The organism is Nocardia aegles (genome assembly GCF_052545135.1).
In genome coordinates this window covers 285,294-339,733 of record NZ_JBQWRI010000005.1, presented here as the reverse complement: position 1 = coordinate 339,733, position 54,440 = coordinate 285,294, and the positions used below count along the sequence as shown (strand labels likewise).

General features: G+C 69.3%; 61 protein-coding genes (2 of these 61 cut by a window edge). 20 read left to right on the top strand and 41 right to left on the bottom strand.

The annotated features are described in order from the left end of the window. A protein-coding gene (hemL, locus tag ACT89H_RS17355) for a glutamate-1-semialdehyde 2,1-aminomutase (RefSeq protein ID WP_445109655.1) crosses the window boundary here: on the bottom strand, positions 1 to 797 show its 5' portion. Its footprint begins 523 nt before the window's first position; only the first 797 of its 1,320 coding nucleotides appear in the window; the start codon lies at positions 795 to 797; its stop codon lies off the left edge, out of view. A 192-nt stretch (positions 798 to 989) separates the two neighbouring features. Here hemL and ACT89H_RS17350 point away from each other — a divergent pair, with 192 nt between their 5' ends. Next, positions 990 to 1,376, top strand: a complete 387-nt coding sequence (locus ACT89H_RS17350) for a hypothetical protein (RefSeq protein ID WP_445109654.1) — start codon at positions 990 to 992, stop codon at positions 1,374 to 1,376. Between the two features lie 8 nt (positions 1,377 to 1,384). Here the strand turns inward: ACT89H_RS17350 and ACT89H_RS17345 are convergent, their stop codons facing one another. From ACT89H_RS17345 to hemB, 5 genes are all read right to left on the bottom strand, one after another. Beyond that, entirely contained in the window at positions 1,385 to 1,606 is a 222-nt protein-coding gene (locus tag ACT89H_RS17345) for a hypothetical protein (RefSeq protein WP_445109653.1), read from the bottom strand. Positions 1,607 to 1,890: 284 nt separating this feature from the next. After that, entirely contained in the window at positions 1,891 to 2,160 is a 270-nt protein-coding gene (locus ACT89H_RS17340) for a hypothetical protein (RefSeq protein ID WP_445109652.1), read from the bottom strand. Continuing rightward, complete coding sequence (mce1N, locus tag ACT89H_RS17335; RefSeq protein ID WP_445109651.1) at positions 2,157 to 2,639, bottom strand: transport-regulating membrane protein Mce1N; 483 nt, start codon at positions 2,637 to 2,639, stop codon at positions 2,157 to 2,159. The genes ACT89H_RS17340 and mce1N overlap by 4 nt, the downstream gene beginning before the upstream one ends. Before the next feature lie 324 nt (positions 2,640 to 2,963). After that, positions 2,964 to 3,479 carry a hypothetical protein gene (locus tag ACT89H_RS17330; RefSeq protein WP_445109650.1) on the bottom strand — a complete coding sequence of 172 codons (516 nt, stop codon included), beginning with the start codon at positions 3,477 to 3,479 and terminating at the stop codon, positions 2,964 to 2,966. Between the two features lie 5 nt (positions 3,480 to 3,484). Continuing rightward, positions 3,485 to 4,462, bottom strand: a complete 978-nt coding sequence (hemB, locus tag ACT89H_RS17325) for a porphobilinogen synthase (protein WP_445109649.1) — start codon at positions 4,460 to 4,462, stop codon at positions 3,485 to 3,487. Between the two features lie 206 nt (positions 4,463 to 4,668). Between hemB and ACT89H_RS17320 the strand changes: the two genes are divergently transcribed. From ACT89H_RS17320 to ACT89H_RS17310, 3 genes are all read left to right on the top strand, one after another. Continuing rightward, positions 4,669 to 5,454 (top strand): hypothetical protein, encoded by a 786-nt coding sequence (locus ACT89H_RS17320; protein WP_445109648.1) that lies wholly within the window; start codon positions 4,669 to 4,671, stop codon positions 5,452 to 5,454. Between the two features lie 36 nt (positions 5,455 to 5,490). After that, entirely contained in the window at positions 5,491 to 6,300 is an 810-nt protein-coding gene (locus ACT89H_RS17315; RefSeq protein ID WP_445109647.1) for a tetratricopeptide repeat protein, read from the top strand. 121 nt (positions 6,301 to 6,421) lie between these two features. Then, the gene (locus tag ACT89H_RS17310; protein WP_445109646.1) at positions 6,422 to 6,694 is read left to right on the top strand and encodes a hypothetical protein; all 273 of its coding nucleotides are present in this window, start codon (positions 6,422 to 6,424) and stop codon (positions 6,692 to 6,694) included. A 275-nt stretch (positions 6,695 to 6,969) separates the two neighbouring features. Here the strand turns inward: ACT89H_RS17310 and ACT89H_RS17305 are convergent, their stop codons facing one another. The 5 genes from ACT89H_RS17305 to ACT89H_RS17285 form a co-directional block, all read right to left on the bottom strand. Further along, positions 6,970 to 8,532, bottom strand: coding sequence for a bifunctional uroporphyrinogen-III C-methyltransferase/uroporphyrinogen-III synthase (locus tag ACT89H_RS17305; RefSeq protein ID WP_445109645.1), 1,563 nt, complete (start codon positions 8,530 to 8,532; stop codon positions 6,970 to 6,972). 61 nt (positions 8,533 to 8,593) lie between these two features. Further along, entirely contained in the window at positions 8,594 to 9,649 is a 1,056-nt protein-coding gene (gene hemC, locus ACT89H_RS17300; protein WP_445109644.1) for a hydroxymethylbilane synthase, read from the bottom strand. Next, positions 9,646 to 11,088, bottom strand: a complete 1,443-nt coding sequence (locus tag ACT89H_RS17295; RefSeq protein WP_445109643.1) for a glutamyl-tRNA reductase — start codon at positions 11,086 to 11,088, stop codon at positions 9,646 to 9,648. The genes hemC and ACT89H_RS17295 overlap by 4 nt, the downstream gene beginning before the upstream one ends. Before the next feature lie 70 nt (positions 11,089 to 11,158). Then, positions 11,159 to 11,989, bottom strand: a complete 831-nt coding sequence (locus tag ACT89H_RS17290; RefSeq protein ID WP_445109642.1) for a redox-sensing transcriptional repressor Rex — start codon at positions 11,987 to 11,989, stop codon at positions 11,159 to 11,161. A gap of 240 nt (positions 11,990 to 12,229) precedes the next feature. Continuing rightward, the gene (locus ACT89H_RS17285; RefSeq protein ID WP_445109641.1) at positions 12,230 to 12,490 is read right to left on the bottom strand and encodes a glutaredoxin family protein; all 261 of its coding nucleotides are present in this window, start codon (positions 12,488 to 12,490) and stop codon (positions 12,230 to 12,232) included. Between the two features lie 223 nt (positions 12,491 to 12,713). On the opposite strand from ACT89H_RS17285, the gene ACT89H_RS17280 reads away from it, so the two are divergent. After that, positions 12,714 to 13,661 carry an HAD family hydrolase gene (locus ACT89H_RS17280; protein ID WP_445109778.1) on the top strand — a complete coding sequence of 316 codons (948 nt, stop codon included), beginning with the start codon at positions 12,714 to 12,716 and terminating at the stop codon, positions 13,659 to 13,661. A 49-nt stretch (positions 13,662 to 13,710) separates the two neighbouring features. Here the strand turns inward: ACT89H_RS17280 and ACT89H_RS17275 are convergent, their stop codons facing one another. The 9 genes from ACT89H_RS17275 to ACT89H_RS17235 form a co-directional block, all read right to left on the bottom strand. Beyond that, complete coding sequence (locus tag ACT89H_RS17275) at positions 13,711 to 14,718, bottom strand: lysophospholipid acyltransferase family protein (protein ID WP_445109640.1); 1,008 nt, start codon at positions 14,716 to 14,718, stop codon at positions 13,711 to 13,713. Next, complete coding sequence (locus tag ACT89H_RS17270) at positions 14,715 to 15,761, bottom strand: NAD-dependent epimerase/dehydratase family protein (protein ID WP_445109777.1); 1,047 nt, start codon at positions 15,759 to 15,761, stop codon at positions 14,715 to 14,717. Before ACT89H_RS17270 ends, ACT89H_RS17275 begins: the two co-directional genes overlap by 4 nt. A 236-nt stretch (positions 15,762 to 15,997) precedes the next feature. Further along, on the bottom strand, positions 15,998 to 16,099 hold the full coding sequence (locus ACT89H_RS17265; RefSeq protein WP_003402602.1) for a 30S ribosomal protein bS22: 102 nt from the start codon (positions 16,097 to 16,099) through the stop codon (positions 15,998 to 16,000). Positions 16,100 to 16,326: 227 nt separating this feature from the next. Then, entirely contained in the window at positions 16,327 to 16,608 is a 282-nt protein-coding gene (locus tag ACT89H_RS17260) for a helix-turn-helix domain-containing protein (RefSeq protein ID WP_445109776.1), read from the bottom strand. Positions 16,609 to 16,786: 178 nt separating this feature from the next. Further along, entirely contained in the window at positions 16,787 to 17,605 is an 819-nt protein-coding gene (gene proC / locus ACT89H_RS17255; protein WP_445109639.1) for a pyrroline-5-carboxylate reductase, read from the bottom strand. A 32-nt stretch (positions 17,606 to 17,637) separates the two neighbouring features. Next, positions 17,638 to 18,525: a thioesterase family protein gene (locus ACT89H_RS17250; protein WP_445109638.1), complete on the bottom strand. Its 888-nt coding sequence runs from the start codon at positions 18,523 to 18,525 to the stop codon at positions 17,638 to 17,640. 128 nt (positions 18,526 to 18,653) lie between these two features. After that, positions 18,654 to 19,532: a sugar phosphate isomerase/epimerase family protein gene (locus tag ACT89H_RS17245; protein WP_445109775.1), complete on the bottom strand. Its 879-nt coding sequence runs from the start codon at positions 19,530 to 19,532 to the stop codon at positions 18,654 to 18,656. A gap of 111 nt (positions 19,533 to 19,643) precedes the next feature. Further along, complete coding sequence (locus tag ACT89H_RS17240) at positions 19,644 to 21,233, bottom strand: Rv0497 family membrane protein (RefSeq protein ID WP_445109637.1); 1,590 nt, start codon at positions 21,231 to 21,233, stop codon at positions 19,644 to 19,646. After that, positions 21,230 to 22,261 carry a Ppx/GppA family phosphatase gene (locus ACT89H_RS17235; RefSeq protein ID WP_445109636.1) on the bottom strand — a complete coding sequence of 344 codons (1,032 nt, stop codon included), beginning with the start codon at positions 22,259 to 22,261 and terminating at the stop codon, positions 21,230 to 21,232. The genes ACT89H_RS17240 and ACT89H_RS17235 overlap by 4 nt, the downstream gene beginning before the upstream one ends. A gap of 65 nt (positions 22,262 to 22,326) precedes the next feature. Between ACT89H_RS17235 and ACT89H_RS17230 the strand changes: the two genes are divergently transcribed. Together ACT89H_RS17230 and ACT89H_RS17225 are read left to right on the top strand one after the other, a co-directional pair. Next, positions 22,327 to 23,199 carry a DUF3109 family protein gene (locus ACT89H_RS17230; protein WP_445109635.1) on the top strand — a complete coding sequence of 291 codons (873 nt, stop codon included), beginning with the start codon at positions 22,327 to 22,329 and terminating at the stop codon, positions 23,197 to 23,199. Positions 23,200 to 23,307: 108 nt separating this feature from the next. After that, a complete protein-coding gene (locus ACT89H_RS17225) occupies positions 23,308 to 23,637 on the top strand; it encodes a hypothetical protein (RefSeq protein ID WP_445109634.1) in 330 nt (109 codons plus the stop codon). Positions 23,638 to 23,710: 73 nt separating this feature from the next. Here ACT89H_RS17225 and ACT89H_RS17220 read toward each other — a convergent pair whose 3' ends face one another. From ACT89H_RS17220 to ACT89H_RS17185, 8 genes are all read right to left on the bottom strand, one after another. Continuing rightward, a complete protein-coding gene (locus ACT89H_RS17220; RefSeq protein ID WP_039802162.1) occupies positions 23,711 to 24,400 on the bottom strand; it encodes a winged helix-turn-helix domain-containing protein in 690 nt (229 codons plus the stop codon). Then, on the bottom strand, positions 24,397 to 25,632 hold the full coding sequence (locus tag ACT89H_RS17215) for a sensor histidine kinase (RefSeq protein ID WP_039802164.1): 1,236 nt from the start codon (positions 25,630 to 25,632) through the stop codon (positions 24,397 to 24,399). The genes ACT89H_RS17220 and ACT89H_RS17215 overlap by 4 nt, the downstream gene beginning before the upstream one ends. A gap of 332 nt (positions 25,633 to 25,964) precedes the next feature. Then, the gene (locus tag ACT89H_RS17210) at positions 25,965 to 28,022 is read right to left on the bottom strand and encodes a CocE/NonD family hydrolase (RefSeq protein WP_445109633.1); all 2,058 of its coding nucleotides are present in this window, start codon (positions 28,020 to 28,022) and stop codon (positions 25,965 to 25,967) included. Between the two features lie 215 nt (positions 28,023 to 28,237). After that, positions 28,238 to 28,975, bottom strand: a complete 738-nt coding sequence (locus tag ACT89H_RS17205) for a phosphoglyceromutase (protein ID WP_445109632.1) — start codon at positions 28,973 to 28,975, stop codon at positions 28,238 to 28,240. An 81-nt stretch (positions 28,976 to 29,056) separates the two neighbouring features. Next, a complete protein-coding gene (locus tag ACT89H_RS17200) occupies positions 29,057 to 29,947 on the bottom strand; it encodes an ROK family protein (protein WP_445109631.1) in 891 nt (296 codons plus the stop codon). 116 nt (positions 29,948 to 30,063) lie between these two features. Continuing rightward, positions 30,064 to 30,558, bottom strand: coding sequence for a type III secretion system chaperone family protein (locus tag ACT89H_RS17195; RefSeq protein WP_445109774.1), 495 nt, complete (start codon positions 30,556 to 30,558; stop codon positions 30,064 to 30,066). A 5-nt stretch (positions 30,559 to 30,563) separates the two neighbouring features. Further along, entirely contained in the window at positions 30,564 to 31,994 is a 1,431-nt protein-coding gene (mshA, locus tag ACT89H_RS17190; protein ID WP_445109630.1) for a D-inositol-3-phosphate glycosyltransferase, read from the bottom strand. A gap of 77 nt (positions 31,995 to 32,071) precedes the next feature. Continuing rightward, positions 32,072 to 32,893 carry an alpha/beta fold hydrolase gene (locus tag ACT89H_RS17185; RefSeq protein WP_445109629.1) on the bottom strand — a complete coding sequence of 274 codons (822 nt, stop codon included), beginning with the start codon at positions 32,891 to 32,893 and terminating at the stop codon, positions 32,072 to 32,074. Between the two features lie 71 nt (positions 32,894 to 32,964). On the opposite strand from ACT89H_RS17185, the gene ACT89H_RS17180 reads away from it, so the two are divergent. Then, positions 32,965 to 33,702 carry an SDR family NAD(P)-dependent oxidoreductase gene (locus tag ACT89H_RS17180; RefSeq protein ID WP_445109628.1) on the top strand — a complete coding sequence of 246 codons (738 nt, stop codon included), beginning with the start codon at positions 32,965 to 32,967 and terminating at the stop codon, positions 33,700 to 33,702. 128 nt (positions 33,703 to 33,830) lie between these two features. Beyond that, a complete protein-coding gene (gene mscL, locus ACT89H_RS17175; protein WP_445109773.1) occupies positions 33,831 to 34,298 on the top strand; it encodes a large conductance mechanosensitive channel protein MscL in 468 nt (155 codons plus the stop codon). Between the two features lie 5 nt (positions 34,299 to 34,303). On the opposite strand, the gene ACT89H_RS17170 is transcribed toward mscL, so the two are convergent. Together ACT89H_RS17170 and ACT89H_RS17165 are read right to left on the bottom strand one after the other, a co-directional pair. Further along, complete coding sequence (locus ACT89H_RS17170; protein ID WP_445109772.1) at positions 34,304 to 35,527, bottom strand: L,D-transpeptidase; 1,224 nt, start codon at positions 35,525 to 35,527, stop codon at positions 34,304 to 34,306. Between the two features lie 83 nt (positions 35,528 to 35,610). Next, positions 35,611 to 36,708 carry a UDP-N-acetylmuramate dehydrogenase gene (locus ACT89H_RS17165; protein ID WP_445109771.1) on the bottom strand — a complete coding sequence of 366 codons (1,098 nt, stop codon included), beginning with the start codon at positions 36,706 to 36,708 and terminating at the stop codon, positions 35,611 to 35,613. 129 nt (positions 36,709 to 36,837) lie between these two features. On the opposite strand from ACT89H_RS17165, the gene ACT89H_RS17160 reads away from it, so the two are divergent. The 3 genes from ACT89H_RS17160 to ACT89H_RS17150 all read left to right on the top strand — a co-directional run bounded on the left by ACT89H_RS17160 (position 36,838) and on the right by ACT89H_RS17150 (position 38,737). After that, positions 36,838 to 37,323, top strand: coding sequence for a DUF2505 domain-containing protein (locus tag ACT89H_RS17160; RefSeq protein ID WP_445109627.1), 486 nt, complete (start codon positions 36,838 to 36,840; stop codon positions 37,321 to 37,323). Between the two features lie 119 nt (positions 37,324 to 37,442). Continuing rightward, positions 37,443 to 37,964, top strand: a complete 522-nt coding sequence (locus ACT89H_RS17155) for a DUF2505 domain-containing protein (protein WP_445109626.1) — start codon at positions 37,443 to 37,445, stop codon at positions 37,962 to 37,964. Beyond that, the gene (locus ACT89H_RS17150; protein WP_445109625.1) at positions 37,934 to 38,737 is read left to right on the top strand and encodes a class I SAM-dependent methyltransferase; all 804 of its coding nucleotides are present in this window, start codon (positions 37,934 to 37,936) and stop codon (positions 38,735 to 38,737) included. The genes ACT89H_RS17155 and ACT89H_RS17150 overlap by 31 nt, the downstream gene beginning before the upstream one ends. A 12-nt stretch (positions 38,738 to 38,749) precedes the next feature. On the opposite strand, the gene ACT89H_RS17145 is transcribed toward ACT89H_RS17150, so the two are convergent. After that, entirely contained in the window at positions 38,750 to 39,358 is a 609-nt protein-coding gene (locus ACT89H_RS17145) for a hypothetical protein (RefSeq protein ID WP_445109624.1), read from the bottom strand. Positions 39,359 to 39,457: 99 nt separating this feature from the next. Here ACT89H_RS17145 and ACT89H_RS17140 point away from each other — a divergent pair, with 99 nt between their 5' ends. Next, a complete protein-coding gene (locus ACT89H_RS17140) occupies positions 39,458 to 40,192 on the top strand; it encodes an LmeA family phospholipid-binding protein (RefSeq protein ID WP_445109623.1) in 735 nt (244 codons plus the stop codon). Between the two features lie 75 nt (positions 40,193 to 40,267). Here ACT89H_RS17140 and deoC read toward each other — a convergent pair whose 3' ends face one another. Then, complete coding sequence (deoC, locus tag ACT89H_RS17135; RefSeq protein ID WP_445109622.1) at positions 40,268 to 40,936, bottom strand: deoxyribose-phosphate aldolase; 669 nt, start codon at positions 40,934 to 40,936, stop codon at positions 40,268 to 40,270. A 155-nt stretch (positions 40,937 to 41,091) separates the two neighbouring features. Between deoC and ACT89H_RS17130 the strand changes: the two genes are divergently transcribed. Further along, positions 41,092 to 41,631 carry a GNAT family N-acetyltransferase gene (locus ACT89H_RS17130; RefSeq protein ID WP_445109621.1) on the top strand — a complete coding sequence of 180 codons (540 nt, stop codon included), beginning with the start codon at positions 41,092 to 41,094 and terminating at the stop codon, positions 41,629 to 41,631. 18 nt (positions 41,632 to 41,649) lie between these two features. On the opposite strand, the gene ACT89H_RS17125 is transcribed toward ACT89H_RS17130, so the two are convergent. Beyond that, positions 41,650 to 42,024: a PIN domain-containing protein gene (locus tag ACT89H_RS17125; RefSeq protein ID WP_445109620.1), complete on the bottom strand. Its 375-nt coding sequence runs from the start codon at positions 42,022 to 42,024 to the stop codon at positions 41,650 to 41,652. Here ACT89H_RS17125 and purU point away from each other — a divergent pair. Further along, on the top strand, positions 42,023 to 42,913 hold the full coding sequence (gene purU / locus ACT89H_RS17120; protein WP_445109619.1) for a formyltetrahydrofolate deformylase: 891 nt from the start codon (positions 42,023 to 42,025) through the stop codon (positions 42,911 to 42,913). The two genes, ACT89H_RS17125 and purU, sit on opposite strands and share 2 nt — an antisense overlap. 22 nt (positions 42,914 to 42,935) lie before the next feature. Here purU and ACT89H_RS17115 read toward each other — a convergent pair whose 3' ends face one another. The 5 genes from ACT89H_RS17115 to ACT89H_RS17095 form a co-directional block, all read right to left on the bottom strand. Further along, positions 42,936 to 43,979, bottom strand: coding sequence for an alpha/beta fold hydrolase (locus ACT89H_RS17115; RefSeq protein ID WP_445109618.1), 1,044 nt, complete (start codon positions 43,977 to 43,979; stop codon positions 42,936 to 42,938). 92 nt (positions 43,980 to 44,071) lie between these two features. Then, complete coding sequence (locus tag ACT89H_RS17110; protein WP_040870424.1) at positions 44,072 to 44,362, bottom strand: DUF2516 family protein; 291 nt, start codon at positions 44,360 to 44,362, stop codon at positions 44,072 to 44,074. An 80-nt stretch (positions 44,363 to 44,442) separates the two neighbouring features. After that, the gene (locus tag ACT89H_RS17105) at positions 44,443 to 45,114 is read right to left on the bottom strand and encodes a heparin-binding hemagglutinin (RefSeq protein WP_445109617.1); all 672 of its coding nucleotides are present in this window, start codon (positions 45,112 to 45,114) and stop codon (positions 44,443 to 44,445) included. Beyond that, positions 45,111 to 45,617, bottom strand: a complete 507-nt coding sequence (locus tag ACT89H_RS17100) for a helix-turn-helix domain-containing protein (RefSeq protein ID WP_445109616.1) — start codon at positions 45,615 to 45,617, stop codon at positions 45,111 to 45,113. The genes ACT89H_RS17105 and ACT89H_RS17100 overlap by 4 nt, the downstream gene beginning before the upstream one ends. Before the next feature lie 104 nt (positions 45,618 to 45,721). Further along, on the bottom strand, positions 45,722 to 47,074 hold the full coding sequence (locus tag ACT89H_RS17095) for a DUF445 domain-containing protein (RefSeq protein ID WP_445109615.1): 1,353 nt from the start codon (positions 47,072 to 47,074) through the stop codon (positions 45,722 to 45,724). 231 nt (positions 47,075 to 47,305) lie between these two features. Here ACT89H_RS17095 and ACT89H_RS17090 point away from each other — a divergent pair, with 231 nt between their 5' ends. From ACT89H_RS17090 to ACT89H_RS17080, 3 genes are all read left to right on the top strand, one after another. Beyond that, the gene (locus ACT89H_RS17090) at positions 47,306 to 47,974 is read left to right on the top strand and encodes a TetR/AcrR family transcriptional regulator (RefSeq protein ID WP_445109614.1); all 669 of its coding nucleotides are present in this window, start codon (positions 47,306 to 47,308) and stop codon (positions 47,972 to 47,974) included. Positions 47,975 to 48,180: 206 nt separating this feature from the next. Further along, positions 48,181 to 49,593 (top strand): ABC1 kinase family protein, encoded by a 1,413-nt coding sequence (locus tag ACT89H_RS17085; protein WP_445109613.1) that lies wholly within the window; start codon positions 48,181 to 48,183, stop codon positions 49,591 to 49,593. Positions 49,594 to 49,626: 33 nt separating this feature from the next. Beyond that, positions 49,627 to 50,877, top strand: coding sequence for a saccharopine dehydrogenase family protein (locus ACT89H_RS17080; RefSeq protein WP_445109612.1), 1,251 nt, complete (start codon positions 49,627 to 49,629; stop codon positions 50,875 to 50,877). A 148-nt stretch (positions 50,878 to 51,025) separates the two neighbouring features. On the opposite strand, the gene ACT89H_RS17075 is transcribed toward ACT89H_RS17080, so the two are convergent. From ACT89H_RS17075 to ACT89H_RS17065, 3 genes are all read right to left on the bottom strand, one after another. Next, the gene (locus ACT89H_RS17075) at positions 51,026 to 51,808 is read right to left on the bottom strand and encodes an RsmA family anti-sigma factor (RefSeq protein ID WP_445109611.1); all 783 of its coding nucleotides are present in this window, start codon (positions 51,806 to 51,808) and stop codon (positions 51,026 to 51,028) included. Positions 51,809 to 52,212: 404 nt separating this feature from the next. Beyond that, positions 52,213 to 52,404: a hypothetical protein gene (locus ACT89H_RS17070; RefSeq protein WP_445109610.1), complete on the bottom strand. Its 192-nt coding sequence runs from the start codon at positions 52,402 to 52,404 to the stop codon at positions 52,213 to 52,215. A gap of 61 nt (positions 52,405 to 52,465) precedes the next feature. Further along, positions 52,466 to 53,212, bottom strand: coding sequence for a GntR family transcriptional regulator (locus ACT89H_RS17065; protein ID WP_445109609.1), 747 nt, complete (start codon positions 53,210 to 53,212; stop codon positions 52,466 to 52,468). Positions 53,213 to 53,389: 177 nt separating this feature from the next. Between ACT89H_RS17065 and ACT89H_RS17060 the strand changes: the two genes are divergently transcribed. After that, positions 53,390 to 53,782 (top strand): hypothetical protein, encoded by a 393-nt coding sequence (locus ACT89H_RS17060; protein WP_445109608.1) that lies wholly within the window; start codon positions 53,390 to 53,392, stop codon positions 53,780 to 53,782. A gap of 41 nt (positions 53,783 to 53,823) precedes the next feature. Beyond that, on the top strand, positions 53,824 to 54,440 hold the 5' portion of the coding sequence (locus tag ACT89H_RS17055; protein WP_445109607.1) for a hypothetical protein. It continues 46 nt past the right edge of the window; the window shows 617 of its 663 coding nt (coding positions 1-617); its start codon is at positions 53,824 to 53,826; its stop codon lies beyond the right edge, outside the window.

Here is a 54,440-nt window from a genome sequence, read left to right as displayed (position 1 = left end):
TAGAGGTCGCCCGCGACGCCTTCCCGGCCGAACCAACCCGCCGCGCTGACCCGGAATCCGGTCATCACCTCGTCCATGACGAGCAGCGCCCCGTGCTCGGCGGTGAGCGCGCGCAGGCCCGCGTTGAATCCGGGCAGCGGCGCGACCGCGCCCATGTTGCCCGCCGCCGCCTCGGTGATCACGCAGGCGATCGCGCCGGGGTTCGCGGCGAACGCGGCGGCGACGGCGTCTAGGTCGTTGTAGGGCAGCACGATGGTGTCGGCGGCCTGCGCGCCCGTTACCCCCGGCGAGGTGGGCAGCCCGAGCGTGGCGACGCCCGAGCCCGCGTCGGCGAGCAGCGCGTCGACGTGGCCGTGGTAGCAACCGGCGAACTTGATGATCTTGGTGCGCCCGGTGTAGCCACGGGCCAACCGGACCGCGCTCATGGTGGCCTCGGTGCCGGAGTTCACCAGCCGGACTCGCTCCACCGGCGCGACCCGCCGCACGATCTCCTCCGCGAGTTCGATCTCGGCCTCGGTCGGCGCGCCGAAGGACAGGCCGCCGCTCGCCGCGCCGCGCACCGCCTCGACGACCGCGGGATGGGCGTGGCCGAGGATCATCGGCCCCCAGGAGCAGACCAGGTCCACGTACTCGTTGCCGTCGGCGTCGAGGAGCCGCCAGCCGTCGGCCGAGGCGATGAATCGCGGTGTGCCGCCGACGGATCGAAACGCCCGCACCGGAGAGTTGACGCCACCCGGGATCACCGAACTCGCCCGGTCGAAGAGCTGAGCGGAAACCGGCACAGCTGCACTGGTCACGCGCGGAGAAGAACTCACGAGTTCCAGTCTCTCAGCACCGGAAAATCGGCTTGACGACAGGGTGTAGTGCAGTGATGCAGGCCGCAGCCGCCCGGCAACACGCCGAGGTGGGGTTCGCTCGAATTTCGATCGCTGAGCGGTTGCCGGTGCGTAGTCTCAGCTCACATTCGTCCATCGTCCGGGAGGGTCCGCATGCGGATTGCCATCGTCAGCGTGGGTGTGCTCACCGTCGTCATGGGGGCCGCAATGGCACTCGGCGCCGGTTCTGCCGCCGCGCAGCCGCTCGATCAACTCGACGAGGTGCGGCTGGCCATCCCCCTGGACCACACGGCGACCACGGCGCTGGCCGGTGGGCCGATTCCCGCCGTGGTCACCATGTTCGTTCCGCCCAACCGCATCGGCGCGGGACTGAAGAACGACTCCGCCATCTACCGCGACGACCGCGGCGCGGTGCACGCCACACTGCGCCAAGTGGTGCTGGAGGCGGCGGGCCACCCGGACGGGACCGTCACCGTCTACCTGAACGCCCCCGGCACCCGCGACGGCCGCGTGCTGGACATCTACCAGCACTGGAACTGAGACCGCCGTCAGGCGTACATGCAGGGAACCTGCGCCGACATCGTGTGCAGGACGCACATGAACCCGTTGTAGGGGCCCGCGGATCCGGAATCCGGCACGAGAATCGGCGCATCGACCGGGTTCGCGTCCTCCAGCGGCAGTCCCGGGCTCGCGCCTGCGGGCGCGGCCCCGAATCCGAGGGCGGCGGCCACGGCAAACGCGGCACAAATCTTCACGGCGAACCGGTTCATCGAACACTTTCCTTCATCGACGCGCATTCCGAACTACGGCCGAAATACTAACGGCCCCAGGGCCATTCCAACCAAAGCGCAGGGTCGGCGGGCGTCCGGCGCCGAACCGAGCGCGGTAGCACAGTAACCCGTGGGCTCGCGGTCCGCGCGGTCGGCAGGCAACCCGTGGCTACGTGATGCCCGGACAGCAGGCGGCGAAGCCGGTCGTCACCAGGCACGCCAACGGCATCGGCAACGCGGGCGGCGTTCCCGCGGCGCGCGGCAGCACACGGCCGCAAGCGGATTCACGCCGACCAGCGCACCGTGTCCGCACCACGCAGCCCGCGCACGAGTCGGGCCACGGCGTCGATCGCGAACACACCGCCCACCGCGACGAGCAGCGCGGCCAACAGCCACCAAGGCGCGACATAACGAACAGCGGTGAAGCCCGGGGCGTCGCCGGATGGCGGTAAATCGGTGGTGCGCACGCCTGCGCGCGCGCTCAACGCCGCCCCGATCAGCGCGAGCACGATCAGATCCAGTTCCACCAGTACCGCGACTATCCAGCGCCTCATCGGTCCGCTCCATCCGAACTGCGCTGGACGGCCTCGGTCAACGCAGTGCGTAGCGCTTCGTGATCTCGGGCCCAGGCCTGCACCAGGCCGCCCTCGGCCAGCCGCAGCCCGATGCCGGTGCGGCGACGCGGCACGCCGGTCAACTCACCGAGCGCCCTGGCCGTCTCCCACTCTTCATCGTCCCAGGACTTCTCGTCCCGCTCGGGGAGGACCTCGGCGATCGAGCTCAGCGGCAGCGACTCGGTGCCCGAACGCAGCGTCTCCGCGGTGAGTTCGACGCTACCGTGCCGTGTGGCCGCGACCACTTGCAGCGCGACGAAACCGGCGATCAGCGCGGCACACAACAGCAGGGCGAACCAATGCGCCTCGCCACCGGTGACGAGTTCGAGGACCAGAACGGCCCCGCACAGGATCGGCCCGTAGGCCACGGCACGCCAGCGGGCGCCCGGCTCGGTGAACAGGACGGCCTCGGCGGTCACGCCCGACCCCCCAGGGCAGCGCGCGCCGACACGGCGAAGAACGGAATCAGCGACTCAGGCCCGGCAGCAACAGCACGGCGACGGTCAGCACGGCGAACAGGAGCAGCAGGCTCAAGATGGCCAGATCCCGCCGAATGCTGTGCGGCTGCTGGATCACCACTCGCATCGATGCCTCCGATCCTCCGGAGCCATATGCCGAGTTCCCGCACGAAATACGCGACAACCCACGACAGACGACTACCGGTTCCCACGTCCACTGTGACAACCCTCACCATACATGCCGGAATGTCTCGGACAAATTGGAAACGTGTTCCACCGGGGGCCTCAGCGCCCGCCTGCCTGGAAGTAGGCCGTGGCCTCGGGCCGGTGGGACAGATAGATGGCGCCTGTCGCGAGCACGGCCTGCACGATGGAAGCGCCACCCGCGACCAGCGAGGCCGTCCCGGTCACCGCGTCGATGGCCAGCAGGGCTCCGACGCCGATCACCACCGACCAGGCACCGAGCACCGTCAGCACGGTCCGCGCCCACAGCCTTCCGCGCCCGAACTGGTGCACGATCACCAGAGCGAGCGCGGACAGACCGAGCCCGATCAGGACCACCACCACATAGACCAGCGACACCATCAGCTCGGCGCTGGCCTGCGTGACCTGCGGATCCTGGATTCTGGCCTGCTCGAAGACCTCTTCGGCGAACGTGCGCCGCTGATCCAGTGCGGCGATCATCGACGCGATCAATTGCGCCACGCCGAATCCGACGACACCCCACCACAGCTGCCGCGCGGTACCGACGTCCTCCGGCATCGGGGGCCGGGCCGGTCCGGCGGCGAACGGTCCCGCCATATTCGTCACGACAGCCAGTTCGCGGCCTCGGTCGCCCAATAGGTGAGCAAGAAGTCCGCGCCCGCGCGGCGGATGCTCAGCAACGACTCGAGGACGGCGCTGCGACGGTCGATCCAGCCGCGCTCGGCGGCGGCGGTGATCATCGCGTACTCACCGGAGATCTGATAGGCGGCGACCGGGACCGTCGAGTGGTCGGCGACTTCCCGCAGGATGTCCAGATATGACATAGCCGGCTTCACCATGACGATGTCCGCGCCCTCGGCCAGATCCAGATCCAGTTCCCGGATCGCCTCGCGCCGATTGGCCGGATCCTGCTGGTAGGTGCGGCGGTCGCCGTCCAGCGACGAAGCGACGGCTTCCCGGAACGGTCCGTAGAACGCCGAGGCGTATTTGGCGGAGTAGGCCAGGATGCCGGTGTCGATGCGCCCGGCCGCGTCCAGCCCGTGCCGGATCGCGCCGACCTGGCCGTCCATCATGCCGCTGGTGCCGAGCAAGTCGGCGCCGGCCTCGGCCTGGGCGAGCGCCATCTCGACGTAGCGGTCCAGGGTCGCGTCGTTGTCGACCGAGCCGTCGGCCGCCAGCACACCGCAGTGGCCGTGATCGGTGAACTCGTCCAGGCAGGTGTCGGCCATCACGACGGTCGAGCCGCCCACCTCGTCGGCGAGGGCGCGCAGGCCGCGGTTGAGGATGCCGCGTGGATCGCAGGCCGCGCTGCCGGTCGCGTCCTTGTCCTCCGGACGCGGCACACCGAACAGCATGATGCCACCGACCCCCGCCGTGACCGCCTCTACAGCCGTCTTGCGGAGCGAGTCGAGCGAGTGCTGCACCACCCCGGGCATGGAGCTGATCGGACGCGGCTCCGTCAAGCCGTCGGCCACGAACATCGGCAGCACCAATTGCCGTGGCTCGAGTGTGGTTTCGGCCACAAGACGGCGCAGAGCGGGGGTACGGCGCAACCGCCGTGGGCGGTCCATTCCGGTCATGAATCGCACGATACGCCCGGCCTGATCCGCTGTCGCGAGCGCCCGTGGCCTGCTCCGCGACACCGGACCCGACCCTCTGAGACAGCGACCGCGCGTTACTCGACGATTACCAATGCCATCCGAGTGGTAACAGTGTGCCAAATCACACCACCCTCGTCGCCCGAAGGCGCATACTCCGACTACGCGAGACCCGCCGGGGGACAAGCATGACCGATCCGCACATCGACATCTCGCTGGCCAGAGCCGCCGACTTCGAATCGTGGGCGGCGGTGTTGCTCGCCGACTGGTGGCCGGTGCTGACCGACGGTTTGCCCGCGCCCGCGTTCGTGCTGCGAGTCTGGCGTGCCACCGACGCCACCGGGCAGAACCTCGGCGTGGAGTTCGTCGCGCGCCAATCGGCCGCGCCCGAGGTGATGCCCGGCGCGCACGTCGCCTTCACGATGCTCGGCATCCGTCCCGACGAGCCCGAGTGGATACGTAGCCGAGGGACGCACCTGGTCGGCGGCACCGAGGACGCCACCGTTCAGCTGCGTTTTTCCGACGCCGCCGGCGGCGTCTTGCTCCGCCTGCAGAGCAGGCCGTGTCAGGTGACGGAGGCGGCAGGCCGACGACTGTGCGCCGGAGCGGAGACCAGCGTGCGCTTCCCGGACACCACCTCCGGGCCGCTGGACGTGCGCGTGGCCCGCAACAGCGCACGTCACCTGCTCGCCCAGCACAGCGCGCGGCATGCCACCCCGGCCGATCCCTTACAGCTCGGGCCGCCGTATCGGGTCGCCGACATCGGCTGGGCCTTCATCTTCCCGTGGTCGACCACATCCTGGTACCTCGACGGCTCCGTGCCCACGCTCCCGCCGGGCAGCCGCGGGCCGATCGTGGTCGTCAAGGACACTGGACACACCTGGCTGCTGGACAGCCTCCGCAACTACGACCTGCAGCTGACCGCGTACGCGCACGCGCACGGATACCCCGTCCCGATGGAGCAGGCGCGATGATGGACGGCGTGGGGTACCGCGAGACGGGCTGGTGAGATGACCGAGCCGCCGAGCGAGGTCGAACTGCTCGCCATGCAACGGCGCGCCGAAGCGCTGTGGGACGCGGGCGACGCGGCGGGCGCCGAACACTGGCTACGCCGGGCCGCCGCGGGTGGCAGCACGCCCGCGATGGGCATGCTCGGCGCGCTGCTCCGGGCCGACGGACGGATCGGCGAGGGGATTCGCTGGCTGGAGACCGCTGCCGCGCGCGGCGACGAGGCCGCGGGCGTGCAGTTGGGCCTGCTGCACACCGAGCGCGGGAATATCGATGAGGCGGAGCGCTGGCTGCGGCCCGCCGCCGAGCGTGGGTTGCCCGAAGCGCTGTGCAACATGGGCGTCATCGCCAACCGACGTGGCCGCGACGAAGAAGCCGAGCAATGGTATGAACGCGCCGTCCGCGCCGGAAACCCCACGGCCATGCGCAGTCTCGGCCTGCGGCTGGCGCGCCGCGGCGAATTCGACCGCGCGATCGACCTGCTCACCGAGGCCGCGCGGCGGGGAAGAACCGATGCGTTGGCGGTACTGGGCGCCCTGCACCTGGACCGCGGTGAGCCGATCGAGGGCGAACGCTGGTTGCGCAAGGGCGCCGAAGCGGGCGACCCGGACTCGATGTTCCACCTCGCACTCCTGCTGCGTGCCGCCAATACGCCTTACCTCGCAGGCGATTTCGCTGACCCCGAGGTGCTGCGGACCGCCGCCGCCATCGCGACCGGACGTACGCCGCCGCAGCGGGAAGCAAGACAGTGGCTCGAACGCGCGGCCGCACTGGGGCATCCGCAGTCGCTGCGCCTGTTGCACGATCTGTGAGCCGCCCCCGGTCGGCACCCGAAAACCCTTCTGGCCAGCCAAGTTTGTCGGCACCCCCGGGTATAATCGAAAATACGTTCGAGGGGGCTCGCCGCTCCCGATCGCCACGGGAGGGATGCCAATGCGCACACCGCAAACCGTTCTCATCGATCGCCCCTACGCCCCCATGCAGAGGCGTCCGCTGCCACCGGGACGTCCGCGATCGTGGTACGTCATGCACAACCGGCGACTCAAGGCGATGCGCCTGGCGATCGCGCTGCTCGACTCTGGCGTCTACGCACCGAGTTACGCCACGAACACGCGGATCAGGCACACCGCCGAGGTGATCGGCATTCGCCCACCCTCCGATGCCACCTGCTCCATGGTCCGCACCTTCATGCGCAGGCGGTACTGAGCGACGGGTGCCGTCCCGCGCCACTCGACCCGGCCCGACAGTCGACCGCGCCCTGCCCCGCGCGCGCCGAGTCTCGTGCTCGGACACTTAAGCGCCCAGCGCACCCCAACCGCGTCTTTCGAGCGAAGCGGGACCAAGCCTGTTCCGTTCGCGGCCCGGCTCGCGTCCGAGCGGCCGCCGCGTCCGCGACGCAGTCGCCAGCGGCGGTCGCTCGGACGCGAGCCACCAGAGGGCCGCGAACACCCAGCGCCGCAGGCGCTGGAAACAAACACGGATTACCTACTGCGGCGGCTCTTCTTACGCGGGGGCGGCAGGAGTCCTTCGGCGCGCAGCCGGGCCGCGTGCTCGGCAAGCGCTTCCACCAAGGGACCGACCTGGGCCACGTCGGGCTGCACGTCCACGCGCAGGCCGAATTCGATGGCCGTCTCGGCGGTCTTGGGGCCGATGCAGGCCACGATGGTGCGGGCGTGCGGCTTGCCCGCGATGCCGACCAGGTTGCGGACCGTGGAGGACGAGGTGAACAGGACCGCGTCGAAACCGCCGGTCTTGATCATCTCGCGGGTCTCCGCGGGCGGCGGCGACGCGCGCACCGTGCGGTAGGCCGTGACGTCGTCGATCTCCCAGCCGCGGTCGCGCAGGCCCTCGGCCAGCGTCTCGGTGGCGATGTCGGCGCGCGGCAGCAGCACCCGGTTCACCGGATCGAACACGTCGTCGTAGGGCGGGAAGTCGGCCAGCAGGCCCTCGGAGGACTGCTCGCCGCTGGGCACCAGTTCGGGGTTGATGCCGAACGACCGCACCTTGTCCGCGGTGGCCTCGCCCACGCAGGCGATCTTCACCCCGGAGAACGCCCGCGCGTCCAGGCCGAACTCGGCGAACTTCTCCCACACCGCGCGCACCGCGTTGGTGGAGGTGAACACCACCCATTGGTAGCGCCCGTCGACCAAACCCTTGACCGCCCGCTCCATCTGGGCGGGGCTGCGCGGCGGCTCCACCGCGATGGTCGGCACCTCCATCGGGATGGCGCCGTGCGTGACGAGCCGTTCACTCATCTCCGCGGCCTGGTCCTTGGTGCGCGGCACCAGCACGGTCCAGCCGTACAGCGCGCGCGACTCCCACCAGGACATCTTCGAACGGTGCGCGACCACCTTGCCGATGGTCACCACCAGCGGTCCGACCAATTCGGAGGCCGCGCTGTTCAGCGTGGCCAGCGTGGCCTCGATGGTGCGCTGCTGACGGGTGGTGCCCCGTACCGTCACCGCCACCGGGGTCTGCGGCGCCATACCGTGCTCGACCAAGGCGCTCGCGGTCTCCGCGAGATGACCGGAGGTCGCGTGCAGTACCAGCGGGCCGGGCGCGGCCGCGAGCGCGGCCCAGTCGACCTCGCCGCGCACATCCGCCTCGGTGTGCCCGGAACCGAGCGCGATACCCGCGTAGCTGGGCACTGCGGAGCCGTTGGGCAGGCCGGGCAGCACCTCGAAGACCATGTGCGAGCGGGTGACGGCGTTGACCTCGGCGATCACCGAGTCGGTGGTCAGCGGGTCGCCCGCGACCACACGCACCACGTCGTGCCCGGCACGCGCTTCGGCGATGAGCGTCTTGGCCACCTCCGCGGGCTCGCCGAGCGCGGGCCGCACGTCGACGGGGCGTTCCCCGTCCGGCCCCGGCTCGACCGAGGTCCCGATCAGGGCGAGTACGCCCTTGTCGACGTCCGGGTCGGTGAACGCCAGCATCGCCCGTCCGATCACCTCACGGGCTCGTACCGTGAGCAGCGCCGGGTCACCCGGACCCGATCCGACGAAAAGGATGCGACCGGGGTGCTTCTTCGTGGCTCGGCTCATGCCTGCACCTCGCTTGCGCTCGGCTCCGGCATACCCGAGTGCTCGGTGCCTATGCTTCCGCTCATCGGCTGTTCTCCATTGGGCTGGGGTTGGGCAAGTCTGTGGCGGGCGAACTCACCGCCCGGGTGGGGGAACCGTCGTCCGGTTCGGTGGCGAGCAACTCGCGCGCACCCATGTCGAGCAACTCGCGGGCAAGTGCCCGGCCGAGCTCGGCGGCGTCCTCCGGGGCGCCGACCACCGAGGCCCGCAGCACGTCGGATCCGTCGACGGCCGCCGCGCACGCGCGCAGCGACAGCTCGTCCACGATCCGCCCTTCGTCGTCGAGCGATTCGACCACCTCGGCGAGCGCACCGATCGGCGCTGTGCAGCCCGCCTCCAGTTCGGCCAGCAGCGACCGCTCGGCGATGACCGACGCGCGGGTGGGCGGGTCGTCCAGGCCGGACAGGATCTCCACCAGCGCGGCGTGGTCGCTGCGGCATTCCACCGCGAGCGCGCCCTGAGCGGGAGCGGAGAGCATCTGCACCGGCTCCAGCGCCTCGGTGACCGCGTCCAGCCGGTCGATGCGCGCCAGCCCGGCTCTGGCCACCACCACGGCGTCCAGCTCACCGTCGCGAACCTTGCGCAGCCGGGTGTCCAGATTGCCGCGCAGCGGGACGATGTCCAAGCCGAGCCCGAGCGCCCGCAACTGGGCGGCGCGGCGCGGCGCGGAGGTGCCGACCTTGGCGCCCGCGGGCAGCTCGCCCAGGACCAATCCGTCGCGCGCGACCAGCGCGTCGCGCGGGTCCTCCCGGGGCGGGATGGCGGCGATGGTGAAGCGCGGATCCTGCGCGGTCGGCAGGTCCTTGTAGGAGTGCACGGCGATGTCGATCGCGCCCGCCGCGAGCTCGTCGCGTAGCGCGGAGGTGAACACGCCGACGCCGATCTTCTGCACCGGGTCCGCCGACAGGTCACCGGCGGTCTTGATCACGACCAGCTCGGCGGGCTGCCCGCCCGCGATCAGCGCGTCGCGCACCGTGCCCGCCTGGGTGAGCGCGAGCAGGCTCCCGCGGGTACCGATGCGCCACGGGGCGCGAGTGCCACCCGTGGTCGCGCTGCCTTCTCGGTGGACCATGGTCATGCCGTCTGCCCCTGTTCCTCGCCGCGATGGCCTGCGGTGAAGTCGTCGGCCAGCGCGATCTCCCCGTCGGCCAATGTGATCTCGGCGCGATCGCGCGCGAGTGCGGTGATCTCCATCGGCGCGGCGACCGCCTGCGCCGCACCCGGCTTCAGTTCGAACAATTCGCGCAACGCCTCGGCGTAACTGTCGCCACCCGGCGTCGACGCCAGCTGCTTGACCCGCACCGTCGGCGCGTGCAGCAGCTTGTCGACCACCCGGCGCACCGTGCGCGCGACCTCGTCGCGTTCCGGGTCGGCGAGACCGGGCAACCGGGAATCCAGGCGCAGCAGTTCGGCCTCGACCACCTCCGCGGCGCGCTGGCGCAGCGCGGCCACCGTCGGGGTGACCTCGGCCATCCGCTGTCCGGCCAGATATTTCGCGAGTTCGGCGGCGACGATCGACCGAGCGGCCGCGGTATCGCCGGCGGCAGCGCCCGCGGCCGGATCGCGCTGCAACGTCTCGATGTCGATGAGCGTGACACCGGGCAGTCCGGCGACGGCGTGCTCCACATCACGCGGCAAGCCGAGATCGCAGAACACCAACGGCCGCTCCACCGTGGCGAATTGCTCGCCGCGCTCACGCTCGGTGAGCGCGCGGTGGGTATCGGCGAGCGTCACGACCGCGCCCACCGCGCCGGTGCAGGTGACCACCACGTCGGCCGCGGCCATCGCCTCGGTGAGCCGCGACAATTCCATCGCCTCGGCCTCGACGCCGTGCGTCCGCGCGGTCTCGGCGAGCCTGCGCGCCCGCGCGATGGTGCGGTTCACCACGATGATCCGGCCGATACCGGCGCGGGAGAGATGCGCTACCGCGAGCCCGCCCATCGCGCCCGCGCCGACCACCGCGGCGGTCCGGCCTGCCAGCGGGCCGAGCACCTGCTGTGCGCGATCGAGCGCGACCGAAACCACCGAAGCGCCCGCGCGGTCGATTCCGGTTTCGGCGTGCACCCGCTTGCCGACCCGCAGCGCGTGCTGCGCCAGCTCGTGCAGCGTCCGTCCGACCGCGCGCTGCGCGTCGGCGGAGGCGTAGGCGCCGCGGATCTGGCTGAGCACCTGCTGCTCGCCGACCACCATCGAGTCCAGGCCGCTGGCCACCGCGAACAGATGCTCGGCGGCGGCCTCGGAGTAGCGGACGTAGGCGTGCTTGGTCAGATCCGGCATCGGCAGGCCGGAGTGCTTGGTCAGCAGGTCGCCGATCTCGGCGAGGCCGCCGTGGAAGGCGTCGACCACCGCGTAGACCTCGATCCGGTTGCAGGTCGAGACGATCATCGCCTCGGAAACATGGCTGGAGGCGAGCAGGCGGTCGATCAGCTTCGGCCGGTCGGCATCGGTGACGGCCACCTTCTCCAGCACGGGAACCGGCGCGCTGCGGTGCGAGATGCCGACGAGGAGAACGCTCATGCCGTCACCGCCCCGGCACGAACGGAATCCTCCGCCGTGCTGTGCCGCATGATTCGCTCGCTGCGCTCACTCATGGTGTGACCACCGATCCCTTGCTGCTTGGCTCCGTTGCCGTATGCGAGGTTGTCGAATGCTGGAGTGCCGGATGCGCCGGCGCGCCGTGCGGCGTCGGCAGGCGGTGCGCGATGCGACCCGACCCGGCGTGCGCGACTTCCGGCAGCTGGGGCTGTTCCGCGTTGCGCACCCGCTCGAACGACAGCATCTGCATCTCGACGGCCAGGTCGACGCGACGGACCTCGACCGTCGCCGGTGCGACCAGCTCACAGGGCGCGAAGCTCAGAATCGACTGCAACCCGGACGCGACGAGCCGATCGCACACGTCCTGGGCCGCGTCGTCGGGAACGGTGATCACCGCGATGGTCGGCTCCAGTTCGGCGACGGCCGCCGCCAGCTCGGCGACGTCGCGGACCACCAGGCCCGCGACCGGCATGCCGATCACCGCAGCGTCGCTGTCGAGTATCCCGACCACGGTGAAACCGCGCCGCTGGAACCCGCCGTAGCCGACGAGTGCCCGGCCCAGGTTTCCCGCGCCGACCAGCACGACGCGGTGGCCCTGCGACAGGCCGAGCACGTTCTCGATCCGGGAGCGGAGCTTGCCCACGTCGTAGCCGACGCCGCGAACTCCGTTGGGGCCGAGGAAGGATAGATCCTTGCGCAATTTGGCCGAATTGACACCCGCCGCGACAGCCAGTTCCTCACTCGATACGATGGCAACACTGTCGTCGGCCAACATGGCGAGGACCCGAAGATAGGTAGCCAGCCGCGCGACGGTGGCCTGCGGGATGTCCTTCTGCAGAGCCCTGCCGGAGACGCCACCTGGCGCCTCATGCTGCTCTGTCACGTCGTCGGCTCCTCGTCCCGGGCTTCGGGCTCCGGTTCGTCGCTCGACCCATCTGACCCGGGGGCGGTCCGGTGCCATGGTGTCGAAGTTTCGGATTTCGGGGCGGCTCCGCAGCCTCGGCATGCGGGTCGCGTTGCCACCACCGTAACTGCTTGTGAAGCCCTGCACAAAGTCGGTGAAATTGGCCTCATTTTCCGCTGCGACCAGCACAGCGGCCGAATCGGACGGAAAACGGCGCGCTCAGCGCGTCAGGTCGGCCCGCAATCGGGCCTCGTCGACATCGAAATAGCTGTGTTCGCGGCCGTCGAACAGCACGACGGGAAGCCGGTCGCCGTACTCAGCGCGCAGGCCAGGGTCGGTAGCGGCGGCTTCGTCGACGTCGACGGTCCCCGGTTCGATACCGAATTCGGCGCAGATCACGCGTAGCTGTTCGAGTGCCGTCGCACACAGTCCACAGCCCGCGCGAGTCAGCAATGTCACCGAATGTGTGTGATTGGTCATGACCGGAATTTAATCCGCGGCCGCAACCCCGCGGGGGTTCGGTGCACGCCACGCGATTGTGTCGGACCCCGCCTTCCGCCGTGACTGTCGGCCGTTCCGGCTACTGTTGACATGGTTCGCGCGACGGGCGGAGGTACTGGTGCCGGAACGATCGAAGGTGGCGAGGGCCGGATTCATCGCGGGACGATTCGGTGAGTTTCCGGCGCGGTGGAACCTGAGCCAAATGGGCCAGGGTCTGCAAGACCAGCTCGCCCGCATCTCGCGCAGCCCCTTCGGCCCGAGTGAAGAGGAATTGCGGGCCAATCTGGCCGGTGAGGCGAGCGCCGACGCGGCGCTGACTCTGCACGACGCCGAAGTCGCCGCGGGCGAAGTGGAGGTCGCGGGCCCCGAAGCGCCGCGCGACCTGACCGCCGCCGCGTTCTTCGACGTCGACAACACCATGGTGCAGGGCGCCTCGATCGTGCATTTCGCCCGCGGTCTGGCGGCTCGCAAGTACTTCAAGACCTCCGATCTGGTGGACGTCGCCTGGAAGCAGGTCAAATTCCGGGTCACTGGCAAGGAGAGCAGCACCGACATGGCCAGCGGCAAGGAGAAGGCGCTGGCGTTCATCGCCGGGCGTTCGACCGCCGAACTGGCCGCGCTGGGCGAGGAGATCTACGACGAGATCATCGCCGACAAGATCTGGCCCGGCACCCGCGCGCTCGCGCAGATGCACTTGGACGCGGGCCAGCAGGTGTGGCTGGTGACCGCCACCCCGGTGGAGCTGGCGCAGGTGATCGCGAAGCGGCTCGGGCTCACCGGAGCGCTGGGCACCGTGGCCGAGAGCGTCGACGGGACGTTCACCGGACGCCTGGTCGGTGACATCCTGCACGGGCTCGGCAAGGCGCACGCGGTGCGCACCCTGGCGATCCGCGAGGGCCTGAACCTCAAGCGGTGTACCGCGTACTCCGACAGCCACAACGACGTGCCGATGCTCTCCCTGGTCGGCACCGCCGTGGCGATCAACCCGGACTCGGATCTGCGCGAAGTCGCCAAGAACCGAGGCTGGGAGATCCGCGACTTCCGCACCGGGCGTAAGGCGGCCAAAATCGGCGTGCCCACCGCGCTGGCCCTCGGGGCGGCAGGCGGTGCGGTCGCCGCGGCGGTCACTCGCCGCCGCGACGGTCAGTGAAAGGCGACCGCAGCCGAGCGGGGACGAACACGCCGCGCGCAGGCGAACTCTAACCAGCGAAGACGTTGCGGCGCTTGGTGAGCAGCTTGTAGAGCGTCTGCTGGATGGTTTCGCGCACCTGATCGGTGACCTCGAACATGGTCATCGGGTCGTCGGCGGCCTCCGGCTCGTACGGCGCGGTCGGAATGGGGGTGCCGAATTCGATGTACCACTTCGACGGCAGCGGCACCGCGCCGAGCAGGCCCAGATGCGGGAACAGCGGCGTCACCGGGAAGTACGGCAGACCGAGCAGCCGGGCCAGCGGCTTGAGATCGGCCAGCTTCGGATAGATCTCCTCGGAGCCGACGATGGAGCACGGGATGATCGGCACACCGGTGCGCACCGCCGCGGCGACGAAGCCGCCGCGCCCGAAGCGCTGCAACTTGTAGCGATCGGTGTACTGCTTGCCGACACCCTTGAACCCTTCCGGGAACACGCCGGTCAACTCACCGGAGCGCAGCAGCCGTTCGGCGTCCTCCCGGCAGGCCAGCGTGTGGCCGGCCCGGCGAGCCAGCACCCCGAGCACGGGTGTCTCGAAGAGCAGATCGGCCGCGAGCAAGCGCAACGCGCGCTGCTTGGGGTGCCGATCGTGCACGGCCAGCTGCAACATCAGGCCGTCCAGCGGCACGGTGCCCGCGTGGTTCGCCACGATCAGCGCGCCGCCCGCCTCCGGGAGGTTGTCCATACCGCTGACCTCCACCCGGAACCACAGGTCCGACAGCGGACGCAGGGCGGGCAGGATGACCGACTCGAGCAGATGCTCGTCGAAACCGAACTCGTCGACCTGGTAGTCGCCGGTGAGCCTGCGGCGCGCGAACTCCGCGGTCTTGGTGATCTGTTTGCCGAGCGCGCCGCGCAGCACGCCCGACAGCGACTGCGACGCGGCGGGCGCGACCGCCGCGCGCCGCTCCACCAGCGAGGTCACCGGACTCGGAGCGGCCGGCCGCCGTGGCACGGGCCGCTGGCGCGCCTCGACCTGGAGGTCGTGGAGTTGGATGACTTTCGCTACGTCATTCATAGGTGTGCTCCCGTACCGGCCCCGAGCAGGCCGAGCAGTTTGTGTTCTGCGGCGTCGATCCACGCTGGATCGACCACGGGCCGCAACGCTGCGCCCCCGATGAAGTCGTCGAACGCCTGTACCGTCGTCCAGCGCGGCACTAACCCGAATTCGGTGCGCATGCGCGTGGTGTCCAGGCCACATCCGAAGTGGAAATAGTCGAGCTGTTCGGTGGAGAATTCCCGCAGCACCGGGCCCATGATCAGGCGACCAGCGGTGCGGAACACCGTGAAGGGAACGGGCAACTCGATCCGGCCCGCCCGCCGGATCGCCTGCGACAGCGACAGCGCGCCATCACCCGCGATGTTGTACGTGCCGCCCGCCGCGCCGCCCGCCGCGTGCGTCAACGCCGCCACCGCGTCCTCCTCGTGCAGCAGCTGCATTCTGGCATCCCGGCCGAATACGGTAGGTGTCACCGGCGAACGCAGATATTGCACGCCACGGGCGGCCAGCCGAGGGCCCACGATCGGGGCGAATCGCAGAATTGTGGTGGCGATATCGGGACGTCGCCGGGCCAGCCCGCGAACATAACCCTCGATATCGATCATGTCCCGCGCGAACCCGCCGCGCGGCGGTGTGCGCGCGCTCATTTCCTCGGTGAATTTCGCGGGATCCTTGGCGCTGCACCCGTACACCGCCGAGGAGGAGCGCAACACCACCCGGCGCACCGAAGCCACCTTCTGGCACACCGCGAACAGCTGCATCGCGCCGAGGACGTTGTGATCCTTCATCACCGCGCGACCGCTGCCCGCGGGCGGGCGCGTCAGCAGCGCGGTGTGCACCACGGTATCCACCTCGCCACCATCGATCACCTTGCGGATCAACGGGTTTCGGATGTCCGCCCGCACGAATTCGGCGCGGCCCATGCGCCGCTGCAACTCTCGGCTCGGCGTCATGGTGTCGACGGCGAGAATCCGCTCGATCGTGGGTTGCTGAGCGAGGCGGGCGACGACCGTACCGCCGAAGAAGCGGCTGGCCCCGGTGACCAGCACGACCTTCGGCACGTCTGCTTCCCGACCGTCAGAACTCACCGGCACCCGCTTTCCCTTGCCAGCCGCCCTCGTGAATATTCCCAGTGCCCAGCGTAGCGGGAACCTACCCGCCCACCGAGAGTATTAACCAGGATCTAACGATGACTTCAGTCACGCGATACAAATGGCGATTCCAAAACTTAAAATTTCAAATAAAAGGGCCCGTCACCTATTGGTGACGGGCCCGCGCAGCTACCACGCAGCGATGCCTACTTGCCGAGTTTGCGCCGCTGGACACGCGTGCGGCGAAGCAGCTTGCGGTGCTTCTTCTTCGACATGCGCTTGCGGCGCTTCTTGATCACAGAACCCATAGGGTTGTCCTCGCGTTCTCTCTACTCGGCGCGCACGCTGCCCGTGCGCGATTGCCGGACGCCCGTCTGCCCGCGCCCCGGCCGACGGGCCGGGGTCACTCGGCAAGCCGCACGCCCCGTGTTCGCGCCGCCGGATACCACGGGGCAACCAACAGCGATGCCACCGGCGGGCGAACACGAACCGAGGAGCTATCGTACCGTCACGCCCCAGCGGTCTCGAAACCGCCTCATCCAGCGTCGAAATAGGACGTTTCCAGATAGTCGTGCACGGCCTTGGCGTGCACCCGGAACGATCGTCCGACGCGCACGGCGGGCAACTCGCCCGAGTGCACGAGCCGGTAGACCGTCATTTTGGACACCCGCATCAGACTCGCCACTTCGGCGACGGTGAGAAACTGGGTGCCGCCGAGCACGGGTTGCCCCGGTGTCGCGGCCTCACGCTGTGCGCGGGAATTCCCCCGACCACCCGCGGGACCGGCGCCGCCGGACGCTCCGGAATTCGCAGACATCTTGTTCGCAGACATCTTGTTCGCAGACATGATTGCACCATTGACCTCCGGCACGTCCGCGCCGCCGGCTTCCCCACCGGCGGAACAGACACGCACGTGCTCCTTGAAGCTTAGCGGGACCAGTGGTGTTACTGCGACGGGAGTGAGAAATCGGGTTTTCCGATTTGGAACAGACCGGTCACTCCACTGATACACCCTGTTCTGCCGATCTTTCCTTGGATGCGAAAAGGGCTTCCCAGAACGCCGAGCGTAGTCCTCCACGCTCCAGTTCGCGGATCGCGGCCGCGGTCGTGCCCGCAGGCGAGGTCACCGCGGCGCGCAATTCCGCGGCGGTCTGGGTCGAGCTGTCCAGCAGAGCGGCCGAACCGACCATGGTCTGCACGACGAGCCGAGTGGCTACCTCCCTGGTGAGCCCGAGCCCGACGCCCGCGTCCACCATGGCCTCCACGACCAGGAAGAAGTACGCGGGTCCGGAACCGGATACCGCGGTGACGGCGTCCATCTGACTCTCCGCCACGGTGACCACCTTGCCGACCGCCCCGAGCACCTCGGCCACCAGTTCCAGATGCTGCTCGCGCGCATAGCGCCCCGGCGCGATGACACTCATTCCCTGCCCGACCAGCATCGGCGTATTCGGCATCACCCGCACCACGGGGAACCCGGCGGGCATCTTGCCCTCCAGTCGCGCAGTGGGCACCCCGGCCGCCAGCGACACCAGCACCTGATCGCGGTCGCTGCCGATCTCCGCCTTGCCCAACGACGCCAGCACGGCGTCCACGTCACCCGGTTTCACCGCGATCACCAGCAGATCCGCGCCGACAGCGGCATCGGCCAGATCGTCGGTGACCCGGATACCGAAGCGGTCGGCGAGCTGATGGGCCCGGTCGCGATGGGTCTCCACGACGACCAAATCCTTGGTGAGCCGCCCGGACTCCAGTAATCCGGCGACCAACGCCTCCCCGATGCGTCCGCCACCGATCACCGCAATTCTCGTCATGGGCCTCAAGGCTAGACGGCGCGCGCGAAGGCTCAGCGCTGGGGAACGAGCGCCAGCTGCCGACTCTGCGCGACGACCGCGCCGGTCGAGTCGAGCACCAGCTGATCCTCGTCGAACATGCGCTCGCCCACCTCATGCGTGGTGGCGATGATCCGCAGCCAGCCCGGCGCGGGCCTGCGGCGCAGGTAGGTGGTCATCTGGACGGTGGGCGCCCAGCCGAAGTGGCCGAGGTTCATCGGCACCGGCGGACTCATATCCGTGCTCATCATGGCGAAGTACATCGCGACGTCCGGGTCCTGCTCGTCGCCCGGCCGCGGACGAATCCACATCCGCAGGCGCGGCTCACCCTTCGCGCCCGTGAGGAAGCGGGCCCACTCGCGGTCGAGCTGGATGTCGGCGCCTCGGCCGACCTGCACGATGTCGCCCATCTGGGAGCCGGGCGCGTAGCCGACGGCATCGGCGGGCGGCTGCGTGGGCATCTCGGAGTGCTCCGGCGTGTAGATCGGGTTCGCGTCGTCGAGGCGGCTGAACGTCAGCGCCGTGCGCACCAGGACGCGGCCGTCTTGGACGAGGTCGGTGTCGGCCAGGCAGATCTGGCGGCCGATCTTGCGGACACGCACCTCGTACTCGACCTCGCCGGAGTTCGGCGCCCCCAGGAAATCGGAACTCGCGGCGACCGGCGCCATCCCGACCAGCGCGGGATCGGACGCGCGCAGCCAATTCGTCGCCGCGGCCGCACTGCCCGCGACCATCGTCCCGCCGTGTACCTTCCCGCCGATGGTCCAGATGTCGTCGATGAAACCGAGGTAGCGGCCGGTGTCCTGCGTCCTCGGCGGCGCCGGTTCCAGCGCGCACACCTGGCTGAACGGTGCGTCGGTCATGGCCACCGGGCCGAACTCAGCCGTCAGCTCCGTCGTCATCCTCACTCCTGTCCTGCGTCGACCGCACAGATGGCGGCGGCCGCGACCCTGTCGGCAAACGGGTTCGTACAACGTACAACGCACCCGGCGACCGACCACACGGCCGCATACCGGAGTAGCGACGAGCGTCACATCGGCGGCTCGGGCGAGCTGTGGTGCGCACCCGCGGGAGCCGGCGCGGCAGCCTCGGTCAGATGCGTGCGGGCGAAGGCCAGCGTGCGGTGCAACATCTCGGCCCGGTCCTTGGCGGTACGCGCGTTCTGCGTGTTGATCTCGGCGACGACCTGGCCGGTGAAACCGGCGCGAACCATGCTCGCGCACACCTCCACACACGGCTGGGTGCCCTCGCCCGGAACGAGATGCTCATCGTGCGCGGCACCCCGGCCGTCGGCGAGATGCAGATGCGCCAGCCCCTCGCCCATGCGGGCAGCCAGCGCCAACGGGTCGGCTCCGGCGGTGGCGGTATGCGAAAGGTCCAGGGTGTAGTGGCGGAACCCGGTGTCGGTCGGGTCGTAGGAGGGGCTGAAGGCGGTGAGCGCCGGACCGGGGCCCCCACGGCGCTCCAGCCGCCGCACCGCGCCGTCGCGCCGACCGAACAAGGTATCCGCCCGCATCGGGAACATGTTCTCCACCGCCACGATCACCTGGCTGCGCTCCTCCAACTCGGCCACCTGCGCGGCGAACCCGGCCGCATAGCGGCGCTGCCAGCGGAACGGCGGATGCACGACCACGGTGCCGGCCCCGAGCGCGTCGGCGGTGTGCACACTGCGCTCGAGTTTGGCCACCGGATCCGAGCCCCACACCCGCTGCGAGATCAACAGGCACGGCGCGTGCAACGCGAGAACCGGAATGCCGTACCTGCGCGAGTACGCCTGCACGGTGGCGATGCTCTGGCTGGCCGGCTCGGCCCAGACCATCAGCTCGACGCCGTCGTAGCCGAGTTCGGCGGCGTAACGGAACGCGGCCTCCGTGTTCTGCGGGTACACCGAGGCGGTCGACAGACCCACCTGGATCCGCCGGGGCCGGGCTGCGCCCCCGGCGTCTCCCGGCGGGCCCTCGCCCGTATGCGATCCGGTCTCGTTCGCCTGCCCGATGTTGCCCACGACTTACTCCCCTGCTCAGTTCGTACTGAGGAGAAAGGCCAGTGGCCCCAGCGTGACGAAGATGCCCACGACGACGGCGATCACCGTGCTGAGGATGTCGTCGGTCCTGCGCAGAATCCGCACGAGGGCCACCAGGCCGAGAATCACGATCATCGCCAGGGCCAGCGCGACCCAGGGAAGCATCTCCCACATGCGCTCGAAACCCTTGAACAGCAGCATGCCCGCGACGGCGGCGCCGGTGCTCTGGCCGCCGAGGATCATCCACTGGCGCCGGTTCTCGTCGTCCTGGGTCTTCGTGGTCGCCCGGGACCAGCGCGAGGCGGCCCGAGTGCGGGCGCGAGGCTCGTCGATGATGTCGTCTTCGTCTTCGTCCTCGTCCAGCGCGATCGGCTCGTAGACGTCGGTGACGCCGTCGAGTTCCGCGGCGTCGACGGCGGCCCGCCCGCCGCGTCTGCCCCGCCCGTTGCGTTCCGCTCCGCGTTCGGCCCGGTCGATGCCCTCGCGCAGCAGGTCGCCCGCCACCGTCTGGCCGGAGAGCAACTGCTGATCCTGGCGGGCCAGCGACCACGCGGCGGTCGGAATGCCATCGGGTTCCGGCGCGGGATCCTGTGGCTTGTGCCGCCGGGCGGACCAGGCCGGGAGCCCGTTCTCGCCGACGCCCTCGCGGCGAGCCGGTCTTCGATGCGCCTCCGGCCGCGGCTCGGGCGGAACCGGCCTGCTCGGCTTCGGTCTCGGGTCGGGCGGCGGTGGAAGCGGCATCGGTTCGGACTCGGGGGCGAACCCACCGGTGGCCGGTGACCAGGCCGCGGTGGACGGGCCGAGGTCCTCGGCGGCTTCCGCGGCCTCCGCCGCCCTGCGCCTGGCCGCGCGACCGCCCCGCGCGCCGTTGCGCTCGGGCAGGGAGGAGCGGCCGAAGCCGGGCTCGTCGAGTTCGCCGTGGCCGTTGCGGCCCGGTTCGCCGAGTCCGCGACCCGGCAGCGGCTCCAGGCCGAACGGCTCCCGTGGGGCCTCCTGCCAGGACCGTACCTCGGTGGCCTCCGCTTCCGGTTCCTCCCGCCTACGCCTGCGCCCCGGGCGAGAAGGCGCCGCGGGCACGCCCGCCGAGCCGGGTGCGTGCGAACCGGGCGCGACATCGAACAGATCGGACACCGGGGTATCCGGCGACAGCGGATCGAACGATGTGCCGTGCTGCGACGAGGGCATCGCCCCGCCGGGCGCAACCCCGCTGGACCGCCCGGCGGGCGGATCGGCAGGCGGGTCCGGCTGTGCGTAACCGGCCAGCGGGTCGTACCTCGAAATCGGGCCCGAGATGGGCGAATACGACGGCAGATCGAGCTGCGGCTCGGGCGCGTAGGACACCGGTTCCGGCGTGGGCGGATCGAACGAGGACGGCGCGGAGGCCGGCTCCTCCCCGCCGGAGTCCGGCGCCGCGTGCGCGGAATGGCCGCCGCCGTCCCGGATGACCGGCAGGTCACCGGTCAGTTCGGCGACGGAGATGCCACGACCACCGCGGCGGCGCCTGCCACCGCCGGACGAGGCGCCGCTCTGCTGGCCGTTACGCGCCAGCAGTTCCGCCACCGACAGCTGTTTGGAATCCTCGCTCATGACGACACCGTCCCGATCGAGCCCGGCGAAGGCGCGCCGCCGGGCGCGGGCCGACCGTCTCCGGCCACCGTGCCCGCTGAGTACGTTGCTTCGGGTCCACCATTCATATCGGTATCCAGTTTGCGCAGGATCAGCCCTTCACGCAGCGCCCACGGACAAATCTCCAAAGTATCGAGCGAAAGTGCCCGCATACTCGCCTCCGCGACCAATGCGCCGGCCACCAATTGCTGTGACCGATCGGAACTTACGCCTTCCAATTCTGCCCGGTCCGCCGCCGTCATCCGCGAGATGAACGCAATCAGTTGGCGCAGGCCCGAGCTCGTGAGTGTACGACGCACCCGCGGGCCCGCCGCCGAGGGCGCGGCTCCGGTCAGCCGGGCCAGGGATCGGAACGTCTTCGAGGTGCCCACCGCGAGATCGGGCTTGCCCGGTTCGAGCAGCTTCTTCGCCGGTACCACCAGCTCGGCGTCGAGCCAGTCCCGCAGCACGGCGACCCGGCGCTTGCCCGGCGGGTCCTCGCGCAACCATTCCCTGGTCAACCGGCCCGCGCCGAGTTGCAACGACAGCGCGACGTCGGGTTCCTCGTCGCCGCCGTTGGTCATCTCGAGCGAGCCGCCGCCGATGTCCAGGTTGAGAATGCGCCCGGCGCTCCAGCCGTACCACCGGCGCACCGCGAGGAAGGTCAGCCGGGCCTCGTCGACGCCGGACAGCACGCGCAGGTCGACGCCGGTCGACTCGCGCACGCGGCCCAGAACCTCCTCGGAATTGGCCGCCTCCCGCAGCGCCGAGGTGGCGAACGGCATCAGTTCGACGCATTTGGACGTCTCGGCGATGCTGGCGAATTCGGCCACGGTGTCGATCAGCCGCTGCGCGCCCACCTCGGTGATGCGACCAGCCTGGTCGATGTTCTCCGCGAGCCGCAAGGTGGCTTTCGTCGAGCTCATCGGCAGAGGGTGACCGCCACGGTGCGCGTCCACCACGAGCAGGTGAACGGTATTGCTTCCGACATCGAGTACCCCAAGCCGCACATGAACACGGTACTGGGTGGTGCGGCACTTCAGCCCAGGCGACTGAACTGTTAGCGTCCTATTTCGTGACGGTAGGCGCATCACCGAGCAGCCCGACCCGGTCCCGACCAGCGGGGAAGATCGACCCAGCCCCGGAAGTCGACCCCGACTTTCCCCGTGAGTGGATCGAGTTCGTAGATCCGGCAAACGACGAGCATCTGATCGTCGCCGATCTGACTTGGCTGCTGTCGCGGTGGACGTGTGTGTTCGGCACCCCCGCCTGTCAGGGCATCCTGGCCGACCGCCCGGACGACGGCTGCTGCTCACACGGCGCGTTCCTCTCCGACGACGACGACCGCAAACGACTGGGCCGCGCTGTGAAGATGCTCACACCCAAGGACTGGCAGCTACGCAACGAGGCGACCAACGCGCAGGGCAAGGTCACCAAGAGCGGCTATCTGGAGCTCGACGAACTGGACGACGAGCCCGCGCTGCGCACGCGCCGGTTCGATGGCGCGTGCATCTTCCTCAACCGTCCCGGCTTCGCGGGCGGAATCGGCTGCGCCCTGCACTCCATGGCGCTGCGGCGCGGCATCGAGCCGCTGGAGGTGAAGCCGGACGTGTGCTGGCAGCTGCCGATCCGCCGTACCCAGGACTGGGTGGACCGGCCCGACGGCGTGCAGATCCTGCGCACCGTCATCACCGAGTACGACCGCCGCGGCTGGGGGCCGGGCGGCGCCGATCTGGACTGGTACTGCTCGGGCTCCCCCGACGCCCATGTCGGCGGCAAGCCGGTGTGGCAGTCCTATGCCCCCGAGCTGACCGAACTGATCGGCGCGCCCGCCTACGCGGAGCTGGCCAGGCACTGCAAGCGCCGCGCGGGCCTCGGCCTGATCGCCGTGCACCCGGCGACGGTGCACGCCGAGCGGATGCGCGATACCACGGATCCGCTCGCCTGATCGTTTGCCGACCGCGCTCGATCGGGCGGCTGCACCGGCGGTGCGGTCGAGCGGTGGTTCACCCCGTCGCCATGCGAGCTTCACCCGGATCGGGTTGGATGTGCCGTTATGTCCAAGAAAGTTCTCACCGCGGCGACCATCGCCCTGGGCGCCGCCCTCTCGCTGACCGGAGTAGCCCACGCCGAGCCGAACGGCGACCCGCACAAGTTCTACGACTTCACCACAGAGTTCGTCGCGGCCACCGATCCCGCCGCGGCCGGCGCCAAGGCCGCGGGCAAGCTCCTGATCGCGAGCCCGTACGGCACCTCGCACACCATCGCCTGCCGTGGCACCAACGCCGCCGACCTCTACGACTGCATGCAGGAAGACGCTCTGGGCTGGATCAGCCTGCAGAGGACCGAGACCCCGCTCGGCACCACGTGGATCTACTTCCCCTGAGCCGCCCGCGAACGGCGACGGCCGAGCGCACCGCAGTGCGCTCGGCCGTTTCGCGCTCGTGCCGCGGGGACGCTCACGCCTCCAGCTTGTAGCCCAGTCCCCGCACCGTGACCAGGTGTTCCGGCTTGGCCGGGTCCGCCTCGATCTTCGAGCGCAGCCGCTTGACGTGCACGTCCAGGGTCTTGGTGTCGCCGACGTAGTCGGCGCCCCACACCCGGTCGATCAGCTGGCCGCGGGTGAGCACCCGCCCGGAATTGCGCAGCAGGTATTCGAGCAGGTCGAACTCCTTGAGCGGCAAGGTGACCGGCTTGCCGTTCACCATCACGGTGTGCCGGTCGACGTCCATCCGGACCGGACCCGCCTCCAGCACGCCGCTCTCGTTGGAGCCCTCCAGCTCGTCGCCCGCGCCGCGGCGCAGCACCGCGCGGATGCGCGCGATGAGCTCCCGGGCGGAATACGGCTTGGTGACATAGTCGTCGGCGCCCAATTCCAAGCCGACCACCTTGTCGATCTCGCTGTCGCGCGCGGTGACCATGATCACCGGGACGCCGCTGCGGGTGCGCAATTGCTTGCACACGTCGGTGCCGCTCATGCCGGGCAGCATCAGGTCGAGCAGGACGATGTCCGCACCGGACCGGTCGAACTCGGCGAGCGCGGACGGCCCGTCACCGACGACGGTGACCTCGAAACCCTCCTTGCGCAGCAGGAACGCGAGCGGATCGGCCAGCGACTCCTCATCCTCGACGATCAGAACACTGGTCATCTGCGTGCCTCCACACCATTCGGTCGGCCCGGTCCCGAAGGACGCGGGCTGGTTTCATTCGTGCCAACCACGGCGCCGTCGTGGTCGTCGTCGGCGCCTGCTTCGTGGTGGGCGGGTATGCGCAAGGTGAACGTCGATCCGGTGCCCAACTTGCTCCACAGGGTGATTTCCCCGTTGTGGTTGGCGGCCACGTGTTTGACGATAGCCAGGCCCAGACCGGTGCCGCCGGTCTGGCGCGAACGCGCCTTGTCGGACCGGAAGAATCGCTCGAACACCCGCTCCTGGTCCTCCTTGGCGATGCCGATGCCGCGGTCGGTGACCGCCATCGCCACGTGATCGCCGCGCAGCGAGCGGCTCACCGAGACGTGGGAACCGGCCGGCGAGTAGGCGATCGCGTTCTCCACCAGGTTGGACAGGGCGGTGACCAGCAGGGTTTCGTCGCCCAGCACCTCGAGCCCGCTCGGACGGTCGGTGCTGACCGTGATGCCGGCGGCTTCGGCGGCGGTGCGGGAACGATCGACCGCCTGCATCACCACGGTGTCCACGTCCACCACCTCGAGTTCGGGCAGTTTCTCCGCGCCTTGCAGGCGGGAGAGCGCGATGAGCTCGGTCACCATCTTGCCGAGGCGGCGGGATTCGCCGAGCACGCGCTGACCGAAGTGTCGCACGGCCTCGGGGTCTTCGGCGGATTCCAGCAAAGCTTCGGCCAGCAGGCTCATGGCGCCGACCGGGGTCTTGAGTTCATGGCTGACGTTTGCGACGAAGTCGCGCCGGGTGGCCTCCATGCGCGCCTGTTCGGAATCGTCGTCGGCGAACAGCACGGTGAAGGTGGTCTCCTCGCGCGACAGTTGCCTGGCGACGCCGCGCACCGCGATGCGGCCGCGACCGGGAACCGGATTCTTGGCGGTGAGGTCGAACTCCGCGGATTCGCCGGTGGCCAGCACCTTCTCCACCGCGGCCCAGGCCCGCTCGTCGAGCAGGCGATTGCGGACCAGGCCGAGTTCCTCCGCGCGCGGATTGACCAGCACGACGTCGCGGTACTCGTCGACAACCGCGATCCCGCTCTCGGAGGCGAGCACGATCAGGTCGAGAACCTGGGACATGGTGAGACCCGACTCGGCCTGCCTGCGCGCGGCCTGCCTGGCATTCACATACGGGATCAACAGCCCGCCGACTGCCAGGCCGACGACAGCCGCCAAGATGGCCAGCAGCACGGCCTGGGGAACACTCACACTTGAATCGTACGGTCGCCAACCGGTTGGCCAACGCGGGGTACACGAAGTTTCGCGCAGGTCATAGCCCCTTCCGGCCTCGTTAGCCGCATGTTTACGCGCTGTTCGATGTCAGGTATCCGCGTCGCATTTCCCTGGGGCAGTCGGTCTTCATCGTCAGATGTCCACACCCATCCGGACCGGACAGTCGGATTCGAAGTCGCCGTAAGGGAGGCCGGTTTCGCCGTCGCCGACCGGCCGCGGGGCGATCAGTCCCGAGCGTGCGCCTTCGCCCCTATCCCGCACCGTCGAGCATGATGCGCGAGGGCGCACGCTCGCCACTCGCCCCGGATCTACCAGCCCGGATCGCCGCTGACCGGGATGTTGACGAAGCTCGGACGGCCCGGGTCCAGCTCCAGGTGCTGTGGCCGCAGGCCGGTGTCGAGCAGCATCGGCAGGATCGGCAGGCCCTTGGGGAAGTTGCCCGCGTAGACGTCGACGCGCAGACGGTGACCGGGTTGCAGGATCGCCTCGGTGGCGGGCAGCGCGATGTCCAGCGTGGTCACCTCGCCCGGGACCGTCGGCTGCCGCCGCTCCAGCGAGGTGTACGGCCGCGGGTCGGTGTAGTCGCCGTTGGCCGACTTGCTGCTCATCGCCTCGTCGATGGCCCGCAGCGAAGCCATGAGCTGACCGGACGACAGCACGCTGGACCGCCCGTCCGGCGCGACGTCGTTCACCGTGACCACCCAGTACCCGTCGGCGGCGTCCTGAACGGTGGTGAGCCGCACCGCGATCTGCCCGGAGATTATGGTCGCGGCGGCGACCGGGGCGCTGGTGAAGGTCAACCCGTTGAGCTCCTCGACCCTGGAGTCCTTCGCACAGCCGTCGATGACCGCCAGCACACCCGCGTTGCCCTGGGCGGCGTCGTTGGAGCACAGGCTGGTCAAGCCGGGGGCGACGGTCAGGCGGGCGGGCTCGCCGGTGCCCTCGGAGTCGAGCGAACCGTCGTACCGGCTGCTCGCGGAGCCGCTGGGTGCGGCGGACAGGTACATCCTGCGGTGCACCGCCCGCGCCGAATCCGCGGCGGCGGTCGGCGCGGCGAACGAGTCGGTGGTGATCCAGCCGCCGCCCTGCTGACGCAAGGTGATCGGACCGTACCGGTCGATGCCGTTGTCGATGTCTTTGAGCCACCGGTCGAACCACGCGCGCTGCAACACGTCCAGCCGCGGCGGCAGGCCCGGCCTGCCGTACTCGTTGCCCGAGTTGAGGTGATAGGTGTCGCCCATCAGCAGCTGTTTCTGGCCCGGCGGCAGCGGGATCTGGTTGTAGATCTTGGATTCCGAGTAGGTGAACAGGTCGTGCCAGCCGCCGGTGACGAAGGTCGGCGTCCGGATCCCGCGCGGGTCGCCCAGCCAGTCCCGGCGCGGGCCGGAACCGTCGGTCAGCAGTTCCTCGGCGCGCGGGTCGAGATCCTCCAGGCGCGCGGTGGTGTAGACGTTGAGCAGAACATCCATGAAGGTCAACGGATCTCGGGCGCGGTCGGCCAGCCACGTGGTATCCAGCTGTCCGGTGAGCACCGAGGCCAGATCGGGAATCAACTTCAGGCCGTTGATCGCGGTGAGCCACAGCGGGATGAAGGTGAAGCCGAAACCGCCGCCCGGCGCCAGCACGTCGTTGACCAGGTCGCTGCCCGGGACCACCGGGAAGATCGCCCGCAAGGCCTGCGGCCGCTTCTGGGCGACCTGCACCTGGTTGATCGCGGAGTAGGAGATGCCGTTCATGCCGACGCGTCCGTTGGACCACGGCTGCCGGGACGCCCAGTCGATCACCTCGAGCGTGTCCTGCTGTTCCCGTCCGCGCAGCATGTCCCAGACACCCTGGGAGAAACCGGTGCCGCGCACGTCGACGACGACCTGTGCGTAGCCGCTCTTGATCAGCTGCCGATCGACGGTGAAGTTCCGCAGTTCGCCCCCGCCGAAGGCCTTGGTCAGGTCGGTGACACCGGACAGCGGGGTGCCGCTCAGGTCGATCCGACGGAAGAATTCGATCAGCGCGTCGGACAGGCCGGGGATCGACTGCGCGTGATCGGCCAGGTTCGAGACCAGCTTGGTGTACGGCGTGAGATCGACGATCGTCGGCATGGGTGTGTCGATGGGGCGGCCGGAGGCGTCCGCGGGGCGGTAGACGTTGCCCTTCAGGACGGTTCCGTCACTCATCGTGAGGGGGACGTCCCACTGGATGTCGATGTTCGGGTACTGCTGCGGACCATCTTGGGTGGCCGTCCACGCCGCTGCGGCGGCGCCGCCGTCGGGTCCGGTGGGCGATGCGACGGCATCGGCGCCGGTGGCGAGCAAGGAGACGAGCATCGTGGCGGCAACCGCCGTGACCGTGGCCCGCAACGCGCTCTTCATCGAACGTGATCCACCTCTCAGCCGGTCGAACAACAGGACGATGCCGACTTACTTGCGGGTGAAAATAGTGGGTAACTTAAACCGCCGACAGCGCGTCCCGGATCGACCGGCGTCTGCGGCGTGTCGCCGGGCAACCGCACCCCGCCTGCCGGTCGGAACGACAACGCGCTGCCACCCGGGCGGGTGACAGCGCGTTGGGAGTCTCGATATGCGGCTTACTTGCCGCCCTGACCGGCGACGGCGGCGGCGCCCGCGGCGGCCGCCTCCGGGTCCAGGTACTCGTGCGGGCGCACCGGGCGAAGGTTCTCGTCCAACTCGTAGCGCAGCGGAATGCCGGTGGGGATGTTCAGGCCCGCGATGTCCTCGTCGGAGATCTGATCGAGGTGCTTGACCAGCGCGCGCAGCGAGTTGCCGTGCGCCGCGACCAGCACCGTCCGGCCGGACAGCAGGTCCTTGGAGATGGTCGACTCCCAGTACGGCACCATCCGGTTGACCACGTCGAGCAGGCACTCGGTCTTCGGCACCTCGATGCCCGCGTAGCGCGCGTCGCCCTCCTGGCTGTACTCGTTGGCCGGATCGATCGGCGGCGGCGGGGTGTCATAGCTACGGCGCCACAGCATGAACTGCTCGTCGCCGTACTTCTCCCGGACCTGCGCCTTGTTCTTTCCTTGCAGCTCACCGTAGTGACGCTCGTTGAGCCGCCAGTCCCGGATCACCGGGATCCAGTGCCGGTCGGCGGCGTCCAAGGCGATGTTGGCGGTAGAGATCGCGCGACGCAACAGCGAGGTGTAGACCACATCCGGCAGGATGCCGTGCTCGGCCAGCAATTCCCCGGCACGCTTGCCCTCGGCGATGCCCTTGTCGGTCAGATGCACGTCCACCCAGCCGGTGAACAGGTTCAGGGCGTTCCATTCGCTTTCGCCGTGGCGCAGCAGCACGAGGGTGTACGTCATGCGGTCATCCTCCCATGCGCGCTGCGGCGGGTCGCATCGGTTCCCGCCGCGCCGCCCCGGCACCGTCGGGAAAACGCGATGTCACACGGTTTCGTCCGCGGCGAGCACGCCCGCGCCCGCCAACGTGGCGCCGTGGGTGATCGCCGAGAGTTCGACCCGCAGCCCGCGCAGGAACTTCAGCCCGGCGTGTGCGTCGACCGCGGCGCGCAGCGGATCCCACAGCGGCGCACCGGATTGCGCGAACCCGCCGCCGATCACCACCCGGTCGACGTCGAGCAGGGCGGCGGCCGAGGCGATCGCCGCGCCGAGCGCGGTGCCCGCCCGGTGCAGTGCGGCGACCGCGATCTCGTCGCCGGCGTGCGCGTCGGCGGCCAGCCGCACACCCGTGCCGCCGGACCAACCCCGCTCGCGTGCCCAGCGCACCGACGACATGCCGCTCGCGACCGCCTCGACGCAGCCGCGGCCGCCGCAGCCGCACGGCGTGTCCCAGCCGGGCACGACGATGTGGCCCACGTGCCCGGCGTTGCCGGTGCGCCCGAGCAGCACTTTGCCGTCCGCGACGATCCCGCCGCCGATTCCCGAGGACACCGTCATGGCCAACGCGTCGGACACCCCGCGCAGCGCGCCCAGGCGGTGTTCGGCCAGCGCCAGGCAAGCCCCGTCGATGGCGAAACGAATCGTGGCGGCCGGGAACAGCGCCTGCACGGCGGCGACGATCGGGAAGCCCGCCTTCCACTCCGGGATGTTCAACGGCCCCGTGACGCCGGTGCGCACATCCACCGGCCCGGCCGCTCCGATCCCCACCACGCCGACCGGTTCCCGACCGGCCACCGCGAGCAGCAGTTCACGACAGGCGTCCCACACCCGCGCGTCCGGCACGTCCACCCGGCGCACATCGCGCACCTCGAAACCGGGGCCGACCACCCCGGCCGCGAACTTCGTCGCACCGATGTCCAGAGCGAGAATCGCCACCGCCGTATCCCCTTCTCCGAGCCGAACCGAGCCCAGCCACGCCCAGCCCAGCCCAGCCCAGCCCAGCCCAGCCACCCGAGATTGTCACCCGGCGGGCGGGAGCCGGCGATGACCGGCTACGGCTTGTCGGCGGAATCGACCAGATGCTCGAAGGCGCGCAGGTTCTGCAGCGACTCGCCGCGCGAGACGCGCCACTTCCACTCCCGCCGAATGGATTCGGCGAAGCCGAGTTCCAGCAGCACGTTGAAGTCGGCGTCGACGGCCTCGAGAATCTGTCCGAACACCCGGTCCAGTTCGTCGGCGGTGACGGCGTGCGCGGACATGCGGCCCACCAGATAGATATCGCCGACCCGGTCGAGGGTGTACGCGACCGCGTAGAGCCTGCGGTTGCGGCGCAGCAGGAACTTGTACACGCCCTCGAAGTTCTCGTCGGGCTTGCGGCAGACGAACGCTTCGAAGCGGACCCCGTGCTTGCCCACCGTGACCATCACCGTGGTCTGGAGCTTGCGCTCACCGGGCAGGACGACGACGAAGGTCTCCTCCCCCGGCCGGGTGTATTCGATCTCCCTGTCCCGCAGCGTCTCCTCGATGAGCCGCGCGGTTGTCCGCACCTCGTTCACCGGCGTACTCCCATCGGGTGCCGCCACAGCGTCCGCGATCTCACCTGACTGTTCTCGCCGAGAAGGGCGGCCGTCCGCTCTCCGGCGAGACCGGCGGACACCTGGTCGTACGCATCCTCCCGCACATCGCTGTGCGCCGGGCCGCCGAAGGTCACCCGCTCGTCCCGGAAACCGGCCAGGGCCGCGGCGTAGCTGGCGAGCAGCCCGTCGGCGGTGTGCGCCCACGAGAAATTGGCCGCGTGCGTGACGGCCCGCTCGCCCATCCGGCGCAGCCGGTCCGGGTCGTCCAGCAGGTGGCGCAGCGCGCTCGCCCAGTCCGCGGTGCGATGCCCCGGGACGAGCAGGCCGGACACCTCGTGCCGTACGGCCGTGCCGAGACCGCCCACGTCGGCGGCCAGCACCGGCGTGCCGCTGGCCTGCGCCTCGATCGCGACCAACCCGAAGGACTCGTTGTAGCTCGGCACGGCGACCAGGTCGGCGGCGCGGTAGACCAGCACCAGCCGCTGCGGCGGCTGCGGGGGCAGGAAGCTGACCCGCTCGGCGATGCCCAACTCGGCGGCAAGATCGATCAGCGCGTGGGGCCGCTCCAGCCCGCTCCCGGACGGACCGCCCACGATCAGCACGCGCAGGTTGCGGTCCGGGTCGGCGCGCAACACCTCGGCCGCGGCGCGCACCAGCACATCGGGCGCCTTCAGTGGCTGGATCCGGCCAACGAACGCGACGATCCGCTCGTCGGCGGCCAGTCCGAGCACGGCGCGGGCTGCGGCCCGGTCACCGGGGCGGTAGCAGGTCAGGTCGGCGCCCGGCGGCACGACGTCGATGCGCTCGGGGTCGGCGCCATAGAGTTCGACCAGCTGGCGGGCCTCGTCGGCGGTGTTGGCGACCAGCCGGTCGGATTCGGCGATCACCTGCTTCTCGCCGATCTCGCGGGTCGCCGGTTCGGGACAGTCACCTTCGGCCAGCGCGGCGTTCTTCACCGCCGCCAGGGTGTGCGCGGTGTGCACCAGCGGCACCCGCCAGCGGTCCCTGGTCAGCCAGCCGACCTGGCCGGACAGCCAGTAGTGCGAGTGCACCAGGTCGTAGTGGCCGGGCAGATGCCTGGCCTCCTGACGCAGCACCTCCGCGGTGAAGGGGCACAACTGGGTGGGCAGATCATGCTTGTCCAGCCCCTCGAACGGGCCCGCGACCACGTTGCGCACCAGCACGCCGGGTGCGGCCTCCTGGACGGGCGGGAGATTCGACGCGGTGGCCCGGGTGAAGATCTCCACCTCGGTGCCGCGCCGAGCCAGCTCGACGGCCGTTTGCAGGACATAGACGTTCATGCCGCCCGCGTCGCCGGTGCCCGGCTGAGCGAGTGGTGAGGTGTGCACCGATAACACGGCGATACGGTTGGGCCGTAGGTTCAGGCGCTGACTCACACTATCCATAGTGCACGTCGCGTTCCCCAGCCCAGATACGCGATCCGCGTCAAGTGATACCTATCACAAAGCAGCCATGAATTCGATCACTGGCTCTCGACGAACGCGCTCACCTCGGCGACGAACCGGGAACGGTCCTCGATGAACAGCCCGTGCTGGGCGCCCTCCCAGAACGACACACGCGCGTTCGGCACGGCCTCGGCGATGTAGCGGCCGTTGTCGATCGGGACGACCCGGTCGGCCGTCCCGTGCTGGACGAGCACCGGAACATCCAGCGCGCGAAGGGTTTCGGTGTTGTCGACGGTACGGTAGAACAGTGCTTTGCGCACCGCGGGCGGGGTGGCGAGACCGGCCCCGAACAAGCGTTGCGCGTCCGGCCCCTTGTCCGCGCCAGGTCCGGTGTTGGCGTTTCCGAACAGACCGAAGGCGCGCACCGCCCGCCCCGCGCTCTCCTCGAAGACGCCGGGAATCGCCTCCCGCATCATGCTGCCGGTCGCCGCGCCGGGCACACCGGGGCCGATGTTCGCCATCGCGCCGGTGTAGACGACGCCCGCCACGGCGCCGGTGCCGTAAGCGGCCAAGTAGTCGGTCAGCACGATCCCGCCGTAGGACCAGCCGAGCAGCACCGCGCCCGAAGCGATCCCCTCGGCCGCCAGCACCGCCGCGACATCGGCCGCCCAATTCTTCGGGTCGTCGTAGCCCGTCGCGGGCGTGCCGGAGTAGCCGTGGCCGCGCAGATCGACGGCGATCACCCGCGAGTGCGCGGCGAGGTCGTCGGCGGCCCCGCCCCAGCAGTTCAGATTCGCCGACCAGCCGTGCAGCAGCACCAGCGGCCTGCCGTGCACCGGACCACTCACCCGGTAGACGATGTTCGTTCCGTCCGCGCTCACCACGTCCCGAATAGCCATGCACCGAGGCTAACCGTGCTCGCGGTGACCGCCCGGACCCGGAAAACCCGGCGCATCTAGGATCTGTCGGCATGAGCACTCGCATCGCTGTCGTCACCGGAGCCAGCTCGGGAATCGGCGAGGCCACCGCCCGTGAGCTGGCGAAGCAGGGCTACCACGTCTACGTCGGTGCGCGCAGGGTCGATCGTCTGCGCCGCCTCGCCGAGGAGATCGGTGGCACCGCAGTGGAACTCGACGTCACCTCGGACGAGTCGGTACAGGCGTTCACCGAAGCGGTCGAGCGCGTCGACGTGCTGGTCAACAACGCGGGCGGCGCCAAGGGCTTGGCCTCGGTGGCCGAGGCCGACCTGGACGACTGGCGGTGGATGTGGGAGACGAACGTGCTCGGCACGCTGCGCGTCACCAAGGCGCTGCTGCCGAAGCTGATCGCCTCCGGCGACGGGTTGATCGTCACCGTCACGTCGGTGGCCGCGTTCACCGCCTACGACAACGGCTCCGGCTACACCTCCGCGAAGCACGCGCAGGCCGTGCTGCACCGCACGTTGCGCGGAGAGCTGCTCGGGCAGCCGGTGCGCCTGACCGAGATCGCGCCCGGCGCGGTGGAGACCGAGTTCTCACTGGTGCGTTTCGGCGGCGACGCCGAGCGCGCGGCCAAGGTGTACGAGGGCATCGATCCGCTGGTCGCCCAGGACATCGCGGAGGTCATCGGGTTCGTCGCGTCGCGACCGGCGCACGTCGACCTGGACCAGATCATCATCAAACCGCGCGACCAGGCGGATGCGGGCCGATTCGCCCGCCGCACCTCATAGCGCCGGCGAATACCCGGGCCGGCGGTGTCGGTCCGGCCGCGAATTGCTGGGACTTCGCTCTTCGTCCGTAGCCGTTAGCATCCGAGAGGCCGCACGCGTAAAGACATCGGATGGGAGTGGTTCGGCTCATGCTCAAGGGCTTCAAAGAGTTCCTGATGCGCGGGAACGTCATCGACCTCGCGGTCGCCGTCGTCATGGGCACCGCGTTCACCTCTGTGGTGACCTCGGTGACGAAGGGTGTCGTCAATCCGCTGCTCGCGGTGTTCGGCAGCACCAATCAGCTGGGCCTCGGCGTCCAGCTGATTCCCGCCAAGCCCGCCACTTTCATCGCCATCGGCCCGATCATCACGGCCACCATCGATTTCGTCATGGTCGCCGCGGTGCTGTACTTCGTGCTGATCCTGCCCATGAAGACGATCAAGAACCGCTTCGGCACGCCGAAGGCGGCCGAGCCCACCGAGATCGAGTTGCTGACCGAGATCCGCGATCTCCTGGCCGAACGGCACGAGAAGGTTCGCGCCGAGCGCCACGCCGACCGCGCGGCCGAAGCGGAACACGCCCGTGCGACCGACGAGCAGAACGTGCAGGTGCGCTAGCCTGGTCAGCGCGCCCCAGCGGGCTGCGGGGGCACGGGCGTGGCGGACACCACGGCCGACGGCGTACCCCGCAACGCCGACATGGTTTTCCAAGTGTCCCAGTCGATGGTCCAGTCGTAGAGGTCGCCGTCGGCGGCCGACAGCGGGATCGAGGTTCCGGTCACCTCGACCGGATCGCCGTACAAGGACGTGGGGAAATACGCCTGGGCATCACCCGGCGACAGATTGATGCAGCCGTTGGTGACGTTCGCCGACCCCTGCGCCGACAGCGATTGCGGGTTGGCGTGGATGAATTCGCCGTTGTTGGAGATGCGTACCGCCCAGCGTTCGCGAACGTTGGTGTAGTACGGCGGGTTCGACATCATGAAGTCTTCGTACTTCTCGGTGACCACGTGGATGCCGGAGCGGGTCACGTTGCGCGCCTCGTTGCCCTCGCCGTAACTGACCGCGAAATCGAACACCGTCTGCCCGTCGCGGATCACCTGCATGCGGTGACTCGGGGCGCTCGCCTTGACGATCTGGCTGCGGCCGATGCGGAAATCCGTGGTGAGATCGGAATCGCCGTAGGTGCCGCCGCCCAGGTCGAGGCCATAGAGCCGGGCCGAGACGCGCACGCTGGTCCCCGGTGTCCAGTAGTTCTTCGGACGCCAGTGCAGGCGCGAGCCGCCGTCGTCGGGGAACCAGGCCCACGCGCCCTCGGTGGGCGGATCGGTGGTGATGGTGAGCGCCTTCTCCACCGCGGCTTTGTTCGTGACGGAGGACTTGAACTGGAGAATGATCGGCGCCGCGATGCCGACTTCCTGGTTGTCGCCGATGTTCAGGGTCGCGGGAACGGTGCTCTTGGGCGTGATGGTGTGGAACGAACCGTCGATCGGGATCGGCTTGCCATCGGCGCCGACGGCGGTACCGGACCAGGAATAGGTGGCGTCGTAGCCGAGCGGCTCGGTGATGGTGAACGCGCGCCGGTCCGGCGCGAGTTGGCCGCGGACCTGCTTGCCCGCGGCATTGGTCAGCGCGACCTGATCGATCGTGCCGTCACTGATCGTCACCGACACCGGCGTGGTCGGATTGACGTTCGTCGCTTTGTCGGCGGGAGTCAACGTCGCTTTGGCGACCGGACCGGCAGCGGGACGCGGCTTGCCGGAGCCGCGGTCTATCGTGCAACCGGCCACCACGGCGACGACCACCAGCAGGACGGCCGACACCACGGCAACCGATCGGTGGATCATCGGGCGGTGGTTCACTTCGTCGAATCTACGCGCGGCACGCGCGCCGACCCGTCGACCCAGCGTGTGGTGTCGGCCTCAACGGGTCAGAGCGTGACACCCACGGTGACCGGTTCGGGTTCCAGCCGGATCCCGAAACGTTCGGCCACGCCGTCGCGGACCGTCCTGGCCAGCGCCACCACATCGGCCGCACTGGCGCCACCGCGATTGGTCAGCGCCAGTGTGTGTTTCGTCGACAGCCGGGCGGGCGCCCCCGCACCGGGGAAGCCCTTGGCGAAACCCGCCCGCTCGATGAGCCAGCCCGCGGAGAACTTGACCCCGTCCCGCGCCGGGTAGGTCGGCACCGCGACATCGCCCACGTGAGCGGCGATCGCGGCGCGCACCTGCGCCACCCGCTCCGGCGCGACCACCGGATTGGTGAAGAACGAACCCGCGCTCCAGGTGTCGTGGTCGGCGGTATCGAGAACCATGCCTTTGCCCGCACGTAACCGCAGCACCGCCTCCCGCACCTGCGCCGCGGGCCGGGACTCGCCGTCCGTGGCGCCCAGCACCGAGGCCAGCTCGCCGTAACGCAGTGGCACGCTGGAACCGTCGGCGCGCAGCGCGAACTCGACCGCGAGCACGACGGCGTCGTCGCGGTGCTTGAGCACGCTGGTGCGGTAACCGAACCCGAGTTCACTCGGCTCCACCCAACGGATCTCGCCGCTGCCGCGATCCAGCAGGCGTACTCGGCGCAGCAGGTTCGCCACTTCCGCGCCGTAAGCGCCGACGTTCTGCACGGGCGTCGCACCCGCGGAGCCGGGAATGCCGGACAGGCACTCCAATCCGCCGAAGCCCGCTTCGACCGTCGCGCGCACCACGGCGTCCCAGTTCGCGCCGGCCTCGGCGAGCACACCGCTGTCCGCGATGTCGACGCCGGTGGTGGCGACCCGGACCACGACGCCGTCGAAGCCGTCGTCGCCGACGAGCAGATTGGATCCGCCCGCGAGCAACAGCACCGGGACGCCCGCCGCGTCCAGCGCGCGCACCGTGGCGACCAAGGCCTCGGTCGTCGCGCATTCGGCGACCAGGGCGGGGCCGCCGACCCGCAACGTGGTCAGCTCCGCCAGCCGCACGTCGGCGCGCAGCCGCGCACCGGTACCGGCGAGGAGGTCCGACAGCGCTACTCGTGAAGTTCGCACGATGCTAAACGTAGCGTGCACGCTGAACCGCAGCGTGCACGCCGATGGCCACACGTCGGCGTATTCAGCCCGCGCGCGGTCCGGACAGCACGAGTCGTGTAGCGCGAGCGCTACACGGTAGCGTGTGGACTCATGGCTACACCGCTGGCGTACACGGCCCGCTATACCCATCCGACCGCCGCGGTGCGCGCGGCATTCGTGAACGACCAGTACTGGAAGGATCGCATCGCGGAGGTCGGCGGCCCGAACGCCCGGCTGGAGTCGGTCACCGTCAGCGGTGCGGAGGTGCGCGTCGAGATGGTGCAGGTCATCGCCGCCGAACAGCTCCCCGCCGCGATCACCGCGGTGCGGCCCGGCGATCTGAACATCCCGCGCGTCGAACACTGGACCGGAGACCGGGCCACCTTCGAGGCCCGCGTCGAGGGCGCGCCCGCCGAGGTCCGTGGCACCATCACCCTGGCCGCCGACGGCTCCGACGCCGTCATCACGGTCGACGGCGCCATCGAGGTGAAGATTCCGCTGTTCGGCAGCAAGATCGAAAAGGCGATCGCGGAGCACCTCACCGAACTGCTGAAGAACGAGGCGGAGTTCACCGGTAAGTGGCTCGCCGCGCACTGACCGGCCTCACGAGCACGGTCACTGTTCGACGTCACATCGTGCGGTCCGGCGCTCGGGTCGTTCCGCACTCCACCCGCCCGCCGAGGTCGGCGCCACGGGTCCCGGTAACCTGTGAGCCCATGGCACGCCGACTGGACTACTCCGCCCGCTATCCGCTGCATACCACAAAAGAGCTGTACGCGGCGCTGTCGAACCGCGATTACTGGGACGCGCGGATGACAGAGATGCGGAAGTACAGCCCTGGCAACGAGGTGGTCCGACTGGAGGCGGGCGACGACGGGATCACTGTCGAACTGCGCCATGTCCTGCCCCGCGACATGTTGCCGGAGATCGCCCAGACGGTGATGCGCAAGGACATGGTGATCACCCGCAAGGAGTTCTACGGTCCGCACACCGCCGAGGAGATCACCGGCAAGTACTCGGCCTCCATTCCCGCGGGCCCCGGCAGCCTCGGCGGCACCATCCGCCTGTTCCCCACCGACACCGGCTGCACTATGCGGTTCTCCTCGGAGGCGAAGGTGTTCATCCCCATGGTCGGTCCGCGCTTGGAACAGCTGATGCTGGTGAACCTGGTCGACCTGTTCCGCGGCGAGGCCGAGTTCACGGTGCAGTGGCTGGAAGAACAGCACGCCATTCGCTGACCAAGCCGGTCGGCACCATCACTCGTGGCACCACCGCCGTCAATCGTCTCCGCCGCAGCGACCGCTGGCTGATCAACGACGAGTTCGTCGCCGACCGGCTGCGCGTCGCGCCCGATCCGCTGGTCGTCGACCTCGGGTACGGCGCGAGCCCGTGGACCACGTTCGAGCTGGCCGCTCGGCTGCGCACGATCCGCCCGGACGTGCGGGTGGTCGGATTGGAGATCGACCCGCAGCGCGTGGTGCCCGGCCGCGACGGCGTCACCTTCGCTCGCGGCGGCTTCGAATTGGCCGGGCTGCGACCGGTTCTGGTACGTGCCTTCAATGTGCTGCGGCAGTATCCGGAATCAGCGGTCGGCGAGGCGTGGTCGACGGTGCTGGCCGGGCTCGCGCCGGGCGGGCTGCTGCTCGAGGGCACCTGCGACGAATTGGGCAGACGCTGCGCATGGATCCTGCTCGACCGGGACGGGCCGCGCTCGCTCACGCTGGCCTGGGACCCTTTCACCGTCGAGCGCCCCTCCGACCTCGCCGAGCGCTTGCCGAAGGCGTTGATCCACCGCAACATTCCCGGCGAACCGATCCACGCGCTGCTCGCCGCCGCGGATCGCGCGTGGGCCCGCGCCGCGCCGATGGCGCCGTACGGCCCCCGCGCCCGCTGGCGCGCGGCAGCGCGGGCGCTGCACGCGGAAGGCTTCCCGATCCGCCACTACCGCCGCCGCCTGCGCGACAACGTGCTCTCGGTGCCGTGGTCGGCGGTAGCACCGCTCGATACCTAGCGAGCGCGTTTGTCACGCTATGGCGAGCGCCTGGTATACCCGGCGGGCGGCGCGCGGCGACAAGCGCGCACCCGTATCGGTGATCTCCTCGCCCGCGCACCGGTGGATGGCGACCGCGTCGGCCACCACCTCGTTCAAGGCGGACTGCCCGATATCGCTCTCGGCCAGGTCGAGCACCGTGCGCACCGGAGTCGTCACCAGGAACGCACCTGCCGATTCCACGTCGGTGCCTGCCGGCGCGCGGCGCACGACCACCAGCCGCGACGTCACCGGCGGACGTCCCGCGCGTGCCGACAGATGTAGGAACCGCGGGCTCAGCCTGCCGAGCCCGTGCAGCTCCGCCGCACTCTGATGGGAGACGACCGCGGCGCCGTCGAACCACGCCGCCCACATCGCGTATTCGTCGAGCGGGCCGTCCGGCCACCCGGCCAACCGCAGCATGCCGACTCCCGCCCTGGTCACCGAACCGTCGCCGAGGCCTGCACGCACCCACGGTCCGCACCCGGTGCGCAACACCTGGCGAGTCGTGAAGAAACCGGCGTGCCGACCGGCCCAGCGGCGCAGAACACGCCATCCTTGTTCCGCGGATCCGATCGCGCGGCTTGCCGCTTCGCCAGCCATGCGCATCAGGCTACGCTGGATTTTTGTGCTTCATGTCACATTCGAACCCCTCACCGCCTCCTCAGAGACGGCACAGAAAGGTCGGGAAGAATTTCGGCCATGAGTACGAACGCAACCTCAACCTCGACGATCAACCGGCGGACCCTGCTGATCGCCCTGACCGTGGTAGCGATTCTGCTCGCCACGGTCTTGGTGGGCGGCGAGGCCTATGCCAGGCACACGGTCTCGAACTGCATCAGCTCGCAGTTCGAGAAGGAGATGGGGTCGAAGATCGACGTGAGCTTCGGGCCCAAGCCGATGCTGCTCACCTGGATCGACGGCAATGTGCCTTCGGTGCAGGTGAACAGTGCCGACTCCAAGTTCGGTCCCGCCGTCGGGATGGTGGTGCACGCCGTCTTTCGTGACGTCGACGTCGCCGACCACAGCGGCGGCGAGATCGGCAGTTCCTCGGCCGACGTCTCCTGGAGCAACGACGGGATCAAGGAAACCCTCGGCGGCATGGTCAGCGGAGTGCGTTCCTCGCAGAGCACCGGCATGCTCACCCTGTCGGTGCTCGGCGGCATCGCCGAACTCCAACTGAAGCCGCAGATCGTGAACGGCACAGTGCACGTGGAGACGATGTCGGCGGAGTTGCTCGGCATCGGGCTGCCCTCCGACCTGGTGCAGAGCATCGTCGACCTGTTCACCAAGAGCCTGGAGAGCTACCCGCTCGGCATGACGGCGACCGACCTGAAGGTCACCGACTCCGGCGTCGATGTCCACCTTTCCGGTGGACGTACCCAGCTCGAACCCGCGGGCAACAGCGCCGGCTCCGGCTCCGGAATGCGCTGCTGAACGCCACACCACCGCAGGATCTTCGGGCCCTGCCGAACGCGCTTCGGGACGTCCACGAACGTTTCGGGCTGATGGTCAGAGCGGGAAACCGTCGAGCACTTCGCGCGATTTCGACAGCCCCAGCCGGGTCGCGCCCGCCGCGATCAGCTCCGCGGCCGCCTCGGCGGTCCGGATGCCGCCACTGGCCTTGACGCCGAGCCGGTCGCCGACCGTTTCGGCCATCAACCGCACCGCGTGCGCGCTGGCGCCGCCCGCGGGATGAAAACCCGTGGAGGTCTTCACGAAATCGGCTCCAGCGCGTTCGGCCACCCGGCACACCTGCACGATCGTTTCATCCGGCAGCGCGGCGGATTCGATGATCACTTTCAGCAGCGCCCGATCGCCGATCGCCTCGCGCACCGTGACGATGTCGGACAGCACCGCCATGTAATCACCCGCGCGAGCCGCGCCGACATCGATGACCATGTCCACCTCGGTAGCGCCCTGCTCCACCGCGAGCCGCGCCTCGGCGCCCTTGACCAGCGAATGATGCTTCCCCGAAGGGAATCCGGCGACCGTCGCGACCACCAGTCCGGGCGCGCGCACCGGCAACATGGACGGCGACACACAGATCGCGAGCACGCCCAGCGCCCGCGCGTCCTCGATCAACGCTGCGACCTGCGCGGGAGTCGCTTCCGGGGCGAGCAGCGTGTGATCGATCATGGCGGCCACTCCGGCCCTGGTCAGCGACGTGGAACTTGCCATGGGGTCAGAGTCTGGCACACCGGACGCGAATTCCATTGCGCGCCTGGTGGCAGTTCGCGCACACTCGTAGCTGATGGCGCATCGAACAACGTGACGCCACGGTCGACTGACCGACGTGTGTGGATGGGCCCTACTTCGTTCGGGAGGAGACGACCGTGCTGATCCGTCGCGAACGCGTCGACGACGCCGCTGCGATCGCGGCGGTGCACCGCAGCGCATTCGCACCGCGCTATGTCCCCGCTACGTCCGGTGACCGCCCCAGCGCCGATCCGCCCGAGGTGGACCTGGTCGCGAAGTTGCGCAGCGACGAGGGCTGGATCCCGACGCTCTCGCTGGTGGTGATCGAGCACGACAGCGTGGTCGGCCACCTGTGCTTGACCAGAGCCGCCGTCGGCCCGTTTCCCGTGCTGGCGCTCGGCCCGATCGGCGTTCTCGCCGACCATCAGGGCGCCGGAGTCGGCTCGGCCCTCATGCACGCGGCGCTCGGCGCCGCCGACGCCCTCGACGAACCGCTCATCGGCCTGCTCGGCAGCCTGGAGTTCTACCCGCGCTTCGGTTTCGTCCCCGCCGCCCGCCTCGGCATCACCCCCGACAACCCGGCGTGGGTCGGTCACTTCCAGGTCCGCCCCCTGTCGGCCTACGACTCCCAGATCGCCGGCGAATTCCATTACGCCGAGCCGTTTTACCACCTCTGAGCGCGTAGGGTGCCGGCGCTAGGCCCACGGGTCGATGACGGGCACTCCGGCAGCTGTGAACGGCGCGGTATCGCGAGTCGCGACGGCCATCCGAGCAGCGCCGGCCGTCGCGGCGATATAGCCGTCGGCGGTGCCGATCGCACCTCCGATGGCGCGGGCCGCGGCCATGAGTTCGGCATACACAGCTGAGGCGGTGACATCGAAAGCGAGTACTCGCCCTGCGAACAGGGGCAGCACGCGAGTTTCGAACCTGTCGCGCAAGTTGTCTCGCCGCTTGCCTGGCGGCATCGCGGCCATCCCGAACCGCAGCTCGGCCACAGTGACAGCGGACAGGTGGGCATCGGACGAAGGCTCGGTGATCCGCGCGCGGCGCACCTGACAGGATGGGCTCATGAGTTCCGCTCCGCCTGCCCTGGACGACCGCCGTTACGTGCTGACTCTCGGCTGCCCGGATCGTCCGGGCATTATCGCCCGGATCACGTCGTTCATCTCGGAATTCGGCGGCTCCATCGTGGAGGCGGGGTATCACTCCGACGCGGACACCGGCTGGTTCTTCACGCGTCAGGCGATCAGGGCCACGACGGTGCCGTTCGGCATCGCGGAACTGCGTGACCGATTCGCCGGGGTGGCGGCTGATCTGGGTTCGGAGACCGAATGGCAACTACTGGACTCCGGTGCGCGCCGCCGGGCGGTCCTGCTGGTCAGCAAGGACGGCCATTGCCTGCACGACCTGCTCGGCCGCGCCGCCAGCGGTGAGCTGCCCGCCACCATCGAGGCGGTGATCGGCAACCACCCGGATCTGGCGGCCATGACCGAGGCGCACGGGGTGAAGTTCCATCACGTGCCGTTCCCCACGGACCCGGCCGAGCGCGGTCCCGCCTTCGAGGAAGTTCGCGCCCTGGTGGACGCGCACGATCCGCACGCGGTGGTGCTGGCGCGGTTCATGCAGGTGCTGCCCGCGCAGCTGTGCGAGCACTGGGCGGGCAGGGCGATCAATATCCATCACAGCTTCCTGCCCTCGTTCGTCGGCGCTCGCCCGTACCACCAGGCCTTCGCCCGTGGCGTGAAGCTGATCGGAGCCACCTGCCACTACGTGACCGCGGAACTGGACGCGGGCCCGATCATCGAGCAGGACGTCATTCGCATCGACCACGCGGACGAAGTGCGCGACATGGTCCGCCAGGGCCGCGACATCGAACGGGTGGTCCTGGCGCGCGGGCTGCGCTGGCATCTGGAGGGCCGCGTTCTGGTACACGGCCGCCGGACGGTCGTCTTCTCCTGACCGGTGGGAACGCCCCGGTGCGTCAGCCCGCGAGATCGGCGCGGCTGGACCTGTTCGCCGCGGGCAGCAGGCGCGCGAGTTCCTCGTTGAACCGGCCGTAGGCCTCGACGTTGCCGAGATGTCCAGTGGGCAGCACCTGGTACCGCGCCAGACTGCCGGCTTGCCGGAGCAATTCGACGATGCGCTCGGAGTGCGCCGGTGGCGTCATGTCGTCGAACTGTCCGGCGATCACCGTCGTGGGGACCACCAGGTTCCGGGCCGAATCCCCGACATCGATCGTGGCCAGCAGGACACCGAACTTCGAGCGCACCCGAGCCGGGCACGACCGCACGATGGCCATACTGAAATCCAATAGCTCGCCTTTGGCCGTGGTGCTGAGGATCTGACGAGCGAACAGCCAGCGCACCGGCGTGATGGGCGGGAAGACGAGCGGCATGCCGAGACCCAGCCTGCCGAACAGGAACGGCAGTGGCACCTTCAGTTGCAGCAGCCGCAGCGGACGGTTCAGCAGCGGCACGACCGTGGTCTCCAAGATCAACCGGTCTGCCGCGGTATTGGTCAGCAACACCGCGAGCGCCTGGCGCGCGACCCGCTCGGGATAGCGTCCCGCCCACGCTTGCAGCGTCATGCCGCCGAGACTGTGGCCGACGAGCACCGCCCGCTGTCCGGGCGCGAGCGCGGCGTCGAGCACGGCGGCCAAGTCGTCGGCCAGCAACTCCATGGTCAGTTCGCTGGACCCGTATTCGCTCTCGCCGTGACCGCGCTGGTCGTAGGCGATCACTCGATAGTCACCGGCGAACGCGTTGATCTGTGGATTCCAGTATTCGAGACAGCAGGTCCATCCGTGGACGAGCACGATGGCCGGGGCATCCGCCGGACCGTACGCGTGCACGCGCAGCCGGGCGCCGTCAGCCGCACGGACCGGGATCACCTCGCGGGGCGCGGTCGGCGGGTTGAACGCGGCGGTCCGGTAGGTGCGAGAACGCAGGTCGGCGCTGTGTGCGTCGCGCAAGTTCCGGAGCAGACCCCGGAAGCTCGTCAACGCGGTCGGCAGCAGGGCACGCATCGGACACTCCTTTGTGTTACTGATAGATACAGTAACCCCGATTCGCACCGCTTGCTAGTGCAAGCACCTTTACCTGTCGGCGAACTCCGCCGTCACCAGCGTGGACCGCGCTGCACCTCGTCCACCTTCGGCCGGACGTCGGCCAAATAGACACCCGTGGCGATGATCGCCGCGAAGGAGAGCAGGCCCAGACCCGCGGGCGAGAGCAGGAGCACGAGCACAGCCGCCCCGAGAATCGCCAGCCAGATCGGCTTGGTCAGTTTGTCCACCGCGGTGAACGCGTCCGGACGCTGACGCACGGCGTGGATCAGCGCGAAAATCGTCGCACCGAGCGCCGCCAGCCACAGCACCAGCAGGATCATCCCGGTCAATCCGTGCACCATATTCACCCCACCCATCATAGAAGCAACGCCCCCGCGCACCAGGGTGCGCGAGGGCGTCGAACAGCCGCGGCGGCGGGTGGTCAGACCTTCTTGGGGGCGGCCTTCTTCGCCGGGGCCTTCTTGGCGGCGGGAGCCTTCTTGGCCGGAGCCTGGTCGGCCGCACCGTTGGTAGCCGGAGTGTCCTCGGTGGTCACCTCGACGACTTCGGCATCGACGACCGGCGCCGGATCGGCCACCTCGTCGGCCGCGGCCTCGGTCTCGGCCTTCGCCGGACGGCCGATCAGTCCGTTGACGCGCCCGAGCACGTCCTCGGCGCGGCTCACCGCGTCGCCGTAGAGGGTCTCGACCTTGCCGATCCGCTCGTCGACGACCTGATTGGCGCGCAGCCGCTCGATGGTCTCCCCACCGCGAGCGGCGAGGTCGGTGTAGAGGTCGAGCGCCTGCCGGTAGTACTTCTCGGCCCGCGCGCGCAGCTCCTCGGCGGCGAATCGCTCGCGCAGCTCGGCGAGGTCGTCCGGCAGCTCCGAAGGCAGTCCGGACAGCCGCTCGCGCAGCGACTCGAACTGGGACTGGACGTCGGCGGGAACGTTGGCGAAGCGCTCGCGCGCGCCCTCTACCCGGGCCTGCACCTCGGTGGCGGCCGCACGTTCACGCACCTGGGCGACAACGTCGTTGACGGCGGCATAGAGAGCGTCACCCGCGCCGACGGTGGCGAGCAAGGGCTTGGTGACGGTAGCGTTCTTCTCGGTCATGGTGTTTCGTTCTCCTGGCGTGGCGGAGTTTCGGTTGTCGTGCGCGGAACGTCGCTGTCCCATACGTGCCCCCCTACCTCGTTTCCTCCGTTTTCCCGGCGAAACGATTCATAGATATCCAGCAGCACCTGCTTCTGCCGCTCACTGATGAACGCGTCGGCGAGCAGTGCGTCCCGGACCGGACTGTGTGGCCGCTGCTCCAGATAGCCGGCCCGGATATACAAGACCTCCGATGAGACCCGCAGCGCTTTCGCGATCTGCGTGAGCACTTCGGCGGACGGATTACGCAGTCCGCGCTCGATCTGACTGAGGTACGGATTGCTCACCCCCGCCAGCTGGGCGAGCTGACGCAACGAGACCTGCGCGGCTTCTCGCTGCGCCCTGATGAAGCCTCCGATGTCGTGCGCCGCACTGACGACGCGACCCCCTCGTTCGCCGGCGCCGGACGAATGCTCGTCCGGTCTGTCGGTGTACTCGGCGGAAACCTCGGGCTGGTCAGCCATCACTCACCTTCTGGCGTTTGTACGGATTCGATTCTAGGTCAGGGTGCTAGCTGTTGCAAGCAGTCTGCTAGCAGTGTTTCGGCAAACGCTACGCACGCGGCGGATCAACCGCCGAACAGCACGTGGGAGATCGTGTAGATCGCCAGTCCGGCAAGCGAACCGACGACGGTTCCGTTGATGCGGATGAATTGCAGATCCCGGCCGACCTGCAATTCGATCTTCTTGCTGGCTTCATCGGCATCCCACCGGGCAACCGTGTCGGTGACCAGGGTGCTGATCTCACCGGCATAGTTCTCCACCAGGTAGCGCGCGCCGCGATCGATCCAGCCGTCGACGTTGGCCCGCATGTCCGCGTCGTCGCGCAAGCGCTCGCCGAGCTGCTGTACGTTCTCGGCGACCTTGCGGCGCAGTGTGCTGCTCGGATCGTCGGCGGACTCCAGAATCAGCCGCTTCGCCGCGCGCCAGGTGGCCGAGGCCAGCCCGGTGATCTCCTCCCGGCCCATGATCTGCGTCTTGACCCGCTCCGCCTTTTTGATCATGGCGTCGTCGAATTGCAGGTCCTCGGCGAATTCCTCCAGGAACCGATTGGCGGCCAGCCGCACCTCGTGCTCCGGATCGGAGCGGACTTTCCAGGTGAACTCGACCAGTTCTCGATAGATCCGCTCGGAAAGCAGAATATTGACGAATTTCGGCGCCCACTGCGGCGCGTCCCGCAACACGATCCGATCGATCGTCTCCTGGGATGCGAGCGCCCACTGGTGGGCGCGCTCGGCGAGCAGATCCAGCAGCGCCAGCTGCCGGTTGTCGGCGAGCAGTTCCGCCAGCACCCGCCCGATCGGCGGACCCCACAGCGGCTCGGCGATCCGCTTGACGATGGTGTTGTCGATGACCTGCTCCACGTCCTCGTCGCGCAAAACGCCGACGACGGCACGCAGGATGGTCGAGCTCTCCTGCGCCACACGCGCGGCATGGCCCGGATCGGCCATCCAACGCCCGACCCGCCAGGAGATCTGCGCCGAGTTCACCTTGGCCGACACCACCTCGGGCGCCAGGAAGTTGGTGCCGACGAAAGTACCGAGGCTGGCGCCGAGCTGGTCCTTCTTCCGCCGGATGATCGCCGTGTGCGGAATGGGCAGGCCGAGTGGGTGACGGAACAGGGCGGTCACCGCGAACCAGTCCGCCAGCGCCCCGACCATGCCCGCCTCCGACGCGGCCCGCAGGTAGCCGACCCAGTCGCCGCCCGCCCCGCGCGATTCGGTCCAGCGGCAGAACAGATAGATCGCGGTGGCCAGGGCGAGCAGGCCGGTGGCGAGCGCCTTCATCCGCCAGAGGTCACGTCGCTTGGCCGCCTCGTCGAGCACAGCGGCGAAGCCGGGCGGCGCGGCGGCAGGCGCGGCGTCTCCGGCGCGCTCGCCCCGGGCGTTCAGCACCGCGGTGTTGCCGGGAGCTTTCTCCATGCCTCCCATTCTGCTGTGCGCGGCGAAGTGGGCCAGTCGGCGAGCGGATGTGCGCACCACGGGCGCCGTACCGCTGTGGTCCCCATCGCACCGGGACTCAAAAGCGCATAACCCAGGTATCGGGGCCCTAAGCTGGTAGCCACCGAGCACTTTCGAACGAGGGAGCCCACGCTGTCCACCGAAGACCTTGTCGGTATCGACGAGCGAGCGTCGGCGGTACGCGGCGGCCGGATGGACGGCCGCAAGCGCCGGTGGCGGCAACACAAGATCGACCGCCGCGAAGAGCTCGTCGACGGCACCCTCGCCGCCGTGCGCGCCCGCGGCAGCAACGCGGGCATGGACGAGATCGCCGCGGAGATCGGCGTCTCCAAGACCGTGCTCTACCGCTACTTCTCCGACAAGAACGACCTCGTCCACGCGACCATGCAGCGGTTCATCGAGACCACGCTGATGCCGCGGGTGTACGACGCGATCAGCCTGGACGCCGACGAGTACCAGCTGGTGCGATCGGCCCTGGCCGAGTACGTCGGTACGGTCGACGAGGACCCCGAGGTCTACCGCTTCATCATGGGCAACGGCTCGGCCGACCAGTCCTCGCTCGCGGAGTTCGAGAAGCTCTTCGCCGAGGTGGTGTGCGCGGTCATCACCGAGCGCGCCGAAGACCGGGGCGTGGCGACCGAGGGCGCCGCGCTGGCGTCGTACGTGCTGGTCGGCGGCATCCAGCTGGCCACACACTGGTGGACCACCAACAAGTCGCTGTCCCGCGAGGACGTGATCGACTACCTCACCATGCTCGCCTGGAGTGCCATCGAGGGCATGGCCCGCGCGGGCGGTTCGCCCGCGGCGTTCAACGCGCAGCAGCACGTGCTGCCCGCCCCCGGGACGCCCGCGCGGGACTGAATCGAGCCATCGGCCCCGGTGCCGGCCGGACCGCTTGCACAGGTTGACCAGCTCGCTCGACTTAGCCGAAACCTTGACTAGTCTGAACCGAGCGGTGCGCCGAGTGCGTCGCGTCATCGCCGGCGCCGTACTCGACGGCGGTCCGCGCGGGGCACTGCCGCCCGCGCGTCCGTCGCTCCGACCGTGGCACCAACGGAGGTCCCTCGATGGCGAAGCAAGTACCGACCTCCCGGCTTGCTCGGGGCACGAAACTGGGCGCGGTGGCGGCCAGTTCGGTGCTTCGCACCCAGCGCGCGCGGATGACGATGCGGGGCAGATCGGAGGCCGTCCGGGCGAAGATGGCCGAGGAATCGATGATCCGCACCACCGAGCAGGTGGTCACGGTGCTGGGCACCATGAAGGGCGTCGCCATGAAGCTCGGCCAGATGATGTCGGTGCTCGATCTGGATCTGGTGCCCGAAGACCATCGGGAGCGATTCCAGAAACGTCTGGCCGTGCTGCGCAACGCGGCCCCCACGGTCTCCTTCCCGGCCATGCGCCAGGTGATCGAGGACGATTTCGGCAAGCCGCTCGACGCGATCTTCGCCGAGTTCGACGGCGAGCCCGTCGCCGCCGCCTCGATCGGCCAGGTGTACCGGGCCCGACTGCACGACGGCCGGGAGGTCGCGGTGAAGGTGCAGTACCCGGGCATCGACGCCGCGGTGCGCGCCGACCTGAAGAATCTCGCCATGTTCCGGCGCGTGCTGCAGTCCGCGATGCCGTGGGTGACGCCCGCGGTACTGGACGAACTGCGGTTGAACATGGAAGCCGAACTGGACTACCGGGCCGAGGCGGCCACCCAGTCGCAGCTCGCCGAGCTCTATGCCGGGCACCCGTTCGTCAGCGTGCCGCGCTCCCTGCCGGAGTTCTCCACCACGCGGGTTCTGGTCACCGAATACGTGGAGGGCAAGGGCTTCGAAGAGATCCGGCAGCTGCCCCAGGCGGAGCGCGACCGGATCGGCGAGATCATCTACCGGTTCTACGTGGGATCACTGTTCACCTTCAACGAGTTCTGCGGCGATCCGCACCCGGGCAACGTGCTGCTGGCCGGGGACGGCCGGGTCGGCTTCCTGGATTTCGGATTGTTCAACCGGATGGATGCCGAGCACGTGCGGTTCGAGCTCGTCTGTCTGCGGGCCGCCGCCGAAGATCGCGCGGAAGATCTGCGCGAGTTGATGCTCGAACGCGGCGTCCTCGACTCACCGCAGGAGATCGGCGCCGAGGAGTGCCTGGAATACGTGCTGGCCGCCTCGGAATGGTGTCTGGTCGACGAGGAGCTGACCATCACGCCCGAGCTGGCCAGCGGCGCCTTCCTGCTCGCGGTCGACCCGAGGGCCGTCGAGTTCACCGGGATGAAGCAGCAGAATCTGCCGCCCGAGCACCTCTTCTCGCGCCGCGCCGACTTCCTGACCTTCGGCATGCTCGGTCACCTCGGCTGCACCGCGAACTGGCATCGCATCGCCAGGGAATGGCTCTACGACGAACCACCGGTCACCGACCTCGGCCGGGCCCACCACGCCTGGCTCGCCGACCGCCGGCACACCGCGCCGCGACGGGCGCGCGAGAAGACCACCGAATAGCCGACCGGCGACCCGACCGCAGAACGGAAGACCATGGCAGACACCCGGGAATTCGACCTCGTCCTCTTCGGCGCGACGGGATTCGTCGGCAAGCCCACCGCCGAATATCTCGCCGGGGCCGCGCCGGAATCCACGCGGATCGCGCTGGCGGGACGATCGCTGGACAAGCTGACCGCCGTACGCGACGGCCTCGGTCCGAAGGCCGCGAACTGGGGCCTGGTGGTGGCCGACTCGACAGACCAGGCCGCGCTGGACGAACTGGCGGCGCGCACCAAGGTCGTGGTCACCACGGTCGGCCCGTACCTGCGCTACGGGATGCCGATGGTGGCGGCGTGCGCCAAGGCCGGCACCCATTACGCCGACCTCACCGGTGAGCCGCTGTTCATCCGCGACGCCATCGACACCTATCACGAACAGGCCGTCGCCACGGGTGCGAAGATCGTGAATTCCTGCGGCTACGATTCGATTCCGTCCGATCTGAGCGTGTATCAGCTCTACCGTCGCACAGTCGAGGACAACAGCGGCGAGCTCGTCGACACCACACTGGTGGCTTCGCTCGAGGGCGGCGTCAGCGGCGGCACCATCGATTCCGTCCGCGCCATGATGGAGGCGATCGCCGCCGACCCGGCCAAGGGCAAGGTGATGTCGCACCCGTACTCGCTGAGCCCGGACAGATCGCTGGATCCCGACGTCGGCCGCCAGTCCGATCAGGCGCTGTCGCGGGCGAGCGCCATCGACCCCAGCCTGGACGGGTGGGTGAGCACGTTCGTCATGGCCGCGCACAACACCAAGATCGTGCGCCGCACCAATGGGCTGCTGGGCTGGGTGTACGGCAAGAACTTCCGCTATCGCGAGGTGATGAGCGCGGGGAAGTCGCGGCTGGCGCCGCTGGTCGCTGCGGGCATGGCGGGCGGCATCGTGGCGGGCGTGACCGTGGGCGCGCTGCTGTCGCGGACCTCGGCCGGCCGGACGCTGCTCGACCGCGTGCTGCCCGAGCCCGGCACCGGGCCGAGCGAGCAGGCCCGCAAGAGCGGCTGGTTCTCCATGAAGACGTTCGCGCACACCACCTCGGGCGCGAAGTACGTGGCCACCTTCTCCGGCACCGGCGACCCGGGCTACCAGGCCACCACCGTGCTACTCGGCGAGAGCGGTCTGTGCCTGGCGTTCGACACCGACAAGCAACCAGAGCTCGCGGGCATTCTCACCCCGGCCGCGGCGATGGGCGACGCGCTCACCGAGCGGCTGCGCGCCGCGGGTATGACGATCGCCGTCGACCGCGCCTGAGGGACGCACTCCGGTGCACTGACCCGGAAGACGATGCATGCCTCCGCGCTCGCCGCGGTCTACGAGCGAGCCCGGCAGCCCACACTGTCCATCTCGCCGATGGGCGAACAACCGCGTCCGACCGGCGCGACGCGGTCTCGACCTGCGGTCAGCCGATGTCCTGCAATGCCCTCCGCTGCGGGTCATCGGTAGTGCAGCCGGTTCCGACGACCAGGGCGGTGACGGCGGGCGGGTGCGGGCCGCTGAGCAGGACGAGCACTGCGGTGCCGCCGTGGAACGCGATGTCGGACGAGCCGAGAACGACACGGTCGAGCCCGTTCGCGTGGACACAGCGCCGCAATGCTTCCGGATCGGTGAGAGAGCCGGTGACGGTGTGGCGGCCCAGCGCGCCGAGGGCCACGGTGGCGGTGAGTGCGTCGTTGCCGCTGGTGGGTTGTGCGGTGGGGGCGGGGTGGTCACGGTCGTCCAGCGTCGCGATGACCGAGCCCGCTCCGGTGACGGCGACGATCGCCGCTGCTGCCGCGGCGAACCAGCGCGCCGTGGTGCGGCGGTGCCCGCAGACAGCGCTCGAGGAAACCGTGCCCGGTTCGGAATGCACTGGCGCGAGAGGGAATTCGCTGCCCGGCACGCGCGCGAGCAGATGAACCGTGGCGTTCTGTGCCGCGTCCTCGGCCGGGCGAAGTGTGTCGATGAATTCGGTGAGCCGGGCGGTGACGTCCTCTGGCATGGTGTGGATGATGCGTTCGTCCCGGCTCAGGGCACCCAATTCCGCGCGAACCTCATCCAGCCCGTGCAGATACCGCACCGCCTGCTGATCACCCGAGACGATGCGCCACAGCTGCTCGCGTTGCGCGGCAGTCACATTGCCGGCATGCAGATCGGCCAGCAACCTCGGCGGGAACGGAGGCTGCGGCACCGTCCTGGTTGCCATCGCACCTCCGTTGTTCGCATCCGACACCGCGCGATCCCGCACCCCACAGGAACTCGGCTGGTACATCGTTCAAAGATTCGTCACTGTTATTGACGCAGCAGGACTTCCCTTGGTTCCCCGGATCGGCGAGAAATCCCATTGCTCCTTCGCACCACTGCCCCGGTCCCGACGAAGGCCGGCCGGCGACAAGATCGTGTGTTCCGGCCAGAGGACCCTCCGTGAACAGGCCCCTACCCATGCCCGCGTTCGCTGGAGCAGCGGCGGCCGAGGAACAGCTCGAGAGAAGGACCGCCGTGGTCACCGGAGCCGGCCGTGGCATCGGCCTGGCGATCGCGTCAGGTTTCCGAATACGCGAATCAGGGCGCGCGTAAAGGCCATCCGCGGAAGTCGGTGCCCGCGATTTGTCACGGCGCAGGCGAAGCGGTACCGAGATCGACCATGCGGTGCAGGATCGAGGGCGCCAGCGCCAATTCGAATTCGGTTCCGCTGCTTTCGAAGACGAAGGCCAAGAAGTCGTCGTGCGGTACCGAAGCCAAGCGGACCGAGCACTGCTCCCCTACGACCACCCAGCCGCCGACGGTCAACTGATCGGACATCGCCCCTCCCACCCTTCGACACTTCCGACAACTGGACTATGCCAGTTGCGGAACACGGGTGTCAACGGCGGAAATCGGTCGCTGACCGGGCCGGATACTCGTGCCGCATGATCGGGCGGCCGGGCGGGTGGACGCTCTCGCGGTACTCCAGCGCGACGCCGTGGACGTCCGCGGCGATGCGGTGCACGACCAGCACCGCCGCCGGATGCGGGAGCGCGAGACGGCGGCGTTCGTCCTCCGTGGCCAGCCGGGCGCCGACGCTTTCCCGCACCACCGCGGCGGCACCGCCGACCGCGGCTTCCAGATACCGCACGACCCCGCCCGGCACGGGCACCGCCCCGCGGACCAGCGCGGCGGCCGCGGCGAATTCGCCGGGATACCAGCAGGTGACCAGCCTTACGGCCCCGGAACGGTTCTCGTTCACCAGCTTCAGGGTGACCACCGGGCTCGCCGCGGGCAGACCGAGCGAATCGGTGACCTCCTGCGGTCCTTCCACCACTTCCGCTCCCAGCACGGTCACCGAATCGCCCTCGGACGCGGACGGTTCGTATCGGGGCGCGCTCTCTCGCATCAGCGCCGACCGTTCGGCCACATAGGTGCCCGACCCACGGCGGGAAGTGACGATTCCCTGCTGGCGCAAAGTATTCAGCGCTTTCGCGGCGGTGGGCCGGGCCACCTTCCACCGCGCGGCGAGTTCGCGTTCGGACGGCACTTCGGCGCCGGGAGCCAGCTCCCCGCGCTCGATCAGATCCCGCAAATGCCCGGAGATCTGTAGATATTTCGGAACTACGCCATCGCTTCCGGCCACCGGTCGCCTTCCCCACACCGCACCTCGGACCGCTGGTCAGTGTAACAACGGCGCAGCCCGGCGCCGGGGCCTGCGCACAAGCTCGTACCGAGGCAGTCCGCCGCGTTGTACCGAGCGGTAGAGTGCGGACCCAGTACAGCACGGTACGAACAGGACCGAGCGGAAGGGGGCTTCCAGGTGGCGGTACCCGATACCGGACAGGGGACGGCGCGGGAGCTGTACGCGGCGGCCATCGGCGCCGGCAGGGGCGAAAGGTTCGAGCTGGACACCGCGGTCGCGGAGAATCTCGCCGCCGCGTGCGACCGATTGGTCGACGATCTGGGCCGCGCGATGGCCGACGAACACTTCGTCACCAACGTGAGCGGTTTCCCCGAGCTGCCCACCGGACACGGCCTCACCCGCGGGTTCGCCGCGAAGGGACGGCAATACCTGGACACCCTGGCCGCGTTCCAGGAGACGGCGCTGCTGTTCAAGGCCGCGTATCTCGCCGCGGCCGACCGGCTGGCCGACGCCGAGGCGGCGAATCGGGCCGCACTGCGGCTGATCGCCGATCATCTGGAGCCGCGTTGAGTGCGCACCCGTGCGGCGCGACCGACTGAGGGGGACGACCGATGGCAGACTCCGCGGCACGCGCCGCCGCCGACGGCATCCGGCAGGAGCTGGCCGGCTTCACCGACGACGCAACGGATCCCGCCTATGCGCCGGATCGCGAACTGTTCGGCGCCTACACCCACCAGCAGATCTGGGATCTGGTGCACGAAGCGCTCGACCCGGCGGCGCTGGGCCGGACCGCCGCGGCATGGCAGGCCAACGCGACCGCGGTGGCCGAAGCGTTCCAAGCCTTCTCCGATGCCACCAACCGGGAGTTCGCGCGCTGGTCCGGCCGGGCGGCCGACGCCGCGGTGAGCGCGACCAGGCAGTTCGTCCGTACGGGCGGGGAAGCGCACGACGTGTGTCGAGCAGTCGCTCGGTTGATGGAGTTGAATAGCGATGCCGCGCAGACGGTCCGGGGCGCCATCACGCCGCCGCAGCGGTACCGGCCGCTGGCGGACCCGGCCGCCGAGGCGGTTTACGGTGGAAAACGTAGGATGGAACACGACAGTGCGGCGGCAGACATCGAGGCGGATGTCCGGGACACGATGACTTACGTCTACACCCCGACGATGCCCGCCACCGGCGACCGCGTTCCCCGATTCCCCCGGCCGCGCGAAATCTCGGCGGCCGACAA

What these genes read in the sequence shown, in the direction of transcription:
- ACT89H_RS17265 (WP_003402602.1), bottom strand. Translation starts at nt 16,099, where the DNA reads ATGGGTTCTGTGATCAAGAAGCGCCGCAAGCGCATGTCGAAGAAGAAG.
- ACT89H_RS17170 (WP_445109772.1), bottom strand. Translation starts at nt 35,527, where the DNA reads ATGATCCACCGATCGGTTGCCGTGGTGTCGGCCGTCCTGCTGGTGGTC.
- proC (WP_445109639.1), bottom strand. Translation starts at nt 17,605, where the DNA reads ATGACGAGAATTGCGGTGATCGGTGGCGGACGCATCGGGGAGGCGTTG.
- ACT89H_RS17285 (WP_445109641.1), bottom strand. Translation starts at nt 12,490, where the DNA reads ATGACCAATCACACACATTCGGTGACATTGCTGACTCGCGCGGGCTGT.
- ACT89H_RS17090 (WP_445109614.1), top strand. Translation starts at nt 47,306, where the DNA reads ATGGACGGCCGCAAGCGCCGGTGGCGGCAACACAAGATCGACCGCCGC.
- hemC (WP_445109644.1), bottom strand. Translation starts at nt 9,649, where the DNA reads ATGACCATGGTCCACCGAGAAGGCAGCGCGACCACGGGTGGCACTCGC.
- ACT89H_RS17080 (WP_445109612.1), top strand. Translation starts at nt 49,627, where the DNA reads ATGGCAGACACCCGGGAATTCGACCTCGTCCTCTTCGGCGCGACGGGA.
- ACT89H_RS17210 (WP_445109633.1), bottom strand. Translation starts at nt 28,022, where the DNA reads ATGAAGAGCGCGTTGCGGGCCACGGTCACGGCGGTTGCCGCCACGATG.
- ACT89H_RS17155 (WP_445109626.1), top strand. Translation starts at nt 37,443, where the DNA reads ATGGCACGCCGACTGGACTACTCCGCCCGCTATCCGCTGCATACCACA.
- mshA (WP_445109630.1), bottom strand. Translation starts at nt 31,994, where the DNA reads ATGGATAGTGTGAGTCAGCGCCTGAACCTACGGCCCAACCGTATCGCC.
- ACT89H_RS17260 (WP_445109776.1), bottom strand. Translation starts at nt 16,608, where the DNA reads ATGTCTGCGAATTCCGGAGCGTCCGGCGGCGCCGGTCCCGCGGGTGGT.
- deoC (WP_445109622.1), bottom strand. Translation starts at nt 40,936, where the DNA reads ATGGCAAGTTCCACGTCGCTGACCAGGGCCGGAGTGGCCGCCATGATC.
- ACT89H_RS17315 (WP_445109647.1), top strand. Translation starts at nt 5,491, where the DNA reads ATGACCGAGCCGCCGAGCGAGGTCGAACTGCTCGCCATGCAACGGCGC.
- ACT89H_RS17250 (WP_445109638.1), bottom strand. Translation starts at nt 18,525, where the DNA reads ATGACGACGGAGCTGACGGCTGAGTTCGGCCCGGTGGCCATGACCGAC.
- ACT89H_RS17340 (WP_445109652.1), bottom strand. Translation starts at nt 2,160, where the DNA reads ATGAGGCGCTGGATAGTCGCGGTACTGGTGGAACTGGATCTGATCGTG.
- ACT89H_RS17305 (WP_445109645.1), bottom strand. Translation starts at nt 8,532, where the DNA reads ATGAGCCGAGCCACGAAGAAGCACCCCGGTCGCATCCTTTTCGTCGGA.
- ACT89H_RS17085 (WP_445109613.1), top strand. Translation starts at nt 48,181, where the DNA reads ATGGCGAAGCAAGTACCGACCTCCCGGCTTGCTCGGGGCACGAAACTG.
- ACT89H_RS17095 (WP_445109615.1), bottom strand. Translation starts at nt 47,074, where the DNA reads ATGGAGAAAGCTCCCGGCAACACCGCGGTGCTGAACGCCCGGGGCGAG.
- ACT89H_RS17350 (WP_445109654.1), top strand. Translation starts at nt 990, where the DNA reads ATGCGGATTGCCATCGTCAGCGTGGGTGTGCTCACCGTCGTCATGGGG.
- ACT89H_RS17330 (WP_445109650.1), bottom strand. Translation starts at nt 3,479, where the DNA reads ATGGCGGGACCGTTCGCCGCCGGACCGGCCCGGCCCCCGATGCCGGAG.
- ACT89H_RS17105 (WP_445109617.1), bottom strand. Translation starts at nt 45,114, where the DNA reads ATGACCGAGAAGAACGCTACCGTCACCAAGCCCTTGCTCGCCACCGTC.
- ACT89H_RS17280 (WP_445109778.1), top strand. Translation starts at nt 12,714, where the DNA reads ATGGGCCAGGGTCTGCAAGACCAGCTCGCCCGCATCTCGCGCAGCCCC.
- ACT89H_RS17115 (WP_445109618.1), bottom strand. Translation starts at nt 43,979, where the DNA reads ATGCGTGCCCTGCTGCCGACCGCGTTGACGAGCTTCCGGGGTCTGCTC.
- ACT89H_RS17205 (WP_445109632.1), bottom strand. Translation starts at nt 28,975, where the DNA reads ATGACGTACACCCTCGTGCTGCTGCGCCACGGCGAAAGCGAATGGAAC.
- ACT89H_RS17220 (WP_039802162.1), bottom strand. Translation starts at nt 24,400, where the DNA reads ATGACCAGTGTTCTGATCGTCGAGGATGAGGAGTCGCTGGCCGATCCG.
- ACT89H_RS17145 (WP_445109624.1), bottom strand. Translation starts at nt 39,358, where the DNA reads ATGGCTGGCGAAGCGGCAAGCCGCGCGATCGGATCCGCGGAACAAGGA.
- ACT89H_RS17070 (WP_445109610.1), bottom strand. Translation starts at nt 52,404, where the DNA reads ATGTCCGATCAGTTGACCGTCGGCGGCTGGGTGGTCGTAGGGGAGCAG.
- ACT89H_RS17275 (WP_445109640.1), bottom strand. Translation starts at nt 14,718, where the DNA reads ATGAATGACGTAGCGAAAGTCATCCAACTCCACGACCTCCAGGTCGAG.
- ACT89H_RS17125 (WP_445109620.1), bottom strand. Translation starts at nt 42,024, where the DNA reads ATGAGCCCATCCTGTCAGGTGCGCCGCGCGCGGATCACCGAGCCTTCG.
- ACT89H_RS17100 (WP_445109616.1), bottom strand. Translation starts at nt 45,617, where the DNA reads ATGGCTGACCAGCCCGAGGTTTCCGCCGAGTACACCGACAGACCGGAC.
- ACT89H_RS17160 (WP_445109627.1), top strand. Translation starts at nt 36,838, where the DNA reads ATGGCTACACCGCTGGCGTACACGGCCCGCTATACCCATCCGACCGCC.
- ACT89H_RS17225 (WP_445109634.1), top strand. Translation starts at nt 23,308, where the DNA reads ATGTCCAAGAAAGTTCTCACCGCGGCGACCATCGCCCTGGGCGCCGCC.
- mscL (WP_445109773.1), top strand. Translation starts at nt 33,831, where the DNA reads ATGCTCAAGGGCTTCAAAGAGTTCCTGATGCGCGGGAACGTCATCGAC.
- ACT89H_RS17320 (WP_445109648.1), top strand. Translation starts at nt 4,669, where the DNA reads ATGACCGATCCGCACATCGACATCTCGCTGGCCAGAGCCGCCGACTTC.
- ACT89H_RS17110 (WP_040870424.1), bottom strand. Translation starts at nt 44,362, where the DNA reads ATGGTGCACGGATTGACCGGGATGATCCTGCTGGTGCTGTGGCTGGCG.
- ACT89H_RS17075 (WP_445109611.1), bottom strand. Translation starts at nt 51,808, where the DNA reads ATGGCAACCAGGACGGTGCCGCAGCCTCCGTTCCCGCCGAGGTTGCTG.
- purU (WP_445109619.1), top strand. Translation starts at nt 42,023, where the DNA reads ATGAGTTCCGCTCCGCCTGCCCTGGACGACCGCCGTTACGTGCTGACT.
- ACT89H_RS17140 (WP_445109623.1), top strand. Translation starts at nt 39,458, where the DNA reads ATGAGTACGAACGCAACCTCAACCTCGACGATCAACCGGCGGACCCTG.
- ACT89H_RS17295 (WP_445109643.1), bottom strand. Translation starts at nt 11,088, where the DNA reads ATGAGCGTTCTCCTCGTCGGCATCTCGCACCGCAGCGCGCCGGTTCCC.
- hemB (WP_445109649.1), bottom strand. Translation starts at nt 4,462, where the DNA reads ATGACCGGAATGGACCGCCCACGGCGGTTGCGCCGTACCCCCGCTCTG.
- ACT89H_RS17345 (WP_445109653.1), bottom strand. Translation starts at nt 1,606, where the DNA reads ATGAACCGGTTCGCCGTGAAGATTTGTGCCGCGTTTGCCGTGGCCGCC.
- ACT89H_RS17185 (WP_445109629.1), bottom strand. Translation starts at nt 32,893, where the DNA reads ATGGCTATTCGGGACGTGGTGAGCGCGGACGGAACGAACATCGTCTAC.
- ACT89H_RS17240 (WP_445109637.1), bottom strand. Translation starts at nt 21,233, where the DNA reads ATGAGCGAGGATTCCAAACAGCTGTCGGTGGCGGAACTGCTGGCGCGT.
- ACT89H_RS17180 (WP_445109628.1), top strand. Translation starts at nt 32,965, where the DNA reads ATGAGCACTCGCATCGCTGTCGTCACCGGAGCCAGCTCGGGAATCGGC.
- ACT89H_RS17310 (WP_445109646.1), top strand. Translation starts at nt 6,422, where the DNA reads ATGCGCACACCGCAAACCGTTCTCATCGATCGCCCCTACGCCCCCATG.